The organism is Sphaerochaeta halotolerans (genome assembly GCF_003429665.1).
GTDB classification, from domain to species: domain Bacteria; phylum Spirochaetota; class Spirochaetia; order Sphaerochaetales; family Sphaerochaetaceae; genus Sphaerochaeta; species Sphaerochaeta halotolerans.
In genome coordinates, this window is record NZ_QUWK01000012.1 from 1 (window position 1) to 57,671 (window position 57,671).

The following is a 57,671-nucleotide window of genomic DNA, read 5'->3' on the forward strand; positions in this document are numbered from 1 at the left end:
CCGGTGGCCACAGCAGGGTGGACACACCCGTTCCCATCCCGAACACGGAAGTTAAGCACCCTCACGCCGATGGTACTACGGGCAACCGTGGGAGAGTAGGTAGCCGCCGGGCCCTTTTTTTTGCTTTTCCCCCATCCCCTCCTTTCCCGGAGGGTATTTTTTTGTGTATCAATATTTCAAAGGCATGGTACACTTGCTTGTTGTTTTGCATGATTCAGTAACCGAATTATCATCCACACAACTACTTTAAACGGATTTGGAATGGGAAGTTTGTCGGTTTATGAAATGGTTTGTTTGGAATTAGTCGTTCTCCAAAAGCGGTATACCTTTTTTGCTTCAGTAAAAGATAGAACGCAAAATCTGCCTCCCGTTGGGCAATAATTCCCAGCATGCAATATCTATAACATCTTGATCACTATTATGAAGTTTTGGATATCACTTGTACTGATTATTCTTGTTGGCTGGTCTCAGTGGTATTAGTGTAGCCTAGCAGTAGATCTTCATTAATTTAAAAAAAAGCTCATCAAGCTTTTCAGGAATCTTGAAATTGTTGAGGATATATAAGGAACTTGCAATGAACAAAGATGAATAGATGGTGATATGCTTTGCATGTTGCAATAATCAATTCCGAGACTAATCACAATGTAAGAAACGTAAAGGAATTTAAATAAATATCTCTATAAAAATACCGATATAGGAATATAAAAAATGTATAGTTATAATTTATCAAAACAAACTTGATAGATACTAAAGAATAATCATAATTACTACATGTAATAAGTAAAAAAAACAGTATCAAATAAATATTGAAACAGTAATAATAATATATAACTCCTGCCAATTTATCTATACGAATGTATGATTGTAATTGATAGGGCACCAAATCTGCTGCATATATCTTTCCACACATTCAAAGGTTGCAAACTTTAATTGTTGGCTTGCATCCAATCAAAGCAACGTATCGTAGATTTACGCAATCACAGAAGAGACCCTGCCAAAAAACGATTGGATAGATATTCAAAAGAATTGCATTTCAGATTTGCTTAAAACATGCAATTACGTTCTTTGAGGGTAATTGGAGATGTTACAGGTAGGATATGAATAGTTTTGTAAATGCAGGAAGAGAGTTGTAGGGAATCGATAGATGAGTAATGTAATTAGTATTCTAAAGTAACATTAAAGCTATAGTAAATAGTAGTTAAACCGATTTTAAAAAGAAATGAATAAAAATAGAAATAATACAAAAATAATATGAAAATGAATTGCAAATAGGTAAATCATTCATGAAATGACGTGCTGTACTTTTGCTTGATTTTATTGCAGTTAAGCATATGGGAGCAGTAGATAATCACTTGCCTAGTGGACAAAAATGCCAAATAAGGGTATGTAATAGGAGTACGTTTTAGACAGTACTGTAGTCTGGAATTCTTTCCTCTCAACAATCCAGGAGTTTACATGCCTTCCCTTGCTACCATGCTCAAGGTTAAACGTGAACACGTGCCCTTGATGTATACGATATATTTCGCCTTTCTCACGAGTGGGATGATGAGCACGATGATCGGAGCATTGCTTCCGTTCATGAAAGAAGAATACCACATGAGTTATGTACTCAGTGGTGCTATAATATCAGCGCATCAAGTCGGAAACTTTATTGCACTTCTCGTTGCCGGCTACCTTCCCTATATCATAGGTCGAAAACGAAGTACTATCGTCCTTTCTCTTGGTATCGTTATCGGGTTCCTTCTCATTACCTTCACAGGTAATCCACTAGTGTTGCTCTTGGCTTTTGCATGTACGGGAGTCGGGAGGGGAACCAATAGCAATATCACGAATGTTGTCATGAGTGAGATCAGTGAGAACAAGGGAGCTGGATTGAATCTTCTGCATGCTTCCTTTGCTGTAGGAGCATTCCTTGCTCCGTTTATCGTTCTCTTCTCCACTGTGCCTTTTGGTGTACATTGGAGGACCAGCGCATGGTTCTTGGTTATGGTCGAACTTCTGGTACTCATATTCCTGGGTCGTTCTTCCCTCTCAGGGAAGCCAAAGCAAAGGGAAGATAGGGCTCAAAGCCATGCATTCATGAAGAGCGGTCGTTATTGGCTTACTACGTTCATATTGTTTTTCTATCTTTGTTCGGAAGCATCGGTCATAGGATGGTTGGTAACCTACTTCATCGATACTGGACGTTTGAGCCCTACCCTTGCACAGACGACAAGTTCTGCGCTTTGGGTATGTATCATGCTCGGGCGGCTCGCTTGTGCCCACCTCTCAAACAGAATGAACAAGAATGTTCTGCTCATCATCCTTGCTTTACTCCAGTTTGCTTTTTTCACCATGATGATCAGCGTAGAGGATACTACATTGATCTATATCAGCCTTTTCGGATTTGGTTTTGCCATGAGCGGAACCTATCCTACTACACTCTCTACGATGGATAGTGGATTTATCTCATCTACCATCGCTACCGGAACCTGTATCGCAACCGCAACTGTTGGAGCGATCGGTATGCCGATCATAGTCGGAGCTGTTGCACAGTCCGTAGGGATGGCAGGGGGACTTGCCACCATCATGATTAGCATCCTGCTTATGCTTCTGCTCATCTTGGTCAAAACATTCCTAGAACAAAAGGAATCGAGGGCCAGCGTCATCCGCTGAATGCGGACGTAAGGAAAACTAATGCTTAACCAGAATGAAATGATACGTAATATAGCCATCATTGCACATGTAGACCACGGCAAAACCACATTGGTGGATGCTATGTTCAGGCAGAGTGGACTCACTGATGATGGACAAGACAGAATAATGGATAGTGGAGCCATTGAACGTGAACGTGGCATCACCATTAGTGCAAAGAACTGTGCCATATCCTGGAAAGGGGTGAAGATTAACATTATCGATACCCCGGGACATGCTGATTTCGGGGGAGAGGTGGAACGAGGCCTCTCCATGGTTGATGGTGTTGTGCTTCTCGTAGATGCTGCAGAAGGACCACTTCCACAAACACGCTTTGTGCTTGAAAAGGCCCTCAAGCTCAACTTGAAACCAATCATCGTCATCAATAAAGTTGACCGCCAGGACGAACGTAGTGAAGAGGTCCTTCAAGAAGTCTATGAACTATTGCTCGAACTTGGTGATGATGAGTCAATGCTTGATGTACCGGTATTTTACGCCAGTGGGAAGGACGGCCGATGTGGTCTAGCCTCTCGTGCACTTGATGATGATCTCCATCTGTTGCTTGACTCAATCATCGAGACGGTTCCGCCACCAGTATTTGATGATGCACAACCTTTTGGGATGCTGGTCAGTGATCTTTCGTACAACGACTACCTCGGACGTTTGGTCATCGGTAAGGTGGTGAATGGAACAGCTACCACCAATGACAACCTTGTATGTCTAAAAGAGGGTGGGGTTATCAAGCCGCTGAGAGTAACAAAGTTGCAGACCTACAATGGTCCGACGTTCAGTGAAGTCACCAAGGTATACAGTGGTGACATCATTGTGCTCAGTGGTGTGGAAGATGTGCATATCGGGGATACTATATGTACCAGTGATAATCCCAAGGCATTGGAGCGTATTCACATCGATGAACCGACTGTTTCCATGCTCTTCGCCAAGAACATAAGTCCCTTGGGAGGGAAGGATGGAAATCAGGTAACCTCAGCAAAGATTTGGGAGCGCCTACAGAAGGAAGCGTTACGCAACGTTTCCATCAAGATTGAGAAAAATGTTGATGATACCTTTACGGTGAAAGGCAGAGGTGAGTTCCAGATGGCCATAATTGCAGAGCAAATGCGTCGTGAAGGGTTTGAATTCTGCGTAGGCAGACCAAGAACCATTTTCAAGACCGATGAGCAAGGCAAGAAGACGGAACCAGTGGAATTCCTCTACATCGATTGTCCCGAGGAACATAGTGGCACGGTCATGGAGAAGCTTGCCAAGAGAAAAGGGCAGCTCAGTGACATTACCTATAGTGAGAATGCTCGGGTGAAGATGCAGTTTGAAATTCCCTCCCGTGGTCTGATAGGATACCATGACGAATTCCTCACTGATACCCGAGGCAACGGGATCATGAACAGTTACATGAAAGGATATGAGCCATACAAGGGTGATTTCCCTGACCGCTATAGTGGTAGCCTGATCAGCGACAGAAGCGGGAATGCAGTAGCATACGCCCTTTTCCAGCTGGAGGACCGTGGTAGATGGTTCCTAGAGCCTGGTGATCCCGTCTATGAAGGTCAGGTTGTTGGGGAGAGGAACCGGGAAGGTGATTTGCTGCTCAACCCTACCAGGACAAAGAAACTGACCAACCACAGGGCCGCTGGAAAGGATGAGGCGGTTACGCTCACACCTGTGAGCAAACCAACCCTGGAGCAGGCCATTCAGTTCATCAAGGATGACGAACTGGTTGAAATCACTCCAAAAGCGATCAGGATGTGCAAAAAAGTCCTCGGAACCCAACAACGAAAAGTGTTTGAGAACCGAGGAGAGATTCCTCAATATTTGCTGTAATTGTACGTTCAATCCTGCAGGGTCAAGATTACCGGGGCATGGTCACTGCCCATGACCTCGGTATCGATCGTGCTATCCTGCACACGGCTCTTCAACTCATCGCTTACGAGCCAATAGTCGATACGCCACCCTGCATTCTTTTCCCTGGCACGAAACCGATATGACCACCAAGAGTAGACATCGGCCTTGTCTGGATAGAGGAGGCGGAACGTATCGATGAAGCCAGCTTCCAGCAGTTTGGTAAACTGCTGTCGCTCTTCAATGGTATACCCTGCATTCCGCTCATTGGACTTAGGATTCTTTAGGTCAATGGGATTATGGGCTACATTGAGGTCACCACAGATAATAACTCCCTTCATATCCTTGAGGGATGCAACATAGGCCCTGAAGGCCTCATCCCAATCCATCCGAAGATCAAGCCGTGCCAATTCGCTCTGGCTGTTGGGTGTATAACAACTCACTACAAAGAAATCTTCAAACTCGGCAGTTACCGTCCGTCCCTCATTGTCCAGTGGGTGCCCAATACCCGTAGTAACATCAAGTGGCTCCCTTTTACTGAAGAGTGCAGTGCCACTATAGCCCTTCCTTTCTGCAAAGCTCCAATACAGGTGATAGTCATGAAGGTTCAAGGAGATCTGGTTTTCCTGCAGCTTTGTTTCCTGCAAGCAAAAAATATCTGCATCACAGAAGGAAACATACTCCTCAAATCCCTTCTTCTGTATAGCTCTGAGCCCATTGACGTTCCAACTGACCAATTTCATTCCACATCCCTACATGAGAAAAACATGCATTGAATTTGCTTCCTGAAGGACTTCTTCTGGCCAGACTGATGCCTGGACTTCCCCGATATGTGCTTTTTTTAGAAGGAACATGCAAAGTCGGCTCTGTCCAATGCCGCCACCGATGGTCTGTGGCAACTCCCCATTAAGCAAACGTGTATGCCAGTACAGCGATTTGCGGTCCTCGGCTTCCTTGATCTTCAGTTGTCGAAGCAAGGATTCCTCATCTACCCTGATGCCCATTGAGGAGAGTTCCAGGGATTCCCCACGAACAGTATCCCAGACAATGATGTCACCGTTCAATCCTGTATGCTCATCATCAGTCTTGGTTGACCAATCGTCATAGTCAGGGGCTCTGCCTCCCTGGCTGATACCATCAGCAAGTGGGCTTCCGATACCGATGAGGAAGATGGCACCATATTTCTTTGCAAGTTCTTTTTCTCGTTGTGCAGGGCTCAATTCTGGATACTCTTTCTGTGCATCCTCACTGTGAATGAAGGTAATCTGGTCGGGAAGTGTGGGAGTACAGCCAGGAAACATCTCACTGACAAGAAATTCAGTACGTTTCATTGAAGAGTAGATTTTTCGTACGACCCGTTTGAGATAGTCAAGCGAACGTTCCTGCTTGTCCATGACCAGTTCCCAATCCCACTGGTCAACATAAATGGAATGGATTGCATCCAGATCATCATCAGGTCTGATGGCATTCATATCGGTATACAATCCTGTACCTCGTTTGAATCCAAGATCAGCAAGCGCCATGCGCTTCCATTTTGCCAAGGATTGGACGATTTCCATTTCACGATTATTTAGGTTCCCTATCTGGAACCGTACTGGTCGCTCTATACCATTCAAATCGTCATTAATACCTGAACCCCTTGGAACAAAAATCGGGCTGGTGACTCTACTTAATTTCAAACCTCCAGAAAGTTCCCGTTCAAATGTGTCCTTGATGTACTTAATGGCTTTTTCAGTCTGCTTCTGCTCCATGGCAGGGACATAGCCTTCTGGGAAAAACTTTGACATACAATTCTCCTTAATACAGGGAGCATACCGTATTTTTTTGAGCTAGAAAACCCTGAAGGATTGTGTTTTGTTTCAATATGTGAGTACTAGAAATACAAAGAAATGCTTTTGTTCCACAGTCTTGATGTGTGAATTTTTTTTATTATGAAAGAAAATGAATTGTTACAAATAAAATCAATATTAAATATATAAAAAACAATATTGTAATGAAATTATAAGACTATAATAACAAAATATATCATTATGAAAATGATTAATGAATAAATTGAAAAGATATTAAAACACGAAAATGCAATATAATTTAAGGCAATAAACCATTATAAAATACTTCAAAAGGACAAACTTATGGGAAGCGGAGAAGGTTTGAGATATAAGACAGCTAATTTAATAATACAACATAGTTAAATGATATAGAAAACGGTAAAAATAGTATGAAAAAGCAGTAAAATAGTAGCAATTTAATTTGTACAACGAGAGTACTTTGTTCTAAACAATCCATAAGCTTGCTAGGTTACTGCTGTCATGATAGGCTCCATTTGCAGGGGAAGCCAGCAATTGATAAAATACGGTACAGGTGAGGTCAGACAATGCAAAAAGTAGTATTCGACAAGGAATTCCTTTGGGGTTGTGCAACCGCAAGCTACCAAGTAGAGGGTGCAGTAGAAGAGCATGGCAGGAAACCCTCTATATGGGACACTTTCTGTGAGAAGCCCGGGGCAATCCTGAATGGAAATGATGGAAGCGTCGCAACTGACCAATATCATAGATACAAAGAAGATGTCTCCTTGATGGATGAACTTGGATTTCAGGCCTATAGGTTTTCTATTGCATGGCCGAGAATTATGCCTGAAGGAAAAGGAAAGGTTAACGAGGCTGGGGTTTCATATTACAGGAATCTTTGTGAGGAGTTGCACGCAAAAGGCATGAAGGCTGTGGCAACTTTGTACCACTGGGATCTTCCTCAGATCTTGCAGGATGAGGGCGGCTGGACCAATCGAGAGACATCCTATGCATTTGCTGCCTATGCAAAGGTGTGCTATGAGCAGCTTGGAGCATATGTCGACCAATGGATTACGCTTAATGAACCTTTCTGCAGTGCATATCTAGGCTACCTTTATGGTGAACATGCTCCCGGACATACGAATGCGAGAGAAGCCTTTGATGCAGTGCACCACTTGAATCTTGCACATGGTCTATCTGTAAAAGAATTCCGGAAGATTGGGTTGTCAACTCCCATTGGGATAACACTGAATCCGATTGCCCCTCGTCCTGCTACGAGAAAGCCGAAAGATAGGAAAGCCAGTGAGCTTGCAAGAGCAATAACAACAGAAGTATTTTTGCATCCATTGATGGGAAAAGGGTACCCCTCTCTTGTGACTGAAACACTTAAAATTACCTTCCCAGTGCAAGCTAATGATATGGACATCATTGCCGAACCAATCGATTTCATAGGCCTCAATTATTATAATGAAGGAGCAGTGGCCTACGATGAGGAGGAACCTTTTGCATACCGTGAGGTCCCTGTCTGGCAAAGGACAACTGACATGAATTGGCCTATTGTGCCGTATGGATTATTACGGTTGCTCCACTATTTTGATGACGAGACCCAAGGCCTTCCCATCTATATTACAGAAAATGGATGTGCAGCCAATGATGTGGTAGAAGAGGGCAGGGTGCATGACTTGATGCGCTGTGATTACCTGAATCAACACTTTGCAATCTGTAAGCAAGCAATTGATGAAGGAGTCAAGTTAAAGGGTTATTTTGTATGGTCTTTTCTCGATAATTTCGAATGGGCTTTTGGTTACTCGAAGCGCTTTGGCGTCGTATATGTCGACTATGAGACCCAGGAGAGAATCATAAAAGATAGTGGTTATATGATGCGAGATGTGATATCAGGCTATTGTGAATTTTAGTATTAGAAAAAATTGGGCCTAATTTTCTAAATTTCGGTCTTGCACCCCTCAATCATTTTTCTTACTATATATCATTCATTCCCGAGCGAGTGCCGGGAAAGCAAGGTGAGATACCCCGTCCCTTGGGGCGGAAAAGGAGGCAACGCCTCCTAAGTCCAGGGCTTGCCCTGGGGTATTGATACCTTTCATCATGATTTGTAATACGCATTGATGGGGGCAGGGCATGGAATATGTACTTGTTTTGTGTATAGGGTGCATCGCTGGCATTGTAACTGGCCTGATAGGTGCAAGCGGTGTTATGGTTGTAGTTCCGGCCTTTATTATACTTGGCTACACTACTTCAGATGCTATTGGAGCAAGCCTTTTTATAGATACCATAGCATCATTGGTAGTAGCGTGGACATATTACCAAAATAAAAATCTGAATCTTAAACAAGGTATTTGGATAACCATAGGGTCTGTTAGTGGTGCGCAGATAGGTAGCTTTATATCGCCTTTCATTCCAGAGGTTGGATTGAGCAGCGCTTTCAGTATATTTTTGGTAATTACGGCGGTGTTATTTTGGTTCAGAGGGGCCAAAGTTGGTGTGCCTAATTTAAACGGTAATGATGCTAACCCCCAACAATCGCGTATATTGAAGCTTTTAAGATCCAATGTCATAGTTTCCAGTTTATTGCTTGGAATCCTAGTAGGTATAATAAGTGGGCTATTTGGAGCAGGCGGCGGGGTTATGATTTTGCTTATTCTGGTATTCGTCATGCAGTACAGCATGCATGAAGGTATAGGCACTTCTACGCTCATAATGGCCTTTACTGCTGCGTCGGGGACAATAGGACACGCCATTACATCTAATCTTCCATTAAAAGCCTCGATCTTTGGAGCAATAGGCACAGTAATCGGAGGGCGTTTCGCTGCAAAGCTTGCCAACAAGGTTAATGAAAAAGTTTTGAGCAAGGTTATGGGAGGTGTATTCGTTGCATTGGCAGTTATCATGCTAGCAACTACTGGTATAAACAACTGACGTTGTACGGTGCATGATACAATAGGGTAGAGATGCAATGAATCTAATACTTTACCATGAAAAAAATTACCAAGAATTCAATTATGATGTAATCATGATACTACTATAGTAGTATCGTTATATGAATAATAAGGAAACTACGCAGGTATACCTATACAAGTCTGAGCAGGAAGCCTATGTGAGCTGTTGTATTCTGACTTGACGCCATACCTTGTATCCCATCAATACATTACTTCTCATATGCTTTATAATTTGAGATAGTTCCATGAAAAATACAAATTACTGTTATGATTCAATAGGAAATATGCTATCGTATTTTTAAGTGAGATAGGATTTAGATGGTACCAGAAGTTACTTGGAAGGAGGAATTTGAACGACTCAATCGCAAGATTGACCGTCTTTCTGCGACCAATGAGAAACTGGTCCTTCAGGGGATCAAGCAGTCTTCCCAGCTCTCCGAGCTCACTGACCAGAACAAGACACAGTCCCAAATAATCGACAAGCTTTCCTGCACCATTGATGAACTCAAGCAGGTCATAGCCTCCAGGGATGCAAGGATAGCACAGCTTGAGGAGCAGAAGCACAGCAGCAAGCCGGCCTCCATCAACAAGGGGGAACCTTCTTCCACCAAGAAGAAAACCCGCAGTTAGATGGACCATAAGGGTACAACCTTGCCTCTCAAGGAAGCCCCTAATGCTGTTTATTGTTACCTCATGGTGATTGATTCCAGGAATGACCAATTCCATGGCGTGTCTGCCTGCCTGCAATTCGGAAGCAACCTCAAGGCTATTGTCGTCGCCCTCTTCTCGAACGATATCGGAGAAAAGAATTTTAGACTGAGCACGCTGAAGATGAAGGATGCAGGGTCGTTCCGCTCTGCTGATGGCATCTCCAATTTCTGCTCGGTTTTCTCCAGCATTGATACGGTCAGAAAGAACGGAGGCAACACCTTCGGGGCCCTAACACAGTTGTTCAATAACTCATGCTCCTTGGCTTTTTCAACTAACTTCTGTTTGGTATATCTAAATTGTTATAAGATGTAAAAAAATATCATAACAATAATTAATAATAGTAAAACATATAAAAACAGAATTAAAGATATATTAATTAAAATTATAGCTATATTAAAATATTATCGAAAAATATATTAAAAGATACTGAAATAAATAAGTATCACGGTATTCTTGCATGATTCATAATAATACTTGTACGACTGATGAACTGGGTATATACTGTTGTTTAAGGTTTACATCCATGGCAAAGACAATATCATTCCACCTGCAGAAGGGTGGTGTAGGAAAGACTACCATCTCAGGAACGCTTGCTTGCCAATCTGCTTTGGATGGGTATAGTACGTTGTTGGTAGATGTCGATCCTCAAGGAAACGCTTCTTCGTGGTTTTTGAAAGAAGCACCTCAGTATGAATTAGCCGATGTTGTCCAAGGAAGGTGCTATATCCAGGATGCTATCATTCCCATACCACAGATACAGAACATGTCTTTACTTCCTACTTTTGGAATCGGGGGAACCTTAAAACTGTATGCTGAAACTAAATTAGCCGAAGAACCCTTTGTCTTGCAGGATCTAGTACATGAAGTTTCGGATTCTTTTGACAGGATAATCCTTGATCTTTCACCTGGACTTGGCCGATTGGAACGTGCAGCGCTTATCTCTAGTGATGAAGTCATCACACCGATGACTCCTGAGGTATTTAGCCTTGATGGACTTGAAATATTCATTGATGAATTGGCAAGATTGAAGAAGAATCTACGATCGACAGTGAGCCATTCAAAAATTATCATAAATTCTTTTGATAACAGGATCAAACAACACCGTGACATCTATAATGCAGCATGTAAAGGGGTGTTCACAGTATACAAGATTCCGGTCGATCCTCTTTTCAGAAAAGCTCAGGAAGCAGGCTATGCGCCTCAGCTTTTTAAAGCAAGGGGAAGAGGGTTGAAAGAAAGTACGGTTGGAGCGATCAAGACACTTAATAAAGATATTTGGAGATAAGGTATGGCACTGAAGAAAAACCCGAATGTGGAAAATGAATTGGTTATGGATGAGAGCATCAGTGGGCAGAAAGCAAAGGAATTATTCTCAAATGAACCGAAGAAAAGGAAAAAAGAGAATAAGGTACTCACTACGTTTTCAATAGAACCATCGTTCAAGCGGGAGTTGGAAGAACTGTTCCAGAGTATGGGCTTGGGCTGGGCTGCAGGAATACGATTTTCACTTCGCGAATTTGCAAAAAAACATGCTGAGGATTAGTCGTTTTGCTTGTTATCGCCATACTCCATTCTTGTACAAAATACCTTGCATTTCGATAGAAAAAGTTCGTTAATTATGTGCAATAATTAGATTATACCTATATTGAAAATACATGATACAATATAGATACTATATGTATATATTAAGGAAAAATATCATAATACTACTGTATAAGTAAGAAAGATTAAAGGAACAGTAATAAAACATACATAAAATATATGTAAGTATATATTAATAAATATCGTAAATATATTTTAAAGTATTATAGCAAAATAGAACCTATTGATATTTCACTGGTAGGATATATATAGTAAGAATCCAATATCGAAATAACCAGTTGTTTTATAGACGGAACGATTATATTACCCATTTCCAGAATTCTCTTTTGAGCTCTCATCCATCATGCGATATACTCTTGTATGAGGTGTACAGACATGGCAACAGCATGGTGGGAAGAATGCATTGTGTATCAGATCTATCCACGTAGTTTCCAAGATACAAATGGTGATGGAATTGGGGATTTGCAAGGTATCATCAAACGTATGGATTACCTTGTATCCCTTGGTATTGACGCCATATGGCTGAATCCAATCTATTGCTCGCCAATGGCAGATTTTGGCTATGATATCACAGACTATCAGAATATTGATCCGATATTTGGCACATTAGAAGATTCTGATCAATTGCTGCGTGAAGCACATAAGCGAAATATTAGGGTTATCTTCGACATGGTACTCAATCATACTTCAATAGAACACCCATGGTTCCAAGAGAGCAGACTATCAAAGGATAATGCCAAGGCTGATTATTACATCTGGAGTGATACCATACCCAATAATTGGCAAGGAGCCTTTGGGAAAAAGGCTTGGACGTATGATGATGTACGCAAGCAATACTATCTCCATTCTTTTCTCGAGGAACAACCTGATCTCAATTGGAGAAATCAAGAGGTTGTGGATGCAATGTTTTCGATTCTACGATTTTGGCTGGATCGCGGAGTAGATGGGTTCAGGCTTGATGTGATCAATTGCATCGTCAAAGACAAAACGTTCAGGAGCAATCCAAAGATTGTTGGCTCTCGACTGAGACCATATGATATGCAACGCCACATTTTTGATAGGAATAGGCCCGGAACACACCAAAAATTGAGAATGATGCGTCATTTGGTTGATTCTTACCAGGATAGAATGTTGGTTGGGGAGATTCTGGCGGAAATACCAGGTGAACCAGAGTTGGCTGCTTCCTTTCTTGGAAGAAACTGGGATGAACTTCATCTTTCATTTGACTTTTCACTTGCGTATACCCGATTCAATGCAGTCAAATGGCAACGTAGTGCGAAACGTTGGTGCGAGGCTGTAGGGAAAAATAGAGTACCGAGTTGGGTATTAAACAACCATGATATATCACGGTTAGTAAGCCGACTAAAAGGAAATATAGCAAAAGCGAAACTTGCGTCACTTTTCTTACTTACACAACGAGGATCAATATTCTTGTATTATGGGGAAGAATTAGGGTTACCAGATTCCAAAGTTCCCTGGAAATCCATCCATGATCCAGTAGGTAAACGATACTGGCCAGTCCATCCAGGAAGAGACCCTGCCAGAGGCCCTATGATTTGGACTGACGAAGAAGGCTATGGATTCAGTGACGGGAGCAGCTGGCTTCCGTTTGCACCAGACGCAGGAGCTTATGCAGTAGCAGTACAAGAACAAGATGCTTCGTCCATGCTGAATTATTATCGCGCACTGATAACGATGAGGAAAGAAGAACCCATTTATCGACGTGGTACTTGTGCATATCTCAATACAAACAACAAGCATACTGTTTGTTACTTGAGAGAGTATGATAATGAAAAACGCATGATACTTCTTAATTTCAGTGGAAGGAACCAAACCATCTCTATCCGCGATATGGAACATCCAAAAGGTGAATGGACGCTTCGTTTTTCATCACAGAGGATGTTGTATGATACCAAGACTGAATCGTTTGTGCTTCAGCCTTGGCAAGGTTGTATCTACAGTCTGAAGAGCAAGTCATCATAACTGGGGAATGGCCAGTATTGCTTTTCAGTATATGTCTCAGCAAGATCTACATGAATTCTCAATGTTTGCATCTGAGGTACCACTTCATCCCGATAGATTTGTGCCTGGGTGAGCACTTGGTCATGGTATGAAAGTGCTTTTGCTACACATACATGCAAGTACTCGGTTGCTTCAATTGTTAGGTTGAGAGCATTCTGAACAATGACAACATTCCGCTTCTGTGATGTGGTGTCGAGACCAATGAGTTCTTGCTTGGCAATGGCATCACTCAGTTTCCCTACATATTCACTCACTGCAGGAATGACGTATTTTCTACACATTTCCACCATAATTGAAGCCTCAATATTGATCTGTTTGCTGTAGGTCTGCAGATAGATTTCCAGTCGAGAAGTTATTTCACCCTTGGTGAATACCTTCTGGTTCTCAAACAATTCTAGACTCTTTTCACTGAGCATCTGGGGCAGTGCACTGACGGTATCCTTGAACTCTGGAAGCCCCCGCTGCTTTGCCTCGTCTTTCCATTCCTTGCTGTAGCCATTTCCATTGAAGATGATACGTTTGTGTTCTTGGTAAAACTCCGTGATTATGTTGTGGCACTCTACTTCAATATCTTCTGCAGATTCGAGGCGTTTTGCAACTTCTTCGAGGACCTGTGCAACAGCAGTATTGATATAGATATTCGGCCCTGCCATTGACTGTGAAGAACCTACCATCCTGTATTCGAACTTATTCCCAGTGAATGCAATGGGGCTGGTTCTGTTTCGGTCGGTCAGGTCTTTGGGGAGTTGTGGTAGCATGGTCATTCCCATCTGCAGGTATTGGCGGTCACTCTTGGTGCAAGAACCATCCCTTGAAATGGTATCGAGTATAGTGCTGAGCTGCTCTCCAAGATAAATGCTGATAATTGCAGGAGGTGCTTCTGCACTTCCCAAGCGGTGATCATTACCGGCTGTTGCAGCTCCGCAACGAATGAGAGGAGCATATTCGTCCATTGCCTTGATAAAGGCAGTAAGGAATATGAGAAATTGTAGATTGTCTTCAACATTGCTTCCGGGGCTAAGGAGATTCGTGCCATCATCAGTACTAAGCGACCAATTGTCATGTTTGCCCGATCCATTTACTCCCAAGAAGGGTTTTTCATGGAGCAGGGCGACCATTCCATGGCGAAGTGCAACCATCTGAAGTACATCCATTAAAAGTTGATTGTGGTCAGTTGAGAGGTTGGCTGCGTCATAGACGACTGCAATCTCGAACTGGTTGGGAGCTGCTTCCTTGTGCTGGGTTTTGCTGCTGATGCCAAGCTTCCAGAGTTCAAAATTGAGTTCACTCATAAATACTGTCACACGGTCCCCTATCGTGCCGTAGTAGTGGTCGTTCAGTTCTTGCCCCTTGGCTGCCAGGTTGCCCATAACAGTACGTCCTGTAAGCCTGAGGTCGGGTCTCTGGTCATAGAACTGCTTGTCCACCAGAAAATACTCCTGCTCTGGACCAATGTTGACAATGATGCGTTTTGCTTTGGTATTACCCAGAGCCTTCAGTACGCGTAGTGTCTGTTTTTCCAGTGCTTGGTTGCTTCTCAGCAGTGGTACCTTCTTATCCAGTGCTTCTCCGTTGTAGGAGAAGAATGCAGTAGGGATATACAGGGTCTTTACCCCGTTGATGTCCTTGATGAAGGCTGGAGATGATGTGTCCCAAGCGGTGTATCCGCGAGCTTCAAAGGTAGCACGAAGGCCTCCATTTGGGAAAGAAGATGCATCTCCCTCTCCCTTGATCAGCTCCCTGCCACTAAACTCAAGCAGAACTTTCCCTCCCTTTGTAGGGCTGATGAATGAATCATGTTTCTCTGCGGTAAGACCAGTAAGAGGTTGGAACCAGTGACAAAAATGGGTAGCTCCTCTTGTAAGCGCCCACTGCTTCATTGCGCTTGCTACAAAGTCGGCAAGTTCACTGGTTAGTTCGCGTTGACCACGCTGGACTTCCTTCAGCTGTCTGATGATCGGATCGCTGAGGTATTTACCCATCTCTACTTCAGTGAAGCAATTAACTCCATAGAAATCGGTAACCGGTGTTTTGGCGTAGTCAATATCGAACATAATGCCCATCCTCTGACGTGGTATGTTCAGACAATACACACTTTTTGCATGATTATGCAAGAAGGAAGAAGTTTACAGCGTGTCTTATGGTGTGATGGTGATGGTGATGGTATCTTTGTACTGTCCTGCTGGCGCCATATCAGCACGTATCTGGTCAATTCCGGTTACTTCAATCGAGCGTAAGTTTGGTACACTGGAAGAAAGTCCTGTCCAATCTACCGAGACACTACCGGTGACCGGTTCTCCACCAAAGAGTAGATGGTAAGGAATTGCGAATAGACTACGTTGACCATCTAGATGCAAGCTGAAGGATTGGCTTCCCTCACTATCGCTGAACAATACCTCAACGCCATACAATTTTCCACTCTCTGCATTCTGTAGTGTCAGCTGAGCTTCAGCTATTTTTGTCTTATCTGTTCCATAGGCATCCTGAATGGAAAAGCCTGGTTCTTCAACAATGGTTAGGGTAAGAATCGGATTGCCAATTACTTCTCCAAAAGGTATATCCACAATTGGAGACTCTCTGAAACTCTGACCCGGTAAAGGTGCGCTTCCATTGCTTGGTATAACCTGTCCCTCAATACTCGCATACGTATATCCCTGATAGAATCCACTACCTTTATCTGCAGTAGCAATATTGAATGTTCCAAGGTTGTTAGAAGTCAGGGTATAGCTTGACCCGGATCTAACCATGTTCTCCATGGCTGTTTCCCATGATACCAGATAGAGCTGAATCGAACTAATTTTAGATACTTGGTTTCCTGAAGCTCCAGGGATCATAGGAGTTCCCGGAGTACTCGTGATATCCTGCTTAAGAAAGCCTCCATCAGCGAGATTTGTTACAGCAACAATACGGAATCCAAAGCTTCTGTTACTGTCATAATGCTTTTGTCCACTCGAATCAGTATAAGAGTATCGATCACCGGAGAAAGAAATACCGTTGGTAATAGGAGAAACTACCATAAAAGTAGGATCGAATAATGGAGAACCATTAGTCTGAAAGGTCATGGTACCCAGAAGCGCAATAAGGTTGCCATCGGGGAACAGAGGTGAGGTACCAATCTGGAAGACCAATGGATTTGAGTTGTCGTAATCAACTTCAATCTGACCCCAAAGAATAGCCTGGCTGTAGAGAACCAAAATTGAGATCATCAATACCAATTTTTTCATGCATGCATCGTATAAAAGAAATAGGAATAGTTCAATAGATCATTTCTTACTTAAGAATAATTCTTGATAAAAAGTAATACTTTCAAATGCTCCTACATTGTATCAAGAGGAACGATAAGCACCGTGACCGTATCCTTGTAAAAGCCTTGGGGAGCGTTTTCAACGAAGGAAGAAGATTCAACCAAAACAGAAACATCCTTTGTGATTGACGCATTGTCATCGTTTTGTGTGTATAGTTGATCCCAAACCATTAGTACATTGTTACTGATCTCAGTATTTCCTAAAAATAATCGATAGGGGAACCCATGCTCGGAGATATCACCATTCAAGTGTAAGGTGAATCCAGCAGGATCAGAACTGCTGAATGCTATTTCTACACCGTATTCCGTATTTTGTGCAGCCAGGAATACCTGCAGTTGCAATCTAGCGATCACTTGTGGTATCCCCATCAGGGCAGTTTGGAGGTCAAAATTCTCAAATCTTTCAAGTATGGTTAATTCAAAATAATACTCAAATTCAAAATCCCCTTCATATGGTATATCTGGGATAGTAGTGGGCTCTCCTGTTTCTCCGATGAAAGGGGCATCATCATCCATGGTGGTGCCTCCATTCAAGGTTATGGGTATAATTTCATTTGGTTTATTTTGACTTACAGTGGCTGAAACGCTGAAGAATCCCACATTACTCCCATCAGTCAACCTATAACTGGTACCTGGAATAAAATAGGATGGTCCTCCTGTAGAATTTTCCAGAACCAGATAGATCAGCATAGAAGCACCTCCCGGTGTTACGTTTCCATTCGCTGGGCCAAGTGGAATCTCCCCCGGGCTAACGATGACACTCTGTTCAACATTTCCGGAAATAACCGTTATGGCTCTGATATGTACAGGTATTGCATTGTTGTATTGAACATTCGGCCAACCTCCAACATATGTGTACCCCTCTATATACAAGTTCGACTCAAGCCCAAGACTGAACATTTCTGGCTGAAAGGTTTGATTTCCATTTGGAGTAACGGTTACAACACCCAGTAATGCGGTGAAATAACTATCCAGAATTCCTGTATTACTCACTCCATCCAGTACAGGTGGATTGCCATATACAAATTGAATGAAGAGTTCCTGCTGGTAATTGGCAGTATAGGAAGAAGTATTGCTTGCATAAAGAGATGCTATACTAAACAGAGAGAAAAGCAATAGACTCAGAATCTTTTGTCTTTTCATGTAACTAGTCTAGATATGTCATAACCTAAATGTCAAGCCTTAGGTTGTTTGCATTCGCAGGAATGATAGAGCACAAAAAGAAAGTGTTTCTTGTGGAAATTCGTATTTTCCTCAGTATTCTTATAGGCACTGCTCCACATATGGCAACACGTGAAATGCAAGGAAAGCCCCTTTGGTTGAGTCTTCCCTGTACTTCTGGTCAACTAATTGTTCCGCGCTGCCAGCCGCTCCTTGAGCAATCTCAGCTTGTCACTTACCTCATCACTGGAAAGCTGCTTGTTTGGATCTACCTCATCAAACAGTTCCTTGGGAATTTCCTCAAGGAAACGTGAAGGGATACTGGTTACCAGCTCAAATCCTCGCTTGCGTTTCTCACAGCTGCTGATGATAAGCGCACGCCTTGCACGGGTGATTGCTACATAGAAGAGACGGCGTTCCTCATCAAGACTGGCCGGGTTCTCTTCAATTGCCCTTGCATGGGGAATGTACTGATCTTCCACCCCTGCGAGGTATACGGTATCAAACTCCAGTCCCTTGGAGGCGTGGATGGTCATCAGGGCAATTTTCCCTGCATCCTCTTCCTCAGGATTTTCCTTTCCTGCAAGACTGATCCTGTTCAAATAGTCGAAAATGGAAGCATTCCTGTTCTCAGGATTCCGCTCCCATCGTGCAAGCATGTCACAGAGCATATTGACCCCCTTCATCTTGTAGGCAGCGAAGGCTTCGTTGTCGGGATGCTCACTTTCAATATGTTGCTTATATCCTATCTCCTGGACAAGGGTCCTTAGGATCATGTTCCTCTGGGTATTGGTATTGAACAGTTGATAGTGATACTCCTCAATGAGGTCTGCAAACCGCTTGAGAGTACGCTTCATTGCTTCCTTGACTTGTCCATCGGTGGAAATACTCATCAGTGTTAGGGCGCTAAAAAGAGAGCACGTATGGTCATCAGCCACTTTGCGCATCTTCTCCAGCGTTGTCCTGCCAATCCCTCTTCTTGGCGTGTTGATAATCCTGAGCAGGTTGATATCATCATCCTGGTTTGCAATCACCTTCAGATAGCTCACGATATCCCTGATCTCTTTTCTATCGAAGAAGCTCTGTCCACCGGTTACCTGTGTGGGAATACCCCGTTCTGTAAACTTTGTCTCCAGGATGGCTATTAAGCTGTTGGTACGCACCAACACTCCGAAATCGCTGAAAGGACGATCTTCTTTCTTGTGGATCATGAGAATTTCATCTGCAATGGTTGCCGCCTCGTCCTCGTCATGGGCAGGGTGGATAAGACGGATGGAGGAGCCTTTGCCACTGTCAGTCCAGAGCTTTTTATCCTTCCTCATCTGGTTGTTCACAATCAGGCGGTTTGCTGCCTCGAGAATATTCCCAGTAGAACGGTAGTTGCGCTCTAGCTTCACTTCCATCCGCTCAGGGAAATCGCGTTCAAACATCACCAGATTCTCATAGTTTGCCCCTCTCCAGCTATAGATACTCTGGTCATCATCGCCAACCACACAGAGATTGCGACTCTCTTGGGCAAGGAGCTCAACCATACGGTACTGGGAGAGGGAAGTATCCTGGAACTCATCAACTAGAATATGGCTGTAGCGTGCTCTGAGCTCATCAAGAATTTCAGGATGCTTGTCAAACAATTCCAGGGGTTTCATGATCAGATCATCAAAGTCGACAGCATTATATGCCTTGAGATGCTTCTCGTACTCATAATATAGGTTTCTGATCTTCTCAGAGGCATTGGGACCAAAGACCTTTCGCTTAGTCTTGATGTCACTGAACAGGGAAGAAAGTTCAAACAAGTCAAAACTCTCGACCACATAGTCGAGATTCTGTATGACTTCCTTCATCAATGCCTTGCGGTCATTGGTATCATAGACAGTGAAATTATTCTTGAACCCCAAATGTTGGATGTACTGCTTGAGCACCCCCATACCGAAGGAGTGAAACGTGGTCGTGGTAAGTTTCTTCAAAGGCATGCCAGTGAGTGCACGTACGCGCTGGCCCATCTCCTTTGCTGCCTTATTGGTAAAGGTCAGTGCAAGGATGGCGTGTTCGTCGATTCCTTTCTCCAGCATATGGGCAATGCGGAAGGTAAGCATACGTGTTTTTCCACTACCGGCTCCGGCAATGACAAGCAAGGGACCGTGCAAGGTTGAAGCAGCCTTGCACTGCTCAGGGTTGAGCTCTTTTTCTAAATTGAATCGCATGGTTCCTCAGATTCGTTTTATGAATACCGAATCGATTCCGACCCCAAGGGCAACCAAGCTGGTAACGATCAGGCCGGAGACAATGACTCCGCCGAATACTGCCATCATGGTCTTGCGTTTGTCAAGGCCCAAAATCCAGGAACCAAGGGTTCCTGTCCATGCGCCGGTGATAGGCAAGGGTATTGCTACAAACAGAAGAATGCCCCAATAACCATACTTGTTAACCTTTGGGTAGACACGTCTTTGTGCTCTCGCGACAAAACGGTCGAAGAATGAGGCATACCACTTCCAGTGGGTATGAAATATCCTATGGAAGGTTGCCAGAAACGTGTATACGATTGGGGCAACCAAGGCATTGGTCAAAACACAGAGAGGGGTAGCTATAAAGAGAGAGACCCCGTTGAAATAGGCATAAGGAATGCCTCCGCGCAGTTCGCTGATAGGGAGAAGGGAGAGAAGAACACTGAAAAACAACGTGTAATTATCCATACAATACCTTCCTCTAGGAGGGAATTTCTTCGTCAACGAGTATCGCAGAGGCAGGGCAGACTTCATGGCAGCAGTAGCAGCGGATACAGACCTTGGGGTCGATGATGATACGTTTATCAACCATCGTCAAGGCTCCAGCGGGACAAATGTCAATGCATTTCCTGCATCTAATACACGGATCGACTAAAAAAACTGGTGCCTTTCGTTCCCTTTTTACATTCCAGTGAATGTACCGGCTGAAAATGGAGGGGATGCTCAAGGCAGGCAAGAAGCCGGTATGCTCCCGCATCTTAATGCGTACGTAGTCTTCCTGTATCAGATCTTCGGCAGAGAGAGCAGGGTAGGAGCTGGGCTTGTCCCCCAGACCTCTTCTGATTCCTTCTGAGACGATGGGGACGAGCATAGGATCATACCCCATGATCCGCGCTTGGGCATAATCCAAGGCTACGGCATCACAGCTGGCAAGTAAGAGGCCAAGATGGCGAGAAAAGCCGTTTGCAGGTCCGGGGCCCTCCATTGCAATAATTCCGTCCATCAGGCAGAACGCAGGGTTTGCAATGGAAGCGATGCCCACCATCAGGGAAGCGAACTGTCTACGGGTAGGGAACTGCACATGGCAGGGACTCTTATATATATTGGGCACCAATCCAAACAGATTTTTTACTGCTCCTGTGGCATACATCAGCTGATGTGTCTTGAATTTGGGAAGACTGAATACCATATCCACCTGAGAAAGCACCGCAGCAAGCGGTAACTTCTTGCGATGGGCATAGGGAATCGTGTAGGTCCTTGGCTGTTTCGTGAAGTCAATCCACTGGACACCTTCCTCTTCACACACTTGAAAGATGCCTGAAGCTTTCGGCTTGAAATTTGGTTTTTGCAATCCTGGTGAATCGCCAACCAATATCTCTTTTGCTCCTTGACGCTTAAGATGTCTGATCATACCCCGGAGAACAGCCGAATGTGTGGTTATACAATATTCTTCCTTTGCATCACTGAGTATGTTTGGCTTGAGGAGGATACGCTTGTCCTTGACATCAGGCATTGCTCCCAGCTCGCAGGCCTTGGCAACCGCTTGATCGACCATCGCTTGTTCATATTGTCCACACCGTACAATAGCGACACTACTCATACATCTCTCCTGATCAGGCAAAAATAGAGTGGCCCCCGGCCCTCTCCTCGGTCTGGAAGAATGAGGGAGCCGTATTTTCTCTCTTCACTTCCCACTTGGGTACTCTCCATAATGGTGAATCTGCCAACCCGTTTTTCGAACAACTTCTCAACAACCTGCTCGTTCTCCATTGGATTGATCGAGCAGGTACTGTACAGGATGTACCCTCCCTTCTTGACTGCTTCCAAGGCAGCAGCAAGCATGGCAAATTGGGTAATGGCAAGTCGCTTGGGCCGGGAAGGACTCCACATTGCGAGGGCTTTTGGGTCATGCAGTACATGGCGCTCACTGGAACAGGGGGCATCGAGAAGGATTTTGTCATACCGATTCTGTTCATGCAGCGACCAACGAGTCGCATCATGGGCAGTTATCTGGACACACCGCTGGTCCTCTGTGCTGAGGTGATCCTTTACTACTTGTTTCAGTCTTGCCCTTCTTGCAGAAGAGCGGTCATTGGAAACGAGAAGGCCATCTCCATGCAGACTGGAAGCCAGTACCAGGGTTTTCCCTCCTGGTGCTGCACACATATCCAGTACGGTCTCCCCCCTCTCGACACCGAGCAGTTTTGCTGCAAGAACAGATGCTTCATCCAGGTAGTACGGTTGTATAAGGCCATCCGTATACGTAATCGGCACCTTATCCTTTATCAAGGCTACCTTCAGCGATTCCCAGCGTTCTTGGTAGATATCCTGGTAGTATGCACCAAACAGCGTCTCGCCATCTGCTTTGCCCTTCTGTTTTGCCATGGTCTGACTGTACCAATTTTTATCCCTCTTGTGAACCTTATGCTCTTGTGATATGCTCAGCCATGGCATATATAACTGCATTTCTCGAAGGCATTATCAGTTTTATCAGTCCCTGTATCCTTCCTATCCTTCCGCTGTACTTTTCGTATCTCGCCGGTGGTGTCGTAGAACAGGAACAAGGGAAGAACATACTCTTGAAAAACAGTATTGCCTTCATCATAGGGTTCACAATTCTCTTCGTGGCCCTTGGGGCTGCATCAACCACAATAGGGCAATTTCTACAGAGTCACCTGGATATGCTCAATCGCATCGGTGGTGTGTTGGTCATCCTCTTTGCACTGAACAATCTGGGATTTGTCCTGATTCCCGCATTGAACAACAACCACAAATTCCAGATGAAAGGCCTGCAGAATATGAATATTCCCAAGTCAATGCTCTTTGGCCTGGTATTTGCCTTGGGTTGGACTCCCTGTGTGGGGCCACTGCTTGGCAGCGCCTTGATGATGGCCGCCAATGCCGAGCTGGTAACCAAGGGTATGTTGACACTGTTCTTCTATGCAATGGGCCTTGGCGTTCCATTCCTGCTCTCTGCAATCCTGCTTGAACAGTTAGAGAGTGTCTTTGCTGCAATAAAAAAGCATTCCAAGCTTATCACGATAATCAGCGGTCTCTTCCTCCTGGCTTTCGGCATTGCCTTGATCCTGGGATTTAATCCGGCCGCACTATTTCTGTAGGAGTTTTTATGAAAAAAAATACCCGTACCCTGTTGATTACCTTGATTTCATTCATCGTAATCATTGTTGTCGCCTCAGTTGCTTACAATGCGTTAAAGGATACTAGTGCTCCGGCTGTCTCACTCACACCGAATCTCACGAATATCCCATCGGCCACCGAAAAGCCGGCCGTCCCTGAACCTTCTCTCGATGCAGCGGAAGAACTTCCTATGACCAACTCAGCTACTGCCGAAGACGAACAGGCAACTGTTCCTACCGAGGTAGCAACCGAGGAACCGGAGGCCACCTCTGTAGCGGAAGAGACTGTAGAGTCCCCTGCTGAAGAAGAGCCGAAGATGCCAGATATTCCGCTATTCACCCTCGGTGGAGAAGAAACCAGTTTTGATGCAGTGAGGCAGGGTAAGCCGACCATCATCAACTATTTTGCTTCCTGGTGTCCTCCCTGTAAACAGGAACTTCCACACTTCCAAGCAGCATATGACAAGTATGGTGATGAAATCAGCTTTATCTTCTTGAATGCTATGGATGGGCAACGAGAAACACTGGAAACTCTTACCAAATTCATGGAAGAATTTCCCTTCACCGGTCCTGTCTATACAGATGAAGGAATCTTCGCCTATATTTTCCAGACGAACAGCCTCCCGACAACGGTATTCTTCAATGCCGATGGCACCATAGCAAATGGCTATCTTGGATATGTCAACGAGACTACTTTGCAAGAGAATATTGACCGATTGCTCACACAAAAGTAAGCATATAGCCTACATAAAACAGAGCGCTTCCCCCGATACAGAATAGATGCCAAATGGCATGGTAGTGGGGGAGGCGTTTACTTGCGTAAAAAATTACCCCGATACTGTAGGTCAACCCTGCTGCGATAATCCATTGTATCAAGCTAGAAGGGATGAAGGGGACGATATCCTTCCAGAAGAACACAATCAACCAGCCCATGGCGAGATAGAGCAAGACATGCAATACCTTGGCTTTCCCCCAGAAGATCAGGGTGAGAATGATTCCGATGACCGCTATTGCCCACACAAAGATGGTGATTCTATAGGCAACCGGGGTAGCGACGTACATCATCATCGGGGTATAGGTACCGGCAATCAGAAAATAGATATTGCTATGGTCCAATATCCTGCAAAACCGTTTCCCATTTCCGTGAGGAAGAAAATGATAGAGGGCGGAGGAACTATAGAGCAAAAGCATAGTGAAACCCCAGATGAGCATACCCACCTGGAGAGATCGACTGGAAATAGAAGGAAGCTTGAAAAGGATAGAAAGCAAGGCGATGAGAGCAAGAACCGCTCCTATCCCATGGGTAATTGCATTTTCCTTCTCTGCCTTCGGGTCGTCGTAGTTATGAAGGGTTATATGTGCTTCAAGCCAAGCATTGAGACGTTGCATTGTTGATGCCTCCTGTTGCAAGACACCTTAGCGAAGGCAACGCGTTAAAGCAATGGTAGATGTATGCTTTTAGTATACTAGTAGATATCTATTAGAAGCAAAAACAGGGCTCTGATGCCCTATTTTTAAAGAATGTGCTCCAAAAATTGCTTTGTTCGATCACTCTTTGGATGGGAGAAAACCTCATCGGGCGTACCAACTTCAACAATTCTCCCGTCATCCATGAAGACAACCTTTGAAGCAGCTGCCTTTGCAAATCCCATCTCGTGAGTTACCAGGAGCATAGTCATGCCACTTTTCGCAAGTTTGAGCATTACATCCAGTACCTCTTTAATCATCTCTGGGTCAAGGGCACTGGTAGGTTCATCGAAGAGCATTACCTTCGGCTCCATCGCCAGTGCACGGGCAATAGCGACACGCTGTTGCTGTCCACCAGAAAGCTGCGGTGGATGTACATCTGCCTTTTCCTCGAGTCCTACAAGCTTCAAGAGATTCATGGCATTCTCTGCTGCCTTCTTCTGTGAAATTTTTCTCACTTTCACGGGAGCAAGAGTAATGTTCTCCATGACCGTCAAATGGGGGAAAAGATTGAAGGACTGGAATACCATTCCCACTTCTTCACGTATTTTCCGTAAATCTACATGCGGGTTTGTTACTTCATCTTCATCAATGAAAATTTTACCGTCACTCGGATTTTCCAATTTATTGACACTTCTGAGCAATGTGGATTTTCCACTACCGGACGGTCCAATGATTACCACAACCTCACCGTTCTCCACGGTCAGATCAGCATGTTTGACAGCGTGTACCAAGGTCTTGTTCGCTGTTATATAATCTTTTGAGAGATCTTCAATACGTATTCTAGCCATTCTTATGCAACCTTTCCTCCAAGAGGCCCACCAAGCGGGAGAGCAGGAGGGTGATAATGAGGTATATGAGCGCAACAACCAGCATGGTTTCCAGGGATAGGAAGGTCCTGCTGATATACTCCCTTCCTTTTCTCAGGATATCGCTGAGCGCGATGGCGGATACCAAGGATGAGTCCTTGAGCATCGAGATGAACTCATTCCCGATTGCCGGGAGAATTACCTTAACCGTCTGGGGAAGAATAACATACCTGAATGCTTGGGACCTGCTCAGTCCCAATGCAATTGCTGCTTCCATTTGCCCCTTGGGGATAGCCTGGATACCAGCTCTTACAATTTCTCCCATGTAGGCACCGAAGCAGATGGACAGTGCAACAACCGCTGCAGCCATGCCCTGGATTCTGAAGAACCGTCCCATCGCATAATAGATGAAGATCAACTGGACAAGGAGGGGAATGCCCCGGATCAGCTCTACATAGACTCCGCTGAGCATATTGACCCAACGTCGTTTACTTACCGAACCAAGACCGGTGGCCGTTCCGATCACCAACGCTCCCAGGATGGCAAAAATGGTAGCCTGAAAGGTAACCGGAGTTCCCTTGATGGTTACCATGAAGATATCACGATAGGGTTGGGGTTTGAACATGACCAAGCTTGCGAGCAGGATGATGGCACTGAAGAAGGTAATCCTCCATGAGTTCAATACATGTCCATCATCCTTACGGGGGATGAGTACCCCATCGGTCATCTGGATGGTAAGAGCCCTTTTTTTCTGTGCAGTCAGATCAACTGAGACCACCTGATCCCGAATCTTCTGTATCTTTGCTGTTTCATTATCAAATGGTTGTTTTTCCATATATTCTCACATTCTACTGATATAAGGGAAGTACTACATAATTATGCATGTAAAGTCAAGCAACTATGTATAATTATTCATATAATCCCAGTAAACAGTACAGCCGCCTTCCGGCGGCTGCGGGTCAAGGAACGAGTTTTGTTTAGATGATGCCCCATTTCTTTTTCAGAGCATCCATCGTCCCATTCTCTTCCATGGTCTTCAATCCGTTGTTTACTAGGTTCATGACCTCAGTGTTTCCCTTCAGTGCAGCAATAGCTATAGGTTCAGGTTCTCCCAAATCGCTGGCACTACCGGTGATCTTGAGCTTGCTGGCATAGTTTTCATTGGTCATGACATAGTCACTTGCAATAACGGAATCGGTCACCACTGCATCAAGATTACCGTTGAGCATGTCTTCAATAGCAAAGCCTACCTCATCATATGCCTTGATGTTGACACTGAAGTCGTTACGACTCTTGTCAAAATCATCAAGGAAGATATGACCGGTTGTTCCCAGCTGCACACCGACAGTCTTGTTGTTCAGACTAGCAGTATTGGATAAGCTTGTATTGGAAACAGGGGCAAGAATTGCCTGTGTTACTACAAGGATTGGGGTAGAGAAATCCATGATGGCCTTTCTCTCTTCGGTAACGGATACACCACTGGCAACCGCATCGTAGGCTCCGTTTGCCAGACCGGCAAAGATTCCTTCCCAGGCAACATTGACGATACTAATGTCAACGTTGTTTATCTTGGCAATCTCATTGACCAGATCAATCTCAAATCCAACGATATCCCCATTCTCATCAACAAATTCAAGCGGGGGCCATGCACAGTTTGCTGCAAAGACATAGGATTTTTTCCCAGTTTCAGCCTGAGCCTGTCCGAAGACCAAGGCAGAGGATACTACAAGTAACAAGGAAGCTACAACAAGTATTTTTTTCATGATAATCTCCTTACTTTCTGATATACGAATAATGCATAGATATACAAAATATGTCAACTAAATTAGAATAAATATGCATAAAGAGAAAGAGAAGATGCAAAAAAAGGGGCCTAAGCCCCCTGTTCTTTGATGAAATTTGTTTACAGTAGATTCCACTTTTCCTTCAATGCATTGAAAGATCCATCAGCCTCTGCCTTTGCAAGCCCCTCGTTGATGAGGTCCAGGAGCTCCTGATTGTCCTTTTGTACTGCGATTGCGATATCTTCCTGGGTGAACGGCTCTCCTGCAACTACAAGGCGGGAACTGTAGTTTTCATTGGAAAGTACAAAATCGCTGGCAATCAAGGAGTCACAGACTGCTGCATCTATATTCCCATTGAGCATATCCTCTATGGCGAGGCCGATTTCATCATAGGCGCGTCTTTCCACAGGGTATGCTTCCAACGCAAAGTCACCAGTGGTTCCAATCTGGACTCCGATTTTCTTCCCTTCCAGATCCTCAATCCCCTTGATATTGCCTGCATCTTCATTGCGAATGATAACTACCTGACCAGCAGAGAGGATAGGGGAGGAGAAAGCCATGGTAGCTTTCCTCTCTTCTGTTACGGTCACACCGCTGGCAACCCCATCATAGGCACCATTGGCAAGGCCAGCAAAAATGGTATCCCAAGGGACGTTCTTCACCGACATGGCAACGCCGACTTTCTCACCAATGAGTGGAATCAATTCAACTTCAAATCCGGCCAAGGTGCCGTCTTCAACAAACTCCAGTGGAGGCCAAGTTGCATCAGTTGCAAATACATAGCCATCTTTTGCCTCTTCTTTCTTGCAGCCGGTAAGTACAAGAGCAAATACCAGTAGTACCAACAGTGCTGCTGTCATGGTTTTTTTCATGTTGTTTCCTTATGTTGTGATACACGTGTAATGTACTATTCTGGGTATTGATAATGGGCAACTTTGTTAGAACTGTCAATGACCCATGATCTGGTAGGTTGCACTCAAACCGATGATGAGTCCCAGCAAGAATCCTCCAAATACCTGGCTGAAGGAGTGTCCGAGCATGGTTTTCAGGTTTTCAGGGGTGAACTGCCCTTCTTTATGAATGTCACTGAGGATTCTGCTCCACTCGTTGATGACCTCCGCCTGTTTTCCTGCTGCCCTACGGATACCCATTGCATCGTGAATGACGACTGCGGCGAACGTTGCTGCTATGGCAAAATCGACCGTCCCGATACCTTCAGTTAGTGCAATCGAAGTAACAAGGGCGATGACCCCTGCAGTATGACTTGAAGGCATGCCACCAGTGCTGAAGAGCATGTGCCAAACAAACTTTCGCTCAAAGATTGCATTAATAAATGGTTTGAGTAATTGTGCAGTAAAGAAAGTGATTGCAACCGAGACAAATGGGGCATTATCCAACAAAGCATTGTTCATGCCCAACAGCGTAGCTTTTTTCCCCTGCTTGCGCAAGATTCCATCTTGTTCTAGAGTTGCACTCAACAATATCTTTGGAGATGTCATGTACGTTTCACCGCAGAAAAGCGATGCTATTCAATTCTGGGTGCTCAATGTTGCCTCATTCTTTGGCCAGTTATCGATAGCCATGGTGAATCTTGCTCTGGTGTATCATCTACGCAGAGCCTTTTTTCTTGGAGCGGATCAAATCGGGGTTGCTGCATCCATCACTACTGCAACGTATCTAGTATTTTGCTTGCTCGGAGGAAGATTCACGGTCCATTTCCGTCCACGCCATCTTGTGGAGACCTCTCTTATCGGTATGGCATTGGCAGTGCTGCTCTTTGTATCCACCAAAACGCTTTCTATTGCTTACATAGCATTGGTCTTCTACGGGGCTTTCATGAGTTTGCTCTGGCCTCAGATAGAGGGTTGGTTCTCAAGAGGGAAGGAAGGAGTCCAGCTGAATCATGTAGCCAACGCCTTCAACTTTTCCTGGTCTTTCGGGGTTGGTATATCCAGTTATATTGCGGGTATTCTGGTGGAAGTATCCACAACCACTCCTTTCTATGTTGCCATCCTCATGTTCTTTCTTGTATTTCTTCTAATAGCAATCACCAGTGCTCTGGTCCCTGGGATCAGGGCAGTGCAGAGTGAACATGCTGACAACAAAGAAAATATGCGAGAGGATGCGAGCACTCCTTTGCGCTTCTATGCCTGGGTAGGCATCATATCACTCTATAGCGGCATGAGTGTCATCCTTACCATTTTCCCTCTCTACGCCCAGGATGTCCTGAAGATCAGTGAAAGCCAGACAGGCTTGCTCTTGCTTGTTCGCGGGGTTGCTACCTGTCTCAGTTTCCTGGCTTTGGGAAAGTTGGAGTTCTGGCACTTCAAGAAGCGATACATATTCATGGTGCAGTTGCTCTTTGGGGTGCTCTGTCTGATAGCGATGGGATTCTCTTCCCCGCTTCCCTTTGCATTCTTCTTCTTGTTTTTCGGGATTCTCTTTGCATTTGCCTACGACCAAAGCATGTTTCATGGAGCGAGCGGCAGTGTGAACCGATCTGGGAGAATGATCATCCATGAGGTACTACTTACATTCGGAACCATTCTTGGTGCAGTAGTGGGAGGGAGCATCTATGAGCAGCTCTCCTTCTCCAAAGTATTGCTTGTCATTGGCACAGCGGCCATTGTCCTGGTACTGGGTGAGTTGTTTGTTGCTTCCTTTATTGAAAGCACCAGGAAACACGGAAAGTAGTTTTACACACAATACTGAATTCGTATACAATAGAGTTAATGACGCCAAAAGGAGCCCACTATGAGCAAGACCTTGACTGAGAAAATACTCGCTTCCCACCTTGAGGAGGGAACACTGGGAAATGGAAACCCCATCGGGATCCATATTGACCAAACGCTTACCCAGGATGCCACCGGAACGATGGCCTATCTGCAATTTGAAGCAATGGGTTTGGATCGCGTCCAGAACGAGCTCGCTGTGAGCTATGTAGATCATAATACCATCCAAGTTGGATTTGAAAACGCAGATGACCATCACTATCTCCAGACTGTTGCCGCTGCCAAGGGTGTGGTATTCTCCCGCCCGGGAAATGGAATCTGTCACCAGGTGCATCTTGAACGATTCGGAAAACCTGGAAAGACACTGCTTGGCAGTGATAGCCATACTCCTACCGGTGGTGGAATTGGGATGATTGCCATCGGAGCAGGAGGGCTTGATGTTGCCGTGGCCATGGCCGGCCAACCCTTTCACCTGATCAGCCCGAAAGTGATCGAAATCCGTCTCCATGGGAAACTTCGCCCTTGGGTCTCCGCAAAGGATGTCATCCTGACAGTGCTCGAGCGCTTCGGGGTAAAAGGTAATGTAAACTGCATCTTTGAATACACCGGTGAAGGGGTCCAGACGTTGGATGTCCCAGAGCGATCGACCATCTGTAACATGGGTGCTGAATGTGGGGTTACCACGAGCATATTCCCTTCTGATGAGAAGACACGTGCATTCTTGAAGGCCCAGGGAAGGGAGGAAGACTGGATAGAGCTCAGGGCAGACGAAGGTGCGGTCTATGATGACCTGTTTGAAATTGACCTGTCAGCCATGGAGCCCAAGGTAGCCTGTCCTCACTCTCCAGGAAATGTTGTCACAGTGGCATCCCTTTCAGGTAAGCGGGTTGAGCAAGTGCTCATCGGTTCCTGCACCAACTCAAGCTATGCTGATATGAAAAAAGTCGCTGATATCCTCGATGGCCATACCATCGCGGAACATGTAAGTCTTGGCATAGCTCCAGGAAGCCGTGAGGTGCTCCTCATGCTCAGTCAGGATGGTTCCCTTGCGAAGATGATCGCCAGTGGTGCCCGTATTCTTGAAAGCGCCTGTGGGTTCTGCATCGGCAACCATCAGAGTCCTGGAACAGACGGAGTATCGCTTAGGACCAGCAATCGTAACTTTGAGGGACGCAGCGGAACCAAGAGTGGCCAGGTCTATCTGGTCAGTCCTGAAACTGCCGCACTCAGTGCCTTGAGCGGCCAGTTCACCGACCCGCTTTCTTCCCATGGCATTGCCTTCCCGAAGGTAGTGCAGCCTGAGCAGTTCCTGATTGATGACTCCATGTTCATCTTTCCTCCCGAGAATGGCAGCGATGTTGAGATCTTCCGTGGCCCCAATATAGGTGATCCACCGAAGAACACTCCTCTAAAGGAAGACTTGGACGGGTTTGTGACGATTAAGGTGGGGGATAAGATCACAACCGACCACATCATGCCCGCTGGAGCCAGACTCAAGTACCGTTCCAACATCCCTGTATACTCCAAATTCGTCTTTGAACCTGTGGATGAGCATTTCAGTGAACGTTGTGTGGAGAATCAGGACCGAGGAAAGGACAACTTCATCGTAGCTGGTGCCTCCTATGGTCAGGGATCGAGCCGGGAACATGCCGCAATCTGCCCGATGTATTTGGGTGTTAAAGCAGTGATTGCCGTTTCCATCGAACGTATTCACCAGAACAACTTATGCAACTTCGGTATTGTTCCCCTGACCTTTGAGAAGGAAGAGGACTATACTCGGTTTGACCAAAACGATGAACTGGTCATCGAAAACATAGCCGAGCAGATCAAGGGTGACAGGGTTGTGCTGAAGAACAAGACAAAAAGCCGGGAGATCACCCTGCGATGTGATATCACCGAAGGCCAGAGAGCAATGCTCATCAGTGGTGGCCTGCTGAATATACTCAAGGAGAAAGCTTGATGGAAATGGCAATACGCATAAAAAATGGAGTCTTGCAGGTTCCTCCCAGCGTCATCATTCCCTACATTGAGGGAGATGGGGTAGGAGAAGAGATTACCTCTGTAATGAAGAGCGTTGTCGAAGCGGCAGTGAAGAAAGCCTATGGGGATACAAAGCATATAATCTGGAAGGAGATATTTGCAGGAGGAAAGGCGAAGGAAATAACCGGGACCTACCTGCCCGAGGAGACTCTCGAGGCTATCAAGCAGTACAAGGTGGCTATCAAGGGACCCTTGACCACCCCTGTAGGCAAGGGAATCCGATCCTTGAATGTCACCCTGAGGCAAACCCTTGACCTGTATGTCTGCCTACGTCCGGTTTCCTACTACCAGGGAGTTCCCTCCCCGGTCAAGCATCCAGAGAACGTTGACATGGTGGTCTTCCGTGAGAATACGGAAGATATCTATGCCGGTATTGAATGGGAGTCGGGTAGTGAGGAGGTTGGGAAAGTCATTGCATTCCTCTCTAAGGAGATGCAAGTGAACAAGATTCGTTTTCCTGAAAGCAGTGCAATTGGCATCAAGCCGGTCTCTGTTGAGGGAAGCGAGCGTTTGATCCGCAGTGCAATTTCCTATGCTTTGGAGCACAAACGACGTAATGTCACATTGGTGCATAAAGGGAACATCATGAAATTCACCGAAGGTGGATTCAGAAAGTGGGGGTATGAACTCGCAAAACGCGAGTTTGGTGCCATGGAAGACGAGCGTGGAACGGTGAAGATTGAAAGGGAAGGGCAAGAACCGTTGGTCATTCAGGACTGCATCTGCGATGCCTTCCTGCAGAACATCCTGCTCAAACCTGAATCGTATGACGTCATCGCTACCCTGAATCTCAATGGTGACTATATATCGGATGCTCTGGCAGCTGAGGTTGGTGGCATCGGTATTGCCCCTGGAGCCAATATCAACTATGAAAGTGGCTTTGCAATCTTTGAAGCCACCCATGGGACCGCCCCTGATATTGCTGGGAAAAACATCGTGAATCCACTCTCCCTCGTACTATCAGCACAAATGATGCTCTCCTACCTTGGGTGGGTTGAAGCTGCTCAGCTGATTACCGAGGTTGTCCAGAAGGCAATCAGTGACGGAATCGTTACCACTGACTTTGCCCATTTGATGGAAGCTGAAGGCAATGCCTGTACAACGTTGGGAACCAAGGAATTTGGTTCTTATCTGGTCTCACTGCTCTAGAGGAAACTCAGAAAAATCGGATGGATTCACGCCTTGCAGGTATCCAGATAGATATCGGGTGAAGGCTTACTTTCTGGAGCGAGTGCCGGGAAAGCAAGGTGAGATACTCCGTCCCTTGGGGCGGAAAAGGAGGCAACGCCTCCTGAGTCCAGGGCTTGCCCTGGGGTATTGATACCTTTCATTAGGCACAAAGAAATGACACCCATGCCTACCGATGCTACTCGGTGTTACAAAATAGGGTGCCATTGAAATTGAAGATCAATACCTGTCACCGGTCCTCAAGCGGTACCACCTTGCGTACATGTGGACCGGAGTATGCCTGACGTGGCCGACCAATCTTCTGGTACGGGTCATGTCTCCATTCAAGCCAGTGGGCGATCCATCCAGGGAGTCTCCCCATGGCAAAAAGGACCGTGAACATTGATTCGGGAATTCCGATTGCGTGGAAGATGATTCCCGTATAGAAATCTACATTGGGATAGAGGTTGCGTTCGATGAAGTATGGATCACTGAGAGCAACCTGTTCCAGCTCCATTGCAATCTGTAGGAGCGGGTCGCTCTGGCTGTCGGCACCAAGTACTTGCTGGCTGAGCTGTTTTGCTATCCTTGCCCTCGGGTCATAGGTCTTATACACCCTGTGTCCGAATCCAGAGAGCCTGAAGGGGTTCTCCTTGTCCTTCGCCATCTCAATCACCTGTTCAATACTGAGTCCTTCATTGTGGATCTTCAACAGCATCTGCATGACCGCTTGGTTGGCTCCACCATGTTTGCTCCCCCAAAGTGCACAGCAACCTGCAGCAACCGATGCATAGAGATTCGCCCCACTGCTACCAACAAGACGAACCGCACTGGTAGAGCAGTTCTGTTCGTGGTCAGCATGGAGAATCAGGAGTATATTCAGTGCCTTTGCGTGCAATGGATCAGGAATATAAGCATTCACCGGTGTATGGAACATCATATTCAGGAAGTTCTCACAGTAGGAATACTTGTAGGAAGGATCGACGAAGTCGAGTCCATTCATCTGCCGATAACTGAAAGCAGCGATGGTTCTCATCTTGGAGAGAAGTCTGCTTACCGTGAGGTCGACATTTTCTTCTGGATCAGCATCCTCCAACTCGGGGTAGAACGCAGAAAGCGATGCAACCATTGCAGAGAGAATCGACATAGGATGTGCTTCCTGGGGAAAGGCACGGAAAAAATTCCTCATGTCGACATGCAGCAGGGAGTGCCGGTTGAGCATGTCTGCGTAGGTATGCCGTTGTGCAAGGGTAGGGAGTTCGCCTTTGATCAAGAGGTGGGCAACCTCAACGAAGTCACAGTTTTCAACCAGATCTTCAATATCATACCCGCGATACCGGAGGATTCCCTGCTCTCCATCAACAAAGCAGATGTTGCTCATGCAGGACCCTGTATTCGCAAAGCCTGGATCATACGTGATGTAACCAGTGTCCTTGCGTAGGGATGTTATGTCAATTGACTTTCCTCCCATGTTGTCCGTGATGACAGTAAAATCGAATTCGTTGTCCTCGAGGACCAGTTTTGCTGCCTTTTCTTTGATATCCATTGCATAGCCTCCTCTAGGGGTTCTTTTCATGTATGTTGTTTGAACAGGTGGGTGAAATGTATCCTAGATTGGTCCTTTTGGAAATATATCACCCATATATTCTTTGCTTTTCATTCCTATCGGTAATGGTTATACTAGTATGTATCGATTCGAGGAGATGCCCCATGGATGAATTTGTATTGCCATTGGATGAGGAAATTGTCGATATTGCAGACTTTTTTAAGGTCTTTGGAGATCCCACCCGATTGAAAATCCTGTTCCTGCTTGAGCAAGGGGAGCGAGGGGTTAATGCAATCAGTGAAGAACTGAAGATGCAACAGAGTACCATCAGTCAACAACTCAAACTTCTTAGGGCCCGTCGTCTGGTGCGTTTCAGGAAGGACGGTCGTAATGTTCTCTACCGTCTCAATGATGAACACATCCATGACATCCTTGCCATGGGAATTGAGCATTACCAGGAATTGCTCTGACTAGTACCGCTCTGATATGGTTTGTGCATAGTCACCAAACAGAGCTAAACACATCTCCCGTTCCGATTGGGTAAGGTCAATGACCTCGTGGTCCTTACATCCCTCCTGTATGTACCGATAGATGTAATCATCTCTAAACCCGATTGCCTCGGCGTCCTCAGGTGTGCACCCATAATACACTTCCTTGATATTTGCCCAGATACTTGCAGAGAGGCACATGGGGCAAGGGTAACAGGTCGTGTAGAGAATGCAACCGGTGAGGTCATGGGTTTCTTTTTTTTTGCACGCTTCACGAATGGCATTTATTTCTGCATGCGAAGTGGGGTCATGTTCCGTCAACACAGTGTTTGAGGCAACATAGACGGAACCATCCTTCGTGTCCACGACCACGGCACCAAAAGGGCCTCCTTCTTTGTTGTTCATGGTCTTTCGGGCTTGGTCTATTGCCAAACGCAAATACGCTTTCGCATCCATAATGATTTCTCTCCGCTCTCCACTATAGCATATCTTTCCTTTTAGGCAAAATACCGCCTTTAGGCTTTAAAGGCGGTACACAGGAAAGTCTTATCCACGCATTGAGCTGGCAATCAAGCGGATTGCATTGATATTGATGAATCCCTTGCAATCAACCGGCTGGTAACCACCGGCCTTGTCCATGCTTCCCAACTCCTCATCGTAGAGTGAGAAAGGGCTTTCTACACCAGCAAAGATGATATTGCCCTTATACAGTGCAACCTTGCTGGTACCCGTGACATGTTTCTGCCCTACCGTGAAGGCAGCGCGGAGCATCTCAAACTCAGGAGCCCCCCAGTACCCGTTGTAAATCAGCTCGGCGTACTTCGGCATCAGGCTGTCTCTCAGATGCATTGCTTCTTTGTCCATTGTGATGCCTTCAAGATTGTGATGAGCTTTCCAGAGGATTTCGCATCCTGGTGTCTCGTAGACACCGCGACTCTTGATGCCGATGAAACGATTTTCAACCATGTCCACCCGTCCGATAGCATTGTCATGACCCATCTTGTTGAGATACAGAATTAGTTGAAGTGGGTCGGTGACGACCGTTTGGTCGTTCTCATTTTTTACCGAGACAGGGATTCCATTTTCAAAGGTGAAGGTAAGAAGCGTTTCTTCATCCTTGGCTTCCTTCGGACTGAGGGTAAGGCTGTACACATCATCATCTGCGCGAAGGGAAGGATCTTCCAGGATACCAGCCTCGTGGCTGATGTGAATGAGGTTCTCATCCTCACTATAGGGTTTCTTGGTGGATGCCTTGATGGGGATGCCATACTGCTTTGCATATGCAATCATATCGCTTCTTCCCTCGAACTGACTCAGCCATTCAGGATCTTTCCAGGGGCTTATGATCTTCACCTCAGGCATATGCATATAGTAACCGAACTCAAAGCGGACCTGGTCATTTCCCTTTCCTGTTGCTCCATGGGCAACATAGACAGTTCCTTCCTTTCGGGCGATTTCAATCTGGCGTTTTGCGATGATCGGACGGGCAAGGGAGGTCCCCAGCATATAGGTCCCTTCATAGATTGTATTGGCCTGGAGGGCAGGGAAGATATAATCGGTGACCAATTCCTCTCTAAGGTCTTCCACATACACGTTTGATGCACCAGTGGCCAAAGCCTTCTTTTCAATGGCTACAAAATCTTCATTTTGTCCGACATTTGCAACATAGGCGATAACATCGAATCCTTTGTTGACGAGCCATTTCAGGATCACCGAGGTATCAAGTCCGCCGCTGTATGCCAGAATGATTTTTTCCTTATTCATATTCTTTCTCCCTGTTCGGTTTTGTCTTCTGCCGCCAGTGTATAAATTCTATTGTAGAATGGCAAGAGGTTTATGCATAAATATTCGTAAAAAAGCTGTAATATGCAATTAAAATCGAATAATTCATGATTTATAATGAATTAATATTCATGAATACTAATTCGAAAATATTCGAAATAGTTATTGCAAAATCCCTCCTTCCACTCTATACTGCAGTGGAGGTAGACAAATGCTGATATGTGATCAACTAACCAAGCGATATGGCAACCAACAACGGAATGCCGTCGATGCATTGACACTCTCCATCGAACCAGGGCAGATATTTGGTTTTCTAGGTCCTAATGGGGCAGGGAAGAGCACAACCATCAAGATGATCACCGGATTGCTCAAACCCGATTCCGGTTCCCTCAGCTTCATGGGATACTCGCTGTATTCTGACCCTGTTTCCTACAAGCGATTAATAGGGTATGTACCAGATGAACCGCTTTTTTATGAGCGAATGAGTGGCTATGAGCATCTCTCCTTCATTGCAGATCTCTATGGGGTTGGCAGAGAGGAGCGAAAGCAACGTATCGAGGAGCTTGGTGAGCGATTGTTGCTGAAAAATGCCCTGAAGGATGAAATTTCTTCCTACTCCCATGGTATGAAACAGAAACTTTCGATCATTTCTGCGTTGTTGCCCTCTCCGAAACTGCTCATCCTTGATGAACCCATGGTGGGATTGGATCCAAAAGCTGCCTTTATTCTAAAGACACTCTTAGTTGAGTACGCAGGATCAGGGAATACCGTTTTTTTCTCTACCCATGTATTGGAGGTTGCCCAGCAACTTTGTAGTAGCCTGGGGATCATCAAGGAGGGAACGTTGTTGTACAACGGAACCCTGAAGGATTTGCAATTGCGCAAACAGGAACTTGATGCAACCTTGGAAGCACTGTTCCTTGAATTGACTGAGAGCGGGGAGTAAGGACCATGAACATGCGTGTCGTTTTCCTGTTGGTTCGTGCCTTCTTCTCAGGGACTAAACCGATCAAGGATTTCTTCGAACGAATCAGTACCTCCCGTTCTCGCATCATCAGTATGGTGTCCAGTTTTTTGATAGTTCTGGTTTTTGTGTATCTGGGTATCATATTAGGAGTAAATTATTATAGCTATCAGACCCTTGGTCTGCTCTTGGGGTATCCGTATCTTGGGCTTGTCCTTGCCGCTCTCTTAGGGTTTGCTTTCCAATTGTTTTATAGTTTGGCCAGTGGTACCAGCCTGCTTTACGGAGCAAAGGATATTTTGTTGGTGGGATCATTGGCTGTACGTCACACCGAGTTGGGTGCGAGCAGACTGCTGATCGCTTATCTTCTGCAAGCTCCCCTGTATTGGTTTGTCACGTTGCCCTCCCTTATTGTGGGCCTTTGGATTGACGGATTTTCCTTGGTTTACCTGTTTGGCGGGTTGCTTTTCCTCCTGGTGGGGCCGCTTTTCGCCCTCTCCCTTTCGGTACTGTTTTCCATGGTACTGGTCAGATTAACCAAGGGGAAAAACCATAAGATGGCTGAGGAACTGGTGAGTGCAGTATCCTTGGTGCTCTTGATTCTTGTGTTGACGGTATCGCTTACCAGAAATCTTACCGATGACGGTTCGTTGCTCTCATTCAATTATGAGGTGATGTTGCAATCTTATGCTCCACTTGTTGAGAAAATCATAAGTCTGTTCCCATGGTTCCGTATACAAGCACAGATGGTCACCTCCCTTGCAAGCCAGTTCATTATCCTTGGCTCAGGAATAATCCTCTTTGTCTGTTTGGTCCTATTGGTAGGAACTACCTATGCTGCAAATCTCTCCTATGTACTCAGCAACCAATCAGGGACAAGGACTCGAAAAGCCAAGCATACCTTCAATTCTTCCAGTCCGCAGCGAGCGCTGATGAAGCGGGAGTTGCTCATCATCCGCTCAGAGAGCATGTTTGTGTTTGAGATTATTGGGGAATTGGGGATTCCTGTATTGCTTCTGGTGCTATACAGTTTCATGGGTATACTGGATGAGCTCGCTGAAGTGGTTTCTCAACTTACCCAGACCGGGGTGTTTCTTCAATTGGTGTATCTGTTGTTGCTGTTGTTCGCCAATTTCAGCATGATCAGCTCAACCAGTGTTTCCAGACAGGGAAAACGCTTTGACCTCGATAAGCAATATCCCCTTGATGCAAGCACGTTTGTCCAAGCAAAGCTGTTGTTCCATCTGGTTTTGGTATTCATCCCTCACGCATTTTATTTGGCGGTTGCTCTCTTGTTGCTCTCCCTGCCTCTCCTGCATCTTCTCTGGATGATACCACTATCATTGCTTTGCATAGGAATGATAGCATGTCTGCATCTTGCCATTGATTACCATCATCCACGACTCGATTGGAAGGTAAGCCAACAGGCAATGAAGAGCAACCTGAACGGGCTTTATGGCATGCTCATCACATTCGCCGTGTTGGCGCTTTTTGCCTTGATACTCCTGCTTCCAATACTGGTGGGTCTGTCAACGGAACTTTCCATCTTGCTGCTGTTCGGGTTAACAGGACTTGGGTTCTCTCTTTCCTATCGTTTAGCGCTCTCTCAGGCACGTTCACTACTTTCCAAGTAGTGGATTGTGTGTAATACAGCTGACTCCAAGGAAGGGAAGGTAGCATAGGGATACTGCTGGTTCTGTTTGTTCCAAGCGACAATTATTCCATAATCTGCTGCCTCAAGCATGGGTATATCTGTAGGCCCGTCCCCGATGGCGATAATGGTGTCATAGTCTTTTCTCAGTGAGGTAAGCCTTTCCGCTTTAGCTTCAGGGCCATCAATATCCACCACCAAGTGGGAGATTCCCTCTTTATCCCTAACCAGTTTTTTACCGCGGATGAACGAGAATGAGTCTTCTATCCCGAGTTTCCTGAGGAATGCCCTTGCAAGATTCTCCGTTCCGCAGGTAAGGATGCCCAGATCACAGATGTCAGAAAGTTTAAGAAGGGCACGTTTTTCCTTCTCTCCAACATGGGAGAGAAGGACCTCTGCTACTTCTTCAAACATAGTATCATTTGTTCTTTTCACAAGTTTTTCATAACGATGGTGAAACGAGCTATCGTTGAATACGCCTTTCTGGTCTTGGGCTATGAAGTGCTTGCAACGTTTTGTAAAGAACACCCCCCGCTCCCTGGCTCCTAAAAGAATCAGCAGCTGCTCGCTGTCATATGTGTCGATCGGGTAGAGCGTCCCGTCAAAGTCGAAGATGGTTAGGCTACTATCTCTCATGCGCTGAGTGTAGCAGGTAGGCAAAAAAAGAGGAAGAGAACATGTCCCTTCCTCTTGGTCGAATGCCTCAAGACTATTTACTCGTGGCCTCTTTTCCATAAATCAAATCAAAGTACTGCATGTCAGTACTGAGGATCTTATCCAATCCAGGCACCGTCTTGCGGTAAGACTCCAGCGTTCTCCAGAACTCGAAGAAATCCGGGTCAACCTCGTAGGATTCTGCATAGATCTTGGCAGCCTCAGCATCAGCGACACCTTTGATCTTCTCACTCTCGGCGTAGGCTTCTGAGAGAATTTGTTTCTCTTCTCCCTCAGTCTTTCCTTGCCACTGAGCAAGTTGTCCACGACCGTAGGAGCGGTATGCTTCAGCAATCTGGTTACGTTCCTTGATCATCCTCTGATACACACTCTCTGTAAGGTCATCACTGTAGCGAATCTGACGGATGATAATATCGATCAGTTCAATGCCGAATTCATCGGTAAACTGTTTTGCCTGGTCAAACATCATATTGCTCAGACCGTCACGACCGATACTGATCGTTTCCTGCTTGGATACCGTTGCAGTGAGGTTTCGAAGCCTTTCTGCATCTTCGATGCTCTCCACACTCTGTACCTGTTCCTCAACCTCGATGACATTGATCTCGTTGGAATTTCTTACCGCTTCATTGAGATAGTTCTCACTGATGATTGTACGGATGGAAGAATCAAGGACATCGTTCAGTCTGAAGATACCATTATTTACGGTATTGACCGTTTCATAGTACTTGGCTGGATCTGCTATTCTCCATCTGGCTGTGGTATCAACCCAGATGAACTGGTTTTCTTTGGTAGGAATCCTCTGTGCAGCTCCGTCCCAGGAGAGTATCTTCTTCGGATAGATTACCACGTTGTCAACCAACGGCATCTTGAACTTGAGTCCAGCATCCTGCTCTGTGTTGACAATCTTACCAAAACGGGTAATTACCGACTGCTGGCCCTCTGAAAGGATGTAGAAAGGCCCAAGCAAGATGAAGATGACAATAAGGACAACGAGGACTACCAGGGTGGTAATTAGTTTCTTATTCGTATTTGTGCTCATTTTGCACCCCCTTCAATCATCTGCACCGGGAGGAAGTTACTCAGGTTCTTATCAACCAAGGTAACCGATCCACTTTCGGTGGGATTGATGACTGCCTCCATTGTCTCAATGTACAATCGAGTGCGCGTAATGGTCTGTGACTGTTCATAGACCTCTCGGACGCTGTTGAATCGTGCCACATCACCAGTAGCTTGGTTTACACGTTCTGCTGCATACCCTTGTGCTTGTTGGATGAGCTTGTTGGCCTCACCACGGGCGGAAGGAATGACCTTGTTGTAGTTCTGCTTTCCTTCATTGATCAAGCGGTTCATGTCCTGGATTGCCTTGTTGACGTCCTCGAAGGCATCCTGAACCTCTCCAATCGGTGGTACGATATTCTGTAGTTTGACCGTTACAACACGTACTCCCAATTCGTATGCATCAAAGATTTTCTGCATATTCTTTTGTGCCTCAATCTCGATGCGGGTACGTTCACTGGTCATGACTGAAAGGATGGGAAGGTCTCCCACCAGTTTGTTCATGACACTCTGGCTGATATCACGGAGCGTTGTTTCCCTGGATTCAACCTTGAACATCCAGTTTACCGGATCTTCAATTTTGTATTGAATAATCCACTGGACATCGATGATATTCAGGTCCCCTGTCAGCATGAGCGATTCAGTGGTGTAGTCACTGTTTCCAAAAAGTGGGGAAGTAGAGTTGTTTGAGCGATATCCGAATGTCATTGTCTGAACGACTTGTGTTGGGACATTGTAACTGGTCTCGATCCCTAGTGGTATCTTGGTTTGAAGTCCAGGTCCTACTGTTCGGTTGTATTCTCCTAAGCGTAGGACAACCGCTTGTTCGGTTTGGTCGACAACAAAGAAACTGCTAAGAACCAATATGATGAGGACGACGGCGACAATAATCCAGATTACCAGTTTGGGGCTGATATTCTTGATTTGACGCGTTGGCCTCGGTGGTTGCTGCATGGTATCCATGATTACTCCTCTTTGTACCTATAAAGGTACTCTTTACAATGTACTTACCTCTTGAAGACTCGTCAAGGTTGTCATAACGTCAACATTGGTTCGTTTGCCATTGAAATAATATGCAGTGCGTTCTATTATATCCTTTATGAAAAAGAGACTTGTTACTTCTGCACTTCCCTATGTAAACAATATTCCGCATTTAGGAAACCTTACCCAGGTTCTCAGTGCTGACGTTTTTGCCCGTTTCTGTCGACTGAAAGGGTATGAAACACTCTATATATGTGGTACCGACGAATATGGTACGGCGACTGAGACACGTGCCCTCAAGGAAGGGATAAGCCCTCGGGAACTGTGTGACCGCTACCATGCCATCCATCGTGATATCTACGAATGGTTCAATATCGGTTTTGATTATTTCGGACGGACAAGCACCGAGGCACAGACCGAGATTGTCCAAGATATCTTCAATCGGATGGATAAGGCAGGCTATGTAAATGAGCATGAGATGGAGCAGCTCTACTGTCCAAAGTGTGAGCGATTCCTTGCAGACCGCTTCGTTGAGGGAACCTGTCCCCACTGCCATGCAGAAGGTGCAAGAGGTGACCAGTGCGACAACTGCCAGACTTTGCTTGATCCCATCGAGTTGATCGATCCCCACTGTGTTGTCTGCGGTACTACGCCGGTGGTAAAGAAAACCAAACACCTCTACATCGATCTTCCAAAAGCCCTTCCTCTGTTGGAATCTTGGATGGAGAATGCCAGTAAAGAAGGCTTCTGGGCAAACAATGCCATTCAGGTGACCAAGTCGTGGATTAGGGACGGTTTGAAAGAACGCTGTATCACCCGTGACCTGAAGTGGGGTATTCCTGTTCCCAAGCCTGGGTACGAAAAAAAGGTGTTCTATGTCTGGTTTGATGCTCCCATTGGGTATGTTTCCATTTCAGCCAATGCCACCAAGGATTGGAAGAAGTGGTGGTTCGACCCGGATAACACGGAACTGTTTCAATTCATCGGGAAAGACAATATTCCTTTCCATACCGTCATATTCCCTTCCTGCCAGCTGGCAAGTGGGTTGGATTGGACCATGCTCCATCATATGAGCAGCACTGAATACCTTAATTATGAGGGTGGAAAGTTCAGTAAAAGCCTCGGTATCGGTATTTTTGGGAATGATGTGCAGGATACGGGAATCCCGGCTGATGTCTGGCGGTTCTACATGTTCTACAACCGTCCGGAAAAAAGTGACGTGACGTTTACTTGGGCTGACTTCCAGGAAAAAGTGAATGGTGAGCTTATCGGCAACCTCTCCAACTTGGTGAACCGCACCTTGACGTTTGTTAAACGATTCTATGAGGATGAAGCACTGTTTGATGCACCCATCGATAGTGACTTGCATGCGCAGATTGTTGAACGTGAGAAAAAAATCGATTCGTTCATGGAACGAGCAGAGGAGCGCGATGCACTTCGGCAGATCATCAGTCTCTCCTCCTTGGGAAACAAGGCGTTCCAGGCCGGTGAGCCTTGGAAGATGCATAAGGAGCAACCGGAAAAAGCAATGAGTCTGCTCAAGACTCTTGTCTACCTGATTCGTGACCTGGCAGTGATGGTTCAGCCGTTTATGCCGGAGACTTCCTTGAAGATGCTCTCCTTCCTCCATGCTGAGAATACTAATTGGAATGACCTTGGCAACTGGGAAGGTATTCAGGGTATCGGTGATGTCTCCCTGCTCTTCACCAAGCTTGAGGATTCGCTGATTGAGCAACTACGCACCCGCTTCAGTGGTTCTCAGGAAGAGCGAGAACAAAAGAAAACCAAAGAATTGGAGAAAACCATGGATCAGAAAGAGGACCAGGTAAGCCTGGCTGAACAGTTTGCGAGTCGAGTAGTGCTCAAGGTCGCAAAGATTACCAATGTGGAAAAACACCCCCGTGGTGATAAACTTTATATCCTTACCCTTGATGTAAAGGAAGAGGAGCCAAGGACTATTATCAGTTCCATCGTTCCCTATTACAAAGAAGAGGAGTTGCAGGATCAGAATATTGTCTTGGTTAGCAATCTCAAGCCGGCAAATTTCCGGGGAGAGAAGAGTTATGGAATGCTGCTGGCCGCAAGTGACCCGGATGCAGAAGAACATACCACCTGTGAAGTGCTCTTTGCACCACAATTTGAAGTGGGAAGTGTGCTCACCCCAGAGGGTTTTTCCCCTGTGGAGGAAAAGCTTCCGTACATAAAGGCTGACCACTTTTTCTCCATGCCGATCTATACTGAATCTGGGGTGGTGAAAATAGACGGGAAACCGATAGGAAAGGATGGGGTAGCCCTGACGGCAAAAAAATATTTGAATGGCCCGGTAGGTTAAATATCTATCAGTAGTCTTACTATCTAGATAAGGATTTTGGGGGCCAGTACTGGCCCCCAAATGTGGTATAAGGGGGAAAAAGCATGCATATCCAAAGAATCGCAACCAAAGAGCTTTCTTCTGAGGGTGCCGTGTTTCAGAGCAGCGTCTGGGCTGAGGTGAAACAACACTTTGGTTGGAAGAGCTATGCCTTTTTGGTTGAGACAGAGAATTCGGCTTTTACCCTGCTCGTTCTCATCAAACAGATGGCACCCCTCTGTTCTTTGGCATACATTCCCTTTGGGCCTCCGCTTTCATTGCTGAAGCTTAGCCAAGTCGGAGTATTCCTGGAAGATCTTGCAAAACAGATTCGGAAATTCCTCCCAAAAGGAGTGTTCGCACTCCGTTATGATTTGCCTTTTGAGGAGGTGAATGACCAGAACGTCATGACCTTTCGAACAAGAAGGTTGAGAACGCTGGAGCAGAGTGTACAGCCTGAAGGAACGGTCAGAATCGATCTCCAGTGGGGGTATCATGCAGTGACACTGGGATATAGAGAGCGGGCAAAACGGGCACTGCGAAAGGCTGACCAAGTGTTTCAGGTTCGTGTACATGATGGAGATGAGGCGTCTTTTCTTGCTTGGTATGACGTCTACCTGGAAACAGCACGTAGAGATGGATTCAGTCCCAGGTCAAAAAAATATCTTCGTTTTCTCTTGATGCCATTCTCTCATGGTAATGAAGATTTCTCGTCAGAGCTGTTGCTGGCAGTTGAAGGAGAGAAGATTGTGGGAGGAATCATCGTGTTGTTCAGCCCTTCCGAGGCAATCTATCTCTATGGCGCATCCCAGAGGTTCGATGGCATTTCCTGCTCCTACCTATTGCAGGACTTTGCGATTAGGATGGCTTGCGAAAGAAAGTGTCGTGTCTATGACTTATATGGAATCCCCGGTCCGAAGGGTAGGGCAAGCCATCTTGCAGGATTGGAGATATTCAAACGTTCTTTTGGTGGACAACCCTATTACCGCACTCCCTCGACCGATTATCTGTATAATCGGGTTACTTGGCATGTCTATTCACTTTTTGAGATGATGCGTTATCAATCAAAAAGGAGAATCAAGATTCAAGGAGAAGCCCTACCAAGTTCTTGAATTGATTTCCTCGATCGAACTCATTTGCAAACAGTTCAAATGAAGCACTCCCTGGAGAGAGCAGGATTGCTTGTACAAGATTCGGTAGCTCCTGTTCCTTCTTCCGTGCCATTTCATAACTCTGCTGGAGAGCATCCCCCATGGACTTGAATGGACCATAGTAGGGAATATTATGTTGCTCGAGGAGAGGAATCAGCTTATTTTGGGTGAAGCTACCGTCAAGCAGGGAGACGCTACTGGCGCTTTGTAACTCTTCCAGCATTCCATCGGCCTCGAGGTTTTTGTCTGTGCCGCCACAGATGAGATGCACTGCCATGGTTCTGAATTTTGCATAGGAGAAATGCACTGCCTCGGGTATTGTTGCTGCACTGTCATTCACAAAGAGGATGTTGCCAAGCATACCCAATTGTTCTATGCGGTGAGGAACTCCTTGGAAACTCTGCAAGGCTTTAAGGATGCTTTTGTACTTGAATCCCAATGCAAGCAGGATTGTATAAGCGCTTCTGAGGTGTGGCTGTTCTTCCAGTACCTTTGCACTTGCTCGGTCAATTCCACGAATATGGTGTTTGTCCAATTGGGTTTGAGTTTTGATTCGTTTGAGCATTACATCGGGGATGACCGCCATCTTGATATTGTGCGTGAATAGTTGCAGTTTGTCCTCAAGATAGTGTTCTATAGACTCATAGGAGTTCAGATGATCTGGATAGAAGTTGGTAAGTGCACAGAGCTCCATGACAGGAAGCTGTCCATGCATTGCCTGTACCGTGTCGCGAATCTGCCAGGAAGAGAATTCACAAACAAGGTACTCGGGAAGTGCTCTTCCTTGCTCATTTCGCCTTTCCCACTCCCTGAGAATACTGAATCCGCTGATTCCCATATTCCCACACTGCATTGCCTCATACCCATATTCCTGTAATACATGGGCGACTGCAGCACTGGTTGTGGTCTTTCCTTTTGTTCCGGTAATACCGATGATCTTAACCTGTTCACACCAAGGGGAGCTGAACAGCCAGGCAAAATCATTGACAACCATGCGAGCATACTTGAGCATGGGGTGGTTTGGGGGTATGGCTGGATTTTTAACCACGATATCAGCCCACAGAAAATCTTCCGAACGATGTGGTCCAGAGATGCATAGTGCCCCTCGTTGGGTAAGATCTTCCATTTCATACCCAAGATTACAGGTTCCCTTCAAATCTGTAATTCTTACTTCATCTCCATGGTCAAGGAAATATGAGGCTGCTGCAAAACCGCCTCCATGCATTCCAAGGCCGAAGATAAGAACCTTCATGTGCCACCCCCCGGATGCCTCTATAGTAAAAAGAAAGCGGGAAGAGAGCAAGTGAATCGCAACTGAAAGCGCAGGAATTTCGCTCTTACAGATACCGAAAAATTCTATAACGTACCCTATTGACGTTGATTTATCTTCCCTGCATAATAGACCGGTAATTACAAAGCCAGTCGTATTCGGGCTCTACCGAAAATAGAGACGGTTGGTAAGGAGCGCTATAGTGCCTTGTGGAAGAAAAAGAAAGAAGCATAAGATTGCTACTCATAAGAGAAAGAAAAAGCTCAGAAAGAATAGACATAAGAACAAATAGTCTGTTCAAGTAGACTTATACTTCGTACCAATGTACAAAACCGTCGGTCGCTCCGGCGGTTTTTCTATGGGAGCCACAAGCTAAAGCTTGATGGGAGAATGAGATTTGTTGACCAATCCATACAATGTATGGTAGTGTATGCAAACACCTCTTTATCCGCTCTTGAGGGCGGATCATAAAGTCCGTAAGGAGGAACCATGAGAAATTATGAGTTCACTGTTATTTTCAATGCAAACGAAGATAACACACAGGCTGGTTTGGAATTCGTGACCAGCACATTCGCAGCTGCTGATGTAGAAATTACAAAGCAGGATGACATGGGCGTCAAATATTTGGCCTATGATATCAAGAAGCAAGAAAAGGGACATTACGTCTACTTTGAAATGAAGGCAGATCCCAGTAGGATCCTTGGCTTCGAGCAAGCGTTCTTGTTGAACCAGAACATTTTGAAGTTCTTGTTCGTAAACCCTGAGAAATAAAGACTAAAGAATGGGAGCAAAACCATGGCAAATGACCTGAACGTAGTCGCATTGGTGGGCCGTCTTACCAGAGATAGTGAGCTTCGCTATTCAAATGGTGGTATGGCTATCTGTCATTTTTCCCTAGCCGTCAACCGGAGGAAGAGGTCGGGTGACAATAAGTGGGAGGATGAAGCAAACTTTTTCGACTGTTCGATGTTTGGCAAGAGTGCCGAATCCCTCAACCAATATCTAGAGAAGGGTAGGCAGGTTTCCATTGTCGGTGAGCTAAGGCAGAACCGATGGGAACAGGACGGCCAAAGTCGGAGTAGGGTTGAGATTGCCGTGAATTCGTTGCAGCTCCTCTCGAGTCCCGGTTCTACCGATGGTAGAAACACCTCTCGTCAGAGTGGACAACCACAAACGAGAAACCAGGGGTCTTATGGTTCACGGCCAGCTCCCCAGGATACCGCCTCTCCCTTGGATATCGGCGGACCTGAGCAGTTTGACGACGACCAGATCCCATTCTAAGACTCTGCCTTCTGGCAGATGATGTTGCAAGGAGAAACATATAATGCGCGATGACGATAACGATTCCATGAATAATGACGGAAGAAACGGAAGAGACAGAAGAGGGGGCGGACGCAAACCCAGTTTCAGAAAAAAGGTTTGCAAATTCTGTACCCAGAACCTTACTCCAGACTACAAGAATCCTGATATGCTGCGGCGCTATATAACCGAGCGTGGCAAGATTCTTCCTGCCCGTATCACCGGTTGCTGTGCCAAGCATCAGAGGGCTGTTACTGCTGAGATCAAGAAGGCACGTGTACTTGCGTACCTTCCGTTTGAGAAGAAGTAACTTGTGTTAGGTGCCATGAACCAGCTTGATACCAAGATGTTGAAACAGGGATTGTTCCTGACGGCGGTGAGCTATGCGCTCTCCCGTTTGTTGATCGGGAACCTCCTCTTCACCATCCCCTTGATGGTTCTTGCACCGAAGTTTTCCAATCGAAGGGAAGCGTTGTTTCCTGTTGGCTTGGTAGCTGCTTTGCTCGTGATTACCGAGTTCGTCAGGGCAAGAGGGTCTTTAGGCAGTCCCGAAGGGCGCTTGTTGCTTGTGGTTGGAATGTTCATCCCGATTGTACTCTTGGTAGCCTGCGCAGTATGGATTGCCTTGGATGACAAGCGTACATTATACCGCTATCTGGCATCATCCTTGTTTGGGATTGTTGCTTCGGTTGTGGTGGTTGTTTGGTTTACAAGACCTAACGAGGCGCTCCAGAAGGTAGACTCAGCAATGTTTGAGACATTCCGTACGCTCCTCGGAGGGACGAATGGTGGAACACAAACCTCCATTGAAGCATCTGGTGTTGCATTGGAAAGTTTGTATCGAACGTCTGTGATGGCAATAGGAGCCATGTTGGCTCCGCTCTGCATGGTGTTGGTTGGGTTCACGTCTTTTGTGGCGATGAGCTACCAGGCCCGGTTTGACGGTTCCTTCAATGTGCGGGTTTCCCATTGGAGGGTTCCGGAAGTCACCCTTTGGGTGTTTCTTGGTTCTTGGGCACTGGTCCTGCTGTTGATCCTGGCAAAGACTCCCTACCTGTATCGGGCGCTTGCGTTGCAAGCAGCGCTGGCAAGTAGTGTGTTGTATGCGGTGCAGGGAATGGCAATTGTAGTACATTTTATACTGCGAAAAGGCATTGCCGTGAACACGACTCGACTGTTTGCCACGATGTTCCTCTTGGTGTTCTTGATTCCTGGGGTGAATGTGCTGGTTGTCTTTGTTCTTCCCTTGTTGGGGGTAACAGAGACTTGGATTATGTATAGACGTAATGAGTAAGGAGTGTATCCTATGAAAATTATTCTGAATCAGGATGTAGTCAACCTCGGTGAAGAGGGAGACGTTGTAGTTGTAAAGAGCGGGTATGCCCGTAATTATCTGCTTCCAAATAAGATGGCTGTGATGTTCAACAAAACAAACCAAGCCATTTTTGCAAGCCGTACTGCAGCTATCGAAAAGCGTAAGGAAGAGAAGCGTGCTGCAAGTGCAGGCCTGAAAGAAAAGCTTGATAATGTTGTAATCACCATGGTTGTTTCAGCCGGTGAGAGTGGCAAGCTTTTTGGTTCGGTAACTTCTGCAATGGTGCAGGAAGCACTGGCAAAACAGGGCATTGAAATCGAACGCAAGAAGATCGAGGTTCCTACCCATTCAATCAAGATGGTAGGTACCTATTCTGTTCGTGTCCATTTGTACGAGGATGTGAGCGCGGAGATCAAACTCATCGTTGAGAGCGAGAATGTCTTGAAAAAACGACAAGCTGATGAAGCCAAGGCAAAGGCAGAGGCAGATAAAGCAGAAGCAGCTAAGGCTGCACAAGAAGCAAAGGCCGCCAAAGTTGCAAAGGAAGCTGAAGAGGCTGAAGCTGCAGCAAAGGAAGCTGAAGAAGCTGTCATTGAAGAGGCTGAAGCAGAGAAAGTAGAAGAGTAAGGAATATGGCGTCGAATAGTATGCTAGGGCGCGTTCCTCCTCAGAACGAAGAGGCCGAACGTGCAGTTCTTGGGGCAATCTTGCTCAATGAGAAGGTCCTTGTAGAAGTGACCGATTTTTTGAGCAAGGATGATTTTTATAAAATTGCCCATCAACAATTGTTCGACGCCATCCTTTCATTCAGACAGGAGAGTACCGAAGCACTCGACCTGATTACCCTCAGTTCCTATCTGAAGCGTAAGAATCAGGTTGATCAGTGTGGTGGTCTCTCCTATATTTCCACCCTCACCAGCGACGTACCCACCACGACGAATGCTGCTTACTATGCAAAGATACTGAAAGCGTTGAGCCAGAGACGCAAACTTTTGTTGTTTGCCTCAAAACTCAAGGATAATGCCTTTGATGAGTCACAGGATATACAGCAGGTTATTGATGAGGGAGAGCAAACCCTTTCCAAGTTGAATAATGAAACTGCCGGCAGTGATGCATATCAATCAATCAAGGATCTGATTACCCAAACCATCACCGATATTGAGTACCGTACTACGCATGGGACAAAGAATGGCTTGGACAGTGGGTATACCTCATTGGACTCCATCACTGGTGGTTTCAAAAAACAAGAACTTGTTATTGTAGGTGCACGGCCGTCAATTGGAAAAACAGCATTTGCACTTTCCATGACGCTGAACATGATAACCAAGATGAAATACCGTGTCGGGTTCTTCTCCTTGGAAATGAGTGCAGCAAGTTTGATGGAACGGTTACTCACCGGACACAGCCGTGTTGATTTCTCTCACATTCGTAAGGCTACTTTGAAGAACAGTGAGATGAGTGCCATCGTCGATGCATCAGGATTGCTCTATGAATCGGAGCTTTATATTCAGGATACGCCTAATATGAAGCTCATGGAGCTCCGGGCGCAGGCGAGAAGAATGAAGTTGGAACATGATATCCAGATTCTGTTTGTTGACTACATCGGCTTGATCGATGCACAGACAGACGCCCGTATTCCACGCCATGAACAGATATCCATTATCAGCCGAAATCTGAAACAGCTTGCACGTGAACTAGATATACCCATTGTCTGTTTAAGTCAGGTTGGCCGACAGGCGGATGGGGTAGAGCCAAAGCTCAGTGACCTAAGAGAGAGTGGATCCATCGAACAGGATGCTGATGTAGTCATTCTTCTTCATCGTGAGGTTGGTAAGAACCGTACTGATAGTGAGGAAGAGCGACAGAAGAATAACATCCAGGAGACAAAAATCATCATGGCAAAGAACAGAAATGGTGAAACCGGTGTTTTCTCTCTTGCCTTTGTAAGCAATATTGTTCGTTTTGAGGAGATGGAGTTCAGCCACAAGTATGTGGCAGGCAACAATCCTAACGCCTAAGGGCTAGAAAGTGTCTTACATCAGCGAGTGTGAGTACCAAAAACAATACAATCACAAACGCAACTCCTATGAGCTGGAGATAATAGTAGGTTCTAGGTTGCATTTGTTTCCTGGTTATCCATTCAACCGTAGCGATAATAATCTGTCCGCCATCAAAAGCAGGGATGGGGAGTAGGTTGACCACTGCCAGGGAGATGGAAACCACTCCCATGAGATATAACAATCCTCGAATACCACTTATTGCGTTGTTCTCAAAGCCAAGTGTGGTAATATCACCAATCATCAGCGCAGAGCGAGCTATCCCTGTAACTTCTGAGCGGATGTCTGCATCTCTCCGGGAAATCAGGTTGCGTAGCGATGTGATGGTCTCTTGTGCTATACCCAATCCTTTACGTATTCCATTGAGAAGATTGAACTGCTCATCCTGCCCCTCTCGTGTGTCCACTTCAAGCGAGAAACCAAGGACAATTGCCCCCATTTCGTTGCGATTGGGTATGAATCGCAAGGTTCTCTTTTCCTTGTTCTCATTCTCGACGGTGATGGAAATCTCATCTTCTGTATAACCATCCAATTCAGAGAGGAGATCAAGCTGGTTTTCTACAGGAATTCCTGCAACACTGACAATTACGTCCCCTTTTTTCAACCCCTGTTGGTACTCAGGGCTTCCATATCGCACGGTTCCAATCTTAAGCTCCTGGATTGGGGTCAACCCATAACGGAATCCTCCCTCGAGCGTTGGGACACCCCTCACTTCGATATCTAGAGAGACATCGTCACGTGAAATGGTGAAATTCTCGAGTCCTTTGCTCTCGGCGAGTCGTGCTTCCAGGTCTTGCCAGTCTGTAATCGGTTTTCCATTGAGAGCAATGATTCGGTCGCCTTTCCTCATTCCTGCCTCATATGCCGGACTCACTTGGTATTTGAAAAGGGTCGGATATTCTGAGGTGGTAGCAATTACTGCCTCGGTGGTGATGATCTGTGTTGGTATGCTGGCTAGAATAGCGTACAAGATGGCAGCAAAGAGAAGGTTGGCTACCGGTCCACTGAGATACGTAAGAATTCTTCTTGCAGGATGCGCTGAGAATAGAGAACCTTCTTCAGTATGAGTGAATTGCTTTTGTTTGTATATAAGCGCTTGGCTCAGGTCATCAGAACCTTTGAGCCTGCAATAACCACCTAATGGGAAAAGGCTGATTCGATATTCGGTGCCCTTATGATGGGTGGAAAGAAGTTTGGGGCCGAGACCAAACGAGAATATCTCAACATCAATTCCATTGAGCTTTGCGGTCACCAAATGTCCTATTTCGTGTATAACCACTACGATGGTAATTCCCACCAACCCTATGAGATATTTCACCAGGATGGCAGTTATTCCACTCATAGGTAACTTCTTGCAATATTTCGAGCTTGCTTGTCAAGGGCAAGGATCTCTTCAAAACTTCCTACAGTCTGATCCCATGGGTGTTCCAATGTTTTTTGGACAACCTCTATTAATTTTGGATAAGAGATGGTTCCCCCTAGAAATGCCTGTACTGCTACTTCATCGGCTGCATTGAAAGCAAGGGCACTGGATCCCCCTCTTTGGAGGACTGCGAAGGCCAGACCCAGAAGCGGAAACCGTGCTAAGTCAGGTTTATAGAAATGGAGGGAAAGATTGCTGAAATCCAATGGGGTTACCAGTGATGAATGACCATTTCCCAGTGCATTGATGATGGGGAGTGTCATGTCAGGACTGCCTAGTTGTGCATAGACTGCACCATCAGTGGTACGGACCATGGAGTGAACAATGGACTCTGGGTGGATGACCACTTCTATCTTGTCCGTCTCAACATTGAAAAGGTACGAAGCTTCGATTACCTCAAGAGCCTTATTTGCCAAGGTTGCACTGTCGATGGTTATCTTTTTCCCCATGTTCCATGTGGGATGGGCAAGGGCTTTCTCGACGGTAATTGCAGCGAAATCCTTATTGGGCAGAGTTCTGAAAGGTCCACCACTCGCAGTAAGGATCAAGCTCGCAATAGAACCCGGGTCACGTCCTTTCAACAGTTCCCAGATTGCAGCGTGTTCACTGTCTACCGGAATGATGGATGCGCCATGCTGTTTTGCAACTTCAAAAAGATATGACCCTGCACATACAATACTTTCCTTGTTGGCAAGGGCAAGGTCAAAGCCACACATGAGCGCAGAGAGAGATGCTTTCAGCCCCTCGAACCCTGCAATTGCGTTCAAAACAATATCTGCTTCAAGAGATTGCAGCATCTCATGCAGACCACTGAAGCCTGTATAGGTTTTCACTCCCTCTACAGCAGTCAAGGAAGAGCCGGTTGTGCAGAGGGCTTCTGCTTGAAACTCATGGGCTAGAGAGAGCAACTCCCTTGATCGGGTATTGCTGGATAGTCCCACTACTCGGAAAGGGAGGGATTTGCTGCGGATTGCCTGAAGTGTCGTGGTACCGATGCTGCCGGTACAGCCAAGGATTATTATCCGTTTCATGCGATGTAGAAAAGCGTTAAAAACAGCCAGTAGATTGGAGCACTGGCAAGCATTGAGTCAATGGAGTCCAGTAGTCCTCCACGGCCAGGGATAAGGGAGCCACTGTCTTTGACTTTTGCAGAACGCTTGAAGGCACTCTCGATCAAGTCGCCGATATTTGCAGCTAATGAGGTTGCCAAACCAAGCACCACTGCCATCAAAATGGGAATATCTTCTTTGATGCCAGGCACAAACAGGCAGTATAGTACTGCAAGTACCATGGCACTGAAGGTTCCTCCAATAAAACCAGCCAAGCTCTTGTTCGGGCTCACCTTCATGATTCCCTTGTTCTTTCTACCTAGGGACATGCCGAAAATGAAAGCAAAGATATCATTACCAAAGACCAGCAGGAAAAACAGGATCAAGGACACAGAGGGGTGAGGAAGGGTAGTGATGCGTAGGATGAAGGTAATGAGGATTCCTGGGTATAAGATAAGAAGACTCTCTCCACCAATACGTGAGAGAGACTTTGAGAATTCATCCTTATTCCCATTTCGGAGTTCTGCACTGAAAAAAAAGAGTGCCAGCAAGACTACCGTCAGATCTACCAAAGGAAGATTTGGTACAAAGGCAATTTCAAACCACTGGGCAAGGGGAAGCAATCCTATAGCCCAAGGAGAAAGATGCAGTGTAGTCCCTTCAGCTTTCTCGTACAGCCCCTTCAGTTCCTTTGCTCCATAGGTTGCAGTCAACACTGCGAGAAGAGAAAGGGCAAGGTATGAGTATTGGGGGAGTAAGAAAACGATGATAAAAAGCGTTGGAAGGGTTATTATTGTAGTGAGAAGTCGCTTTCCCATTGATGTCATTCTACCCCCCCGAATTTTCTTACCCGCTTTCCATAGTCTCTGCAGATTCTTCGAATGTCTTCTGCGTCCCAGTCAGGCCATAATTTTTCATAGAAAGCAAGTTCAGCGTAAGCGCTGTCCCAGAGTAAAAAATTACTCAAACGTTTTTCATTTGCACTCCTTACTATCATATCGACTGGAGGAATATGAGGCAAGTCCAAATTACTGGCAAGTGCATCTTCAGTAATCGTTTCTCCGGGATGCGTTGCCATGAAATGATTTACTGCACGACAAATCTCGTCTCGTCCGCCATAGTTCAAGGCGATGATTGCGGTAATGGTTGTATTGTTGCTCGTTTCCTTAACAGTGACATCCACTGCTTGCTGTACTTCCGAAGGAAGGCCGCTGAGATTACCTCTTGCCAAAATACGGATTCCATGGCTGTTGTAATAACCAATCTCTCCATGGAGCTTGGAAACGAAAAGATGCATCAGATAGGAAACCTCTTGCTTGCTCCGTTTCCAATTCTCCGTAGAGAATGCATAGAATGTGACAAACCCAATGCCCTGTTCGGATGCCTCACGGATGACCCGCTTGACAGCCTTCAAGCCTTCTAAGTGTCCGGCGGTTCTGGGTAGTGAGCGTTTTTGTGCCCAACGTCCGTTACCATCCATGATAATACCTAGATGGACAGGGACAATAGGTTGTATCTCCATGTTCTAGATCTCCATGATTTCCTTCTCCTTCTCTTCTGAGAGGGAGTTGATCTGTTCGACATAGGAGTCTGTCATTTTCTGGACTTTGCTTTCACCATCCTTGAGCTCATCCTCGCTGATATCACCGTTCTTCTGCAGTTTCTTCAGCTCATCGATTGCTTCACGCCTTATGTTGCGGATAGCAACCTTGCTCTGCTCGGCAGTGGATTTTGCATTCTTTACCAGCTGTTTGCGTCTCTCTTCATTCAATGGGGGGAAATTCAGTCTAATCAATTTTCCATCATTGTTCGGGGGAAGTCCAAGATCACTCTTGAGGATAGCCTTCTCAATTGCTCCGAGAACACTTTTGTCCCAAGGCTGGATAACAATTGTCCTTGCCTCGGGAATGCTGATGGTTGCGACCTGGTTGATCGGCGTTTCTGCACCATAATAGTCGACTCGAATCTTCTCCAGAAGGGAGGCTGAAGCTCGACCTGTGCGCAGACCAGCAAAATCCCTTGAGAGGCTCTCAAGACTTTTTTGCATCTTACTTTCACATGTGTCCAATACCTGTTGCATACTCATCTCCAATAAAACGACCGCTCACCAAGAGTGAGCGGTTTGTATCAATCGACTACGCTTAGACGCTGCAAGATGCAGCACCAGCGCGCAGAAATGCATAATCAACGATTTCCAAGGAAGCACCAACTACCTTGCTTATCTCTTTTGCCTTCTTTTCTACAGTCATGGAGTCGTCCTTTACAAACGGCTGCTGCAGGAAACAGATTTCGCTTAGGTGTTTGTTCAGCTTGCCCTTGATGATACCTTCGACAACCTTTGCAGGCTTGTCAAGCTTCTCGGCCTGTGCAGCAAATATCTCAGTCTGCTCCTTGATATAGAAATCATCAACAGCTTCGGTATTGAGATAGGAAGGGGTGAACGCAGCAACATGCAATGCACAGTCGTTTGCAAACTCCTTGACCACTTCATTCTCGAAAATCTTCTTGTCATCTGATTTGAACTTAACCAGGACAGCAAGTGCACCATCTCCATGAATATAGGTACTGGCAAACTCATTGTCACCAATATCGAATACGAGAATCTGCTTGATGGCCATGTTTTCCTTGATAATGGTAATCAAGTCATTGACCATACCTTTCAGTTCGTCGTTTACTTCACGGTAGCCTTTCTCAAGTGCTACGGTACAGATATTCTCTCCGAGTTCAGCAAACTGTTCGTTGCTGGAAACGAAGTCAGTTTCACAGGAGAGCTCAACCATGACAGCCTTGTCTTTTCCGACTTTCACGAACACACGACCGTTGTTGGTAGCGCGGTCCTGTCGCTTAGCAACAGCGGCCAAACCCATCTCTTTAAGAATCTTCTCTGCAGCAGCAAAGTCCCCGTTTGCCTGGGTCAGTGCCTTTTTGCAATCCATCATACCTGCGCCGGTAATATCGCGCAGTTTTTTTACTACTTCAGCGGTAATTGCCATGCTTCACTCCTTAGTCTTTGTACAGGGTTTCTTCATCTACGAGGAGGTCTTCAGAATCAGTTTCATCCTCAGTTGCTGCCACTTCTTCCTTCTCTACAGTTTCTTTTTCTTCAAACTTGGAGAATTCGGCACCCTCTTCAGTGGAGAAGACAATCTCCTCGGCCTCTTCAGCAGTTTCCTCAGTCTCTTCTA

General features: G+C 45.8%; 55 protein-coding genes and 1 rRNA gene (1 of these 56 running past the window's edge). 26 read left to right on the forward strand and 30 right to left on the reverse strand.

The window, feature by feature from the left end:
* From rrf to typA, 3 genes are all read left to right on the forward strand, one after another.
* A 5S ribosomal RNA gene (rrf, locus tag DYP60_RS10875) occupies positions 1 to 112 on the forward strand.
* Between the two features lie 1,343 nt (positions 113 to 1,455).
* On the forward strand, positions 1,456 to 2,655 hold the full coding sequence (locus DYP60_RS10880; RefSeq protein ID WP_117331044.1) for an MFS transporter: 1,200 nt from the start codon (positions 1,456 to 1,458) through the stop codon (positions 2,653 to 2,655).
* A gap of 21 nt (positions 2,656 to 2,676) precedes the next feature.
* On the forward strand, positions 2,677 to 4,509 hold the full coding sequence (typA, locus tag DYP60_RS10885) for a translational GTPase TypA (RefSeq protein WP_117331045.1): 1,833 nt from the start codon (positions 2,677 to 2,679) through the stop codon (positions 4,507 to 4,509).
* Positions 4,510 to 4,517: 8 nt separating this feature from the next.
* On the opposite strand, the gene DYP60_RS10890 is transcribed toward typA, so the two are convergent.
* Positions 4,518 to 5,270 carry an exodeoxyribonuclease III gene (locus DYP60_RS10890; RefSeq protein WP_117331046.1) on the reverse strand — a complete coding sequence of 251 codons (753 nt, stop codon included), beginning with the start codon at positions 5,268 to 5,270 and terminating at the stop codon, positions 4,518 to 4,520.
* Between the two features lie 9 nt (positions 5,271 to 5,279).
* The gene (asnA, locus tag DYP60_RS10895; protein ID WP_117331047.1) at positions 5,280 to 6,314 is read right to left on the reverse strand and encodes an aspartate--ammonia ligase; all 1,035 of its coding nucleotides are present in this window, start codon (positions 6,312 to 6,314) and stop codon (positions 5,280 to 5,282) included.
* A 587-nt stretch (positions 6,315 to 6,901) separates the two neighbouring features.
* Here asnA and DYP60_RS10900 point away from each other — a divergent pair.
* From DYP60_RS10900 to DYP60_RS10930, 7 genes are all read left to right on the forward strand, one after another.
* Positions 6,902 to 8,230 (forward strand): GH1 family beta-glucosidase, encoded by a 1,329-nt coding sequence (locus DYP60_RS10900; RefSeq protein WP_117331048.1) that lies wholly within the window; start codon positions 6,902 to 6,904, stop codon positions 8,228 to 8,230.
* A gap of 223 nt (positions 8,231 to 8,453) precedes the next feature.
* On the forward strand, positions 8,454 to 9,251 hold the full coding sequence (locus DYP60_RS10905) for a sulfite exporter TauE/SafE family protein (protein WP_117331049.1): 798 nt from the start codon (positions 8,454 to 8,456) through the stop codon (positions 9,249 to 9,251).
* Between the two features lie 338 nt (positions 9,252 to 9,589).
* Entirely contained in the window at positions 9,590 to 9,901 is a 312-nt protein-coding gene (locus DYP60_RS10910; protein WP_117331050.1) for a hypothetical protein, read from the forward strand.
* Positions 9,902 to 10,294: a hypothetical protein gene (locus tag DYP60_RS10915; protein ID WP_117331051.1), complete on the forward strand. Its 393-nt coding sequence runs from the start codon at positions 9,902 to 9,904 to the stop codon at positions 10,292 to 10,294.
* A 211-nt stretch (positions 10,295 to 10,505) separates the two neighbouring features.
* Positions 10,506 to 11,267, forward strand: coding sequence for a ParA family protein (locus DYP60_RS10920; protein ID WP_117331052.1), 762 nt, complete (start codon positions 10,506 to 10,508; stop codon positions 11,265 to 11,267).
* A 3-nt stretch (positions 11,268 to 11,270) separates the two neighbouring features.
* Positions 11,271 to 11,525, forward strand: coding sequence for a hypothetical protein (locus DYP60_RS10925; protein ID WP_117331053.1), 255 nt, complete (start codon positions 11,271 to 11,273; stop codon positions 11,523 to 11,525).
* Positions 11,526 to 11,959: 434 nt separating this feature from the next.
* Complete coding sequence (locus DYP60_RS10930; protein WP_117331054.1) at positions 11,960 to 13,567, forward strand: alpha-amylase family glycosyl hydrolase; 1,608 nt, start codon at positions 11,960 to 11,962, stop codon at positions 13,565 to 13,567.
* Here DYP60_RS10930 and DYP60_RS10935 read toward each other — a convergent pair.
* The 7 genes from DYP60_RS10935 to DYP60_RS10965 form a co-directional block, all read right to left on the reverse strand.
* Entirely contained in the window at positions 13,540 to 15,660 is a 2,121-nt protein-coding gene (locus tag DYP60_RS10935) for a glutamine synthetase III family protein (protein WP_117331055.1), read from the reverse strand. The genes DYP60_RS10930 and DYP60_RS10935 overlap by 28 nt on opposite strands.
* A gap of 84 nt (positions 15,661 to 15,744) precedes the next feature.
* A complete protein-coding gene (locus DYP60_RS10940) occupies positions 15,745 to 16,830 on the reverse strand; it encodes a hypothetical protein (protein WP_117331056.1) in 1,086 nt (361 codons plus the stop codon).
* Positions 16,831 to 16,922: 92 nt separating this feature from the next.
* Positions 16,923 to 17,903 (reverse strand): hypothetical protein, encoded by a 981-nt coding sequence (locus DYP60_RS10945; RefSeq protein WP_133299336.1) that lies wholly within the window; start codon positions 17,901 to 17,903, stop codon positions 16,923 to 16,925.
* 353 nt (positions 17,904 to 18,256) lie between these two features.
* A complete protein-coding gene (locus DYP60_RS10950; protein WP_117331058.1) occupies positions 18,257 to 20,272 on the reverse strand; it encodes an ATP-dependent helicase in 2,016 nt (671 codons plus the stop codon).
* 6 nt (positions 20,273 to 20,278) lie between these two features.
* Positions 20,279 to 20,761, reverse strand: coding sequence for a COG2426 family protein (locus DYP60_RS10955; RefSeq protein WP_117331059.1), 483 nt, complete (start codon positions 20,759 to 20,761; stop codon positions 20,279 to 20,281).
* Between the two features lie 13 nt (positions 20,762 to 20,774).
* On the reverse strand, positions 20,775 to 21,893 hold the full coding sequence (locus DYP60_RS10960) for a DUF362 domain-containing protein (protein ID WP_117331060.1): 1,119 nt from the start codon (positions 21,891 to 21,893) through the stop codon (positions 20,775 to 20,777).
* Positions 21,890 to 22,678: an SAM-dependent methyltransferase gene (locus DYP60_RS10965; RefSeq protein WP_117331124.1), complete on the reverse strand. Its 789-nt coding sequence runs from the start codon at positions 22,676 to 22,678 to the stop codon at positions 21,890 to 21,892. The genes DYP60_RS10960 and DYP60_RS10965 overlap by 4 nt, the downstream gene beginning before the upstream one ends.
* Before the next feature lie 62 nt (positions 22,679 to 22,740).
* Here DYP60_RS10965 and DYP60_RS10970 point away from each other — a divergent pair, with 62 nt between their 5' ends.
* Both DYP60_RS10970 and DYP60_RS10975 read left to right on the forward strand, forming a co-directional pair.
* Positions 22,741 to 23,412, forward strand: coding sequence for a cytochrome c biogenesis CcdA family protein (locus DYP60_RS10970; protein ID WP_117331061.1), 672 nt, complete (start codon positions 22,741 to 22,743; stop codon positions 23,410 to 23,412).
* An 8-nt stretch (positions 23,413 to 23,420) separates the two neighbouring features.
* Positions 23,421 to 24,164 (forward strand): TlpA family protein disulfide reductase, encoded by a 744-nt coding sequence (locus DYP60_RS10975; RefSeq protein ID WP_117331062.1) that lies wholly within the window; start codon positions 23,421 to 23,423, stop codon positions 24,162 to 24,164.
* Here the strand turns inward: DYP60_RS10975 and trhA are convergent.
* From trhA to DYP60_RS11005, 6 genes are all read right to left on the reverse strand, one after another.
* Positions 24,151 to 24,819 carry a PAQR family membrane homeostasis protein TrhA gene (gene trhA / locus DYP60_RS10980; protein ID WP_117331063.1) on the reverse strand — a complete coding sequence of 223 codons (669 nt, stop codon included), beginning with the start codon at positions 24,817 to 24,819 and terminating at the stop codon, positions 24,151 to 24,153. The two genes, DYP60_RS10975 and trhA, sit on opposite strands and share 14 nt — an antisense overlap.
* A gap of 125 nt (positions 24,820 to 24,944) precedes the next feature.
* The gene (locus tag DYP60_RS10985) at positions 24,945 to 25,688 is read right to left on the reverse strand and encodes an amino acid ABC transporter ATP-binding protein (RefSeq protein ID WP_117331064.1); all 744 of its coding nucleotides are present in this window, start codon (positions 25,686 to 25,688) and stop codon (positions 24,945 to 24,947) included.
* Complete coding sequence (locus tag DYP60_RS10990) at positions 25,681 to 26,541, reverse strand: amino acid ABC transporter permease (RefSeq protein ID WP_117331065.1); 861 nt, start codon at positions 26,539 to 26,541, stop codon at positions 25,681 to 25,683. The genes DYP60_RS10985 and DYP60_RS10990 overlap by 8 nt, the downstream gene beginning before the upstream one ends.
* Before the next feature lie 142 nt (positions 26,542 to 26,683).
* A complete protein-coding gene (locus tag DYP60_RS10995) occupies positions 26,684 to 27,469 on the reverse strand; it encodes a transporter substrate-binding domain-containing protein (RefSeq protein ID WP_117331066.1) in 786 nt (261 codons plus the stop codon).
* A 140-nt stretch (positions 27,470 to 27,609) separates the two neighbouring features.
* Positions 27,610 to 28,362: a basic amino acid ABC transporter substrate-binding protein gene (locus DYP60_RS11000; protein WP_117331067.1), complete on the reverse strand. Its 753-nt coding sequence runs from the start codon at positions 28,360 to 28,362 to the stop codon at positions 27,610 to 27,612.
* Between the two features lie 75 nt (positions 28,363 to 28,437).
* Positions 28,438 to 28,902 (reverse strand): divergent PAP2 family protein, encoded by a 465-nt coding sequence (locus DYP60_RS11005; protein WP_117331125.1) that lies wholly within the window; start codon positions 28,900 to 28,902, stop codon positions 28,438 to 28,440.
* An 85-nt stretch (positions 28,903 to 28,987) separates the two neighbouring features.
* Between DYP60_RS11005 and DYP60_RS11010 the strand changes: the two genes are divergently transcribed.
* From DYP60_RS11010 to icd, 3 genes are read left to right on the forward strand one after another with little or no spacing between them, the layout of a single operon-like run.
* Positions 28,988 to 30,184 carry an MFS transporter gene (locus DYP60_RS11010; protein WP_117331068.1) on the forward strand — a complete coding sequence of 399 codons (1,197 nt, stop codon included), beginning with the start codon at positions 28,988 to 28,990 and terminating at the stop codon, positions 30,182 to 30,184.
* 60 nt (positions 30,185 to 30,244) lie between these two features.
* Positions 30,245 to 32,182 (forward strand): aconitate hydratase, encoded by a 1,938-nt coding sequence (locus DYP60_RS11015; RefSeq protein ID WP_117331069.1) that lies wholly within the window; start codon positions 30,245 to 30,247, stop codon positions 32,180 to 32,182.
* Positions 32,182 to 33,411, forward strand: coding sequence for an NADP-dependent isocitrate dehydrogenase (gene icd / locus DYP60_RS11020; RefSeq protein WP_117331070.1), 1,230 nt, complete (start codon positions 32,182 to 32,184; stop codon positions 33,409 to 33,411). The genes DYP60_RS11015 and icd overlap by 1 nt, the downstream gene beginning before the upstream one ends.
* 26 nt (positions 33,412 to 33,437) lie before the next feature.
* Here icd and DYP60_RS14310 read toward each other — a convergent pair whose 3' ends face one another.
* The gene (locus DYP60_RS14310; RefSeq protein ID WP_165849558.1) at positions 33,438 to 33,593 is read right to left on the reverse strand and encodes a hypothetical protein; all 156 of its coding nucleotides are present in this window, start codon (positions 33,591 to 33,593) and stop codon (positions 33,438 to 33,440) included.
* Between the two features lie 86 nt (positions 33,594 to 33,679).
* Positions 33,680 to 34,975 (reverse strand): citrate synthase, encoded by a 1,296-nt coding sequence (locus tag DYP60_RS11025; RefSeq protein WP_117331071.1) that lies wholly within the window; start codon positions 34,973 to 34,975, stop codon positions 33,680 to 33,682.
* Positions 34,976 to 35,139: 164 nt separating this feature from the next.
* On the opposite strand from DYP60_RS11025, the gene DYP60_RS11030 reads away from it, so the two are divergent.
* Positions 35,140 to 35,445, forward strand: coding sequence for an ArsR/SmtB family transcription factor (locus tag DYP60_RS11030; protein WP_240622872.1), 306 nt, complete (start codon positions 35,140 to 35,142; stop codon positions 35,443 to 35,445).
* Here the strand turns inward: DYP60_RS11030 and DYP60_RS11035 are convergent, their stop codons facing one another.
* Both DYP60_RS11035 and DYP60_RS11040 read right to left on the reverse strand, forming a co-directional pair.
* Entirely contained in the window at positions 35,446 to 35,919 is a 474-nt protein-coding gene (locus DYP60_RS11035) for a nucleoside deaminase (RefSeq protein ID WP_117331072.1), read from the reverse strand.
* A 90-nt stretch (positions 35,920 to 36,009) separates the two neighbouring features.
* Positions 36,010 to 37,227, reverse strand: coding sequence for an argininosuccinate synthase (locus DYP60_RS11040; RefSeq protein WP_117331073.1), 1,218 nt, complete (start codon positions 37,225 to 37,227; stop codon positions 36,010 to 36,012).
* Positions 37,228 to 37,456: 229 nt separating this feature from the next.
* Here DYP60_RS11040 and DYP60_RS11045 point away from each other — a divergent pair, with 229 nt between their 5' ends.
* Together DYP60_RS11045 and DYP60_RS11050 are read left to right on the forward strand one after the other, a co-directional pair.
* Positions 37,457 to 38,191 (forward strand): ABC transporter ATP-binding protein, encoded by a 735-nt coding sequence (locus DYP60_RS11045; protein ID WP_117331074.1) that lies wholly within the window; start codon positions 37,457 to 37,459, stop codon positions 38,189 to 38,191.
* A gap of 5 nt (positions 38,192 to 38,196) precedes the next feature.
* Positions 38,197 to 39,843, forward strand: a complete 1,647-nt coding sequence (locus DYP60_RS11050) for a hypothetical protein (RefSeq protein WP_117331075.1) — start codon at positions 38,197 to 38,199, stop codon at positions 39,841 to 39,843.
* Here the strand turns inward: DYP60_RS11050 and DYP60_RS11055 are convergent.
* From DYP60_RS11055 to hflK, 3 genes are all read right to left on the reverse strand, one after another.
* Positions 39,816 to 40,496: an HAD family hydrolase gene (locus DYP60_RS11055; RefSeq protein ID WP_165849559.1), complete on the reverse strand. Its 681-nt coding sequence runs from the start codon at positions 40,494 to 40,496 to the stop codon at positions 39,816 to 39,818. The two genes, DYP60_RS11050 and DYP60_RS11055, sit on opposite strands and share 28 nt — an antisense overlap.
* Before the next feature lie 73 nt (positions 40,497 to 40,569).
* A complete protein-coding gene (gene hflC / locus DYP60_RS11060) occupies positions 40,570 to 41,574 on the reverse strand; it encodes a protease modulator HflC (RefSeq protein WP_117331077.1) in 1,005 nt (334 codons plus the stop codon).
* Positions 41,571 to 42,554 (reverse strand): FtsH protease activity modulator HflK, encoded by a 984-nt coding sequence (gene hflK / locus DYP60_RS11065; RefSeq protein ID WP_117331078.1) that lies wholly within the window; start codon positions 42,552 to 42,554, stop codon positions 41,571 to 41,573. Before hflK ends, hflC begins: the two co-directional genes overlap by 4 nt.
* A 136-nt stretch (positions 42,555 to 42,690) precedes the next feature.
* Between hflK and metG the strand changes: the two genes are divergently transcribed.
* A complete protein-coding gene (gene metG / locus DYP60_RS11070; RefSeq protein ID WP_117331079.1) occupies positions 42,691 to 44,904 on the forward strand; it encodes a methionine--tRNA ligase in 2,214 nt (737 codons plus the stop codon).
* Positions 44,905 to 44,987: 83 nt separating this feature from the next.
* A complete protein-coding gene (locus DYP60_RS11075; protein ID WP_117331080.1) occupies positions 44,988 to 46,034 on the forward strand; it encodes a lipid II:glycine glycyltransferase FemX in 1,047 nt (348 codons plus the stop codon).
* On the opposite strand, the gene murD is transcribed toward DYP60_RS11075, so the two are convergent.
* Complete coding sequence (murD, locus tag DYP60_RS11080; protein ID WP_117331081.1) at positions 46,000 to 47,325, reverse strand: UDP-N-acetylmuramoyl-L-alanine--D-glutamate ligase; 1,326 nt, start codon at positions 47,323 to 47,325, stop codon at positions 46,000 to 46,002. The two genes, DYP60_RS11075 and murD, sit on opposite strands and share 35 nt — an antisense overlap.
* Positions 47,326 to 47,832: 507 nt before the next feature.
* Between murD and rpsF the strand changes: the two genes are divergently transcribed.
* Genes rpsF through dnaB form a run of 6 tightly spaced genes read left to right on the forward strand, consistent with a single transcriptional unit; the run spans position 47,833 to position 51,975 of the window.
* Entirely contained in the window at positions 47,833 to 48,114 is a 282-nt protein-coding gene (gene rpsF / locus DYP60_RS11085) for a 30S ribosomal protein S6 (protein WP_117331082.1), read from the forward strand.
* A 24-nt stretch (positions 48,115 to 48,138) separates the two neighbouring features.
* A complete protein-coding gene (locus DYP60_RS11090; RefSeq protein ID WP_117331083.1) occupies positions 48,139 to 48,624 on the forward strand; it encodes a single-stranded DNA-binding protein in 486 nt (161 codons plus the stop codon).
* A 43-nt stretch (positions 48,625 to 48,667) separates the two neighbouring features.
* Complete coding sequence (gene rpsR, locus DYP60_RS11095) at positions 48,668 to 48,952, forward strand: 30S ribosomal protein S18 (protein WP_117331084.1); 285 nt, start codon at positions 48,668 to 48,670, stop codon at positions 48,950 to 48,952.
* A gap of 15 nt (positions 48,953 to 48,967) precedes the next feature.
* On the forward strand, positions 48,968 to 49,936 hold the full coding sequence (locus DYP60_RS11100) for a YybS family protein (protein ID WP_117331085.1): 969 nt from the start codon (positions 48,968 to 48,970) through the stop codon (positions 49,934 to 49,936).
* A 12-nt stretch (positions 49,937 to 49,948) separates the two neighbouring features.
* On the forward strand, positions 49,949 to 50,584 hold the full coding sequence (gene rplI / locus DYP60_RS11105) for a 50S ribosomal protein L9 (RefSeq protein WP_117331086.1): 636 nt from the start codon (positions 49,949 to 49,951) through the stop codon (positions 50,582 to 50,584).
* Positions 50,585 to 50,589: 5 nt separating this feature from the next.
* Positions 50,590 to 51,975 carry a replicative DNA helicase gene (gene dnaB, locus DYP60_RS11110; protein WP_117331087.1) on the forward strand — a complete coding sequence of 462 codons (1,386 nt, stop codon included), beginning with the start codon at positions 50,590 to 50,592 and terminating at the stop codon, positions 51,973 to 51,975.
* Here the strand turns inward: dnaB and rseP are convergent.
* The 7 genes from rseP to rpsB form a co-directional block, all read right to left on the reverse strand.
* Positions 51,965 to 53,356: an RIP metalloprotease RseP gene (gene rseP / locus DYP60_RS11115; protein WP_117331088.1), complete on the reverse strand. Its 1,392-nt coding sequence runs from the start codon at positions 53,354 to 53,356 to the stop codon at positions 51,965 to 51,967. The two genes, dnaB and rseP, sit on opposite strands and share 11 nt — an antisense overlap.
* Positions 53,353 to 54,468: a 1-deoxy-D-xylulose-5-phosphate reductoisomerase gene (gene dxr / locus DYP60_RS11120; RefSeq protein ID WP_117331089.1), complete on the reverse strand. Its 1,116-nt coding sequence runs from the start codon at positions 54,466 to 54,468 to the stop codon at positions 53,353 to 53,355. Before dxr ends, rseP begins: the two co-directional genes overlap by 4 nt.
* Positions 54,465 to 55,304, reverse strand: coding sequence for a phosphatidate cytidylyltransferase (locus tag DYP60_RS11125; protein WP_240622873.1), 840 nt, complete (start codon positions 55,302 to 55,304; stop codon positions 54,465 to 54,467). Before DYP60_RS11125 ends, dxr begins: the two co-directional genes overlap by 4 nt.
* Positions 55,305 to 55,309: 5 nt before the next feature.
* Positions 55,310 to 56,008 (reverse strand): polyprenyl diphosphate synthase, encoded by a 699-nt coding sequence (gene uppS / locus DYP60_RS11130; protein WP_117331091.1) that lies wholly within the window; start codon positions 56,006 to 56,008, stop codon positions 55,310 to 55,312.
* 3 nt (positions 56,009 to 56,011) lie between these two features.
* Positions 56,012 to 56,566, reverse strand: coding sequence for a ribosome recycling factor (frr, locus tag DYP60_RS11135; RefSeq protein ID WP_117331092.1), 555 nt, complete (start codon positions 56,564 to 56,566; stop codon positions 56,012 to 56,014).
* Positions 56,567 to 56,627: 61 nt separating this feature from the next.
* Positions 56,628 to 57,479, reverse strand: a complete 852-nt coding sequence (gene tsf, locus DYP60_RS11140) for a translation elongation factor Ts (protein WP_117331093.1) — start codon at positions 57,477 to 57,479, stop codon at positions 56,628 to 56,630.
* Positions 57,480 to 57,489: 10 nt separating this feature from the next.
* On the reverse strand, positions 57,490 to 57,671 hold the 3' portion of the coding sequence (gene rpsB / locus DYP60_RS11145) for a 30S ribosomal protein S2 (protein ID WP_117331094.1). Its footprint extends 733 nt past the window's final position; only the last 182 of its 915 coding nucleotides appear in the window; its start codon lies off the right edge, out of view — the gene reads right to left on this strand; it ends in the stop codon at positions 57,490 to 57,492.

Coding starts and splice junctions, on each gene's coding strand:
- DYP60_RS10880 (WP_117331044.1), top strand. CDS start 1,456: ATGCCTTCCCTTGCTACCATGCTCAAGGTTAAACGTGAACACGTGCCC.
- typA (WP_117331045.1), top strand. CDS start 2,677: ATGCTTAACCAGAATGAAATGATACGTAATATAGCCATCATTGCACAT.
- DYP60_RS10890 (WP_117331046.1), bottom strand. CDS start 5,270: ATGAAATTGGTCAGTTGGAACGTCAATGGGCTCAGAGCTATACAGAAG.
- asnA (WP_117331047.1), bottom strand. CDS start 6,314: ATGTCAAAGTTTTTCCCAGAAGGCTATGTCCCTGCCATGGAGCAGAAG.
- DYP60_RS10900 (WP_117331048.1), top strand. CDS start 6,902: ATGCAAAAAGTAGTATTCGACAAGGAATTCCTTTGGGGTTGTGCAACC.
- DYP60_RS10905 (WP_117331049.1), top strand. CDS start 8,454: ATGGAATATGTACTTGTTTTGTGTATAGGGTGCATCGCTGGCATTGTA.
- DYP60_RS10910 (WP_117331050.1), top strand. CDS start 9,590: ATGGTACCAGAAGTTACTTGGAAGGAGGAATTTGAACGACTCAATCGC.
- DYP60_RS10915 (WP_117331051.1), top strand. CDS start 9,902: ATGGACCATAAGGGTACAACCTTGCCTCTCAAGGAAGCCCCTAATGCT.
- DYP60_RS10920 (WP_117331052.1), top strand. CDS start 10,506: ATGGCAAAGACAATATCATTCCACCTGCAGAAGGGTGGTGTAGGAAAG.
- DYP60_RS10925 (WP_117331053.1), top strand. CDS start 11,271: ATGGCACTGAAGAAAAACCCGAATGTGGAAAATGAATTGGTTATGGAT.
- DYP60_RS10930 (WP_117331054.1), top strand. CDS start 11,960: ATGGCAACAGCATGGTGGGAAGAATGCATTGTGTATCAGATCTATCCA.
- DYP60_RS10935 (WP_117331055.1), bottom strand. CDS start 15,660: ATGTTCGATATTGACTACGCCAAAACACCGGTTACCGATTTCTATGGA.
- DYP60_RS10940 (WP_117331056.1), bottom strand. CDS start 16,830: ATGAAAAAATTGGTATTGATGATCTCAATTTTGGTTCTCTACAGCCAG.
- DYP60_RS10950 (WP_117331058.1), bottom strand. CDS start 20,272: ATGCGATTCAATTTAGAAAAAGAGCTCAACCCTGAGCAGTGCAAGGCT.
- DYP60_RS10955 (WP_117331059.1), bottom strand. CDS start 20,761: ATGGATAATTACACGTTGTTTTTCAGTGTTCTTCTCTCCCTTCTCCCT.
- DYP60_RS10960 (WP_117331060.1), bottom strand. CDS start 21,893: ATGAGTAGTGTCGCTATTGTACGGTGTGGACAATATGAACAAGCGATG.
- DYP60_RS10965 (WP_117331124.1), bottom strand. CDS start 22,678: ATGGCAAAACAGAAGGGCAAAGCAGATGGCGAGACGCTGTTTGGTGCA.
- DYP60_RS10970 (WP_117331061.1), top strand. CDS start 22,741: ATGGCATATATAACTGCATTTCTCGAAGGCATTATCAGTTTTATCAGT.
- DYP60_RS10975 (WP_117331062.1), top strand. CDS start 23,421: ATGAAAAAAAATACCCGTACCCTGTTGATTACCTTGATTTCATTCATC.
- trhA (WP_117331063.1), bottom strand. CDS start 24,819: ATGCAACGTCTCAATGCTTGGCTTGAAGCACATATAACCCTTCATAAC.
- DYP60_RS10985 (WP_117331064.1), bottom strand. CDS start 25,688: ATGGCTAGAATACGTATTGAAGATCTCTCAAAAGATTATATAACAGCG.
- DYP60_RS10990 (WP_117331065.1), bottom strand. CDS start 26,541: ATGGAAAAACAACCATTTGATAATGAAACAGCAAAGATACAGAAGATT.
- DYP60_RS10995 (WP_117331066.1), bottom strand. CDS start 27,469: ATGAAAAAAATACTTGTTGTAGCTTCCTTGTTACTTGTAGTATCCTCT.
- DYP60_RS11000 (WP_117331067.1), bottom strand. CDS start 28,362: ATGAAAAAAACCATGACAGCAGCACTGTTGGTACTACTGGTATTTGCT.
- DYP60_RS11005 (WP_117331125.1), bottom strand. CDS start 28,902: ATGAACAATGCTTTGTTGGATAATGCCCCATTTGTCTCGGTTGCAATC.
- DYP60_RS11010 (WP_117331068.1), top strand. CDS start 28,988: ATGTACGTTTCACCGCAGAAAAGCGATGCTATTCAATTCTGGGTGCTC.
- DYP60_RS11015 (WP_117331069.1), top strand. CDS start 30,245: ATGAGCAAGACCTTGACTGAGAAAATACTCGCTTCCCACCTTGAGGAG.
- icd (WP_117331070.1), top strand. CDS start 32,182: ATGGAAATGGCAATACGCATAAAAAATGGAGTCTTGCAGGTTCCTCCC.
- DYP60_RS14310 (WP_165849558.1), bottom strand. CDS start 33,593: ATGAAAGGTATCAATACCCCAGGGCAAGCCCTGGACTCAGGAGGCGTT.
- DYP60_RS11025 (WP_117331071.1), bottom strand. CDS start 34,975: ATGGATATCAAAGAAAAGGCAGCAAAACTGGTCCTCGAGGACAACGAA.
- DYP60_RS11030 (WP_240622872.1), top strand. CDS start 35,140: ATGGATGAATTTGTATTGCCATTGGATGAGGAAATTGTCGATATTGCA.
- DYP60_RS11035 (WP_117331072.1), bottom strand. CDS start 35,919: ATGGATGCGAAAGCGTATTTGCGTTTGGCAATAGACCAAGCCCGAAAG.
- DYP60_RS11040 (WP_117331073.1), bottom strand. CDS start 37,227: ATGAATAAGGAAAAAATCATTCTGGCATACAGCGGCGGACTTGATACC.
- DYP60_RS11045 (WP_117331074.1), top strand. CDS start 37,457: ATGCTGATATGTGATCAACTAACCAAGCGATATGGCAACCAACAACGG.
- DYP60_RS11050 (WP_117331075.1), top strand. CDS start 38,197: ATGAACATGCGTGTCGTTTTCCTGTTGGTTCGTGCCTTCTTCTCAGGG.
- DYP60_RS11055 (WP_165849559.1), bottom strand. CDS start 40,496: ATGAGAGATAGTAGCCTAACCATCTTCGACTTTGACGGGACGCTCTAC.
- hflC (WP_117331077.1), bottom strand. CDS start 41,574: ATGAGCACAAATACGAATAAGAAACTAATTACCACCCTGGTAGTCCTC.
- hflK (WP_117331078.1), bottom strand. CDS start 42,554: ATGGATACCATGCAGCAACCACCGAGGCCAACGCGTCAAATCAAGAAT.
- metG (WP_117331079.1), top strand. CDS start 42,691: ATGAAAAAGAGACTTGTTACTTCTGCACTTCCCTATGTAAACAATATT.
- DYP60_RS11075 (WP_117331080.1), top strand. CDS start 44,988: ATGCATATCCAAAGAATCGCAACCAAAGAGCTTTCTTCTGAGGGTGCC.
- murD (WP_117331081.1), bottom strand. CDS start 47,325: ATGAAGGTTCTTATCTTCGGCCTTGGAATGCATGGAGGCGGTTTTGCA.
- rpsF (WP_117331082.1), top strand. CDS start 47,833: ATGAGAAATTATGAGTTCACTGTTATTTTCAATGCAAACGAAGATAAC.
- DYP60_RS11090 (WP_117331083.1), top strand. CDS start 48,139: ATGGCAAATGACCTGAACGTAGTCGCATTGGTGGGCCGTCTTACCAGA.
- rpsR (WP_117331084.1), top strand. CDS start 48,668: ATGCGCGATGACGATAACGATTCCATGAATAATGACGGAAGAAACGGA.
- DYP60_RS11100 (WP_117331085.1), top strand. CDS start 48,968: ATGAACCAGCTTGATACCAAGATGTTGAAACAGGGATTGTTCCTGACG.
- rplI (WP_117331086.1), top strand. CDS start 49,949: ATGAAAATTATTCTGAATCAGGATGTAGTCAACCTCGGTGAAGAGGGA.
- dnaB (WP_117331087.1), top strand. CDS start 50,590: ATGGCGTCGAATAGTATGCTAGGGCGCGTTCCTCCTCAGAACGAAGAG.
- rseP (WP_117331088.1), bottom strand. CDS start 53,356: ATGAGTGGAATAACTGCCATCCTGGTGAAATATCTCATAGGGTTGGTG.
- dxr (WP_117331089.1), bottom strand. CDS start 54,468: ATGAAACGGATAATAATCCTTGGCTGTACCGGCAGCATCGGTACCACG.
- DYP60_RS11125 (WP_240622873.1), bottom strand. CDS start 55,304: ATGGGAAAGCGACTTCTCACTACAATAATAACCCTTCCAACGCTTTTT.
- uppS (WP_117331091.1), bottom strand. CDS start 56,008: ATGGAGATACAACCTATTGTCCCTGTCCATCTAGGTATTATCATGGAT.
- frr (WP_117331092.1), bottom strand. CDS start 56,566: ATGCAACAGGTATTGGACACATGTGAAAGTAAGATGCAAAAAAGTCTT.
- tsf (WP_117331093.1), bottom strand. CDS start 57,479: ATGGCAATTACCGCTGAAGTAGTAAAAAAACTGCGCGATATTACCGGC.